Consider the following 57,317-nt stretch of genomic DNA (forward strand, 5'->3'; position numbering starts at 1 on the left):
ACCCTGCGCGAACGCCAGCGGCTGGCGCAGCTGGAAATGATGGATCACTGGATAGGCGGCGTGTTAACGGAACAGCGACGCACTCGCCGCTGGAAGCTGTTTTTCCGCCTGATGATGCTTACTATTGTGTTGGTGGCGCTATTTACCACCCTTTATAGTCTGTTTTGGGATTCGTCTAGTGCTACCGCGCCCACACAGCGACACTTAGGGATTGTGGAGGTCAGTGGGGTAATTGCCAGCGATTCGCCTGCCAATGCCGAGCGTATCATTGAGGGGCTGAATAACGCCTGGGAGGCGGAAGGCGCTGCTGCTGTGGTGCTGCACATTAATAGCCCGGGTGGTAGCCCGGTGCAGTCTCAGCGTATCTATGCAGAAATTATGCGTCTACGCGAGCAGGGCGATAAGCCGATTATCGCAGTGATCGAAGATGTCGGTGCCAGCGGCGCTTATTATATTGCGGCGGCGGCGAATGAGATCATTGCGTCGCCGGTGAGCCTGGTGGGTTCTATTGGCGTTATTTACGCGGGCTTTGGTTTTGAAGAGGCAATAGCGCGCATTGGTGTGGAGCGCCGCGTACTGACGGCTGGTGAAAATAAAGCCTTTCTTGACCCGTTTCAGCCACTGGATGAAGAAGCGGAGCAGTTTTGGCAGGAAGTGCTCAGCCAAACTCACCGTCAGTTTATTGATGATGTGCGTGCGGGAAGAGGTGGAAGGCTTAGCGACAGCCCCGATATATTTTCAGGCCTGGTCTGGAGTGGTGAGCAGAGCCTTGATCTAGGCTTGGTTGACCAGTTAGGCAGCCTTGAGCAAGTGGCGCGTGACCGAGTGGGTGACACCAATTGGGTCGATTATACGCCGAGTCTTGATCCATTTGAGCGCCTGACGCGCCGCTTTACCCAGGTCGTCGCCGAGGTGTTGGGCGTCAGTGCGCCCGCTACCCCGCTGCGCTTCTAAGCGCTTAGTTGTCAGGCCCTTGGTTGTCGGCTCTACTGATGATCAGGAGGCGCCAAGCGGGTCTAAACCCGCTTGGCGCAGCATGTCACAAAGCGCAATCAGTGGTAACCCAATCAATGCGTTGGGGTCGCGGCCTTCAAGCTTCTCAAACAGCGCTATACCTAAGCCTTCCATGCGAAAGCTGCCAGCGCTGTCGAGTGGCTGTTCTTTGGCGACATAGTTTTCAATTTCCTGGGTGCTCAAGTGGCGGAAAACCACCTCGAATGGCTCGACGTGCACCTGATGACGCTGGTGGCGTGTATCCAACAGCGCTAAACCGGTCAAAAAAGTGACACGCTGGCCGGAAAAGCGGCTCAGGTTGGCGCGTGCCTTGGCTTCCGTATGCGGTTTGCCAAGAATGTCGCCTTCAAATACTGCTACTTGGTCAGAGCCGATAATGCAGTGGTGGGGGAAATGGTGCGCAACGGCGTTAGCTTTGCTGAGCGCTAGTCGATGGACCAGAGCGTGGGGTGTTTCGCCACTATGGGGCATTTCATCAATATTCGGCGAATAGCATTGGTAGGGGAGCTGCAGTCGATCCAGCAGCTCGCGCCGCCAACGCGAGCTGGAGGCCAGTACCAGCTCGGTCGTTGATGCCTGACTGCTTGATGGCTCGGTCATTGCGGATGAAGTCACAAATAGCTCCTGGCTGGGTAGTGGCGCAACGTGGCGCAAATGCAATTTCAAAGCAGTAGAGTGTAGCGAAAGCAGCTAAACCTGCCTATGTTGGCTGTTTATTGAGGCCACGGTTGGTTATTTATTGAGGAAGGCATGAAGAAATATACCGACAGCTTTGACACCAGCAGGGGGAGTGCCTATCATTGCGCGCCTATGTTGACCTCACAACTCCCCAGTCGGGTGGAGCCTTATAAGCTCGCAGCCCGCCACGAACGAATCGAAGGCTTGGTAGCGCTGGATAAACTGCCACGTCTTGCCGAAGAAGCGGGTGTCCAAACCGGCGACTGTCATGTCGTGCTTGAGTTTGGCGTCGATGCTCAAGGTCGTCGTGAAATTCGTGGCCACTTGCAAGCGACGTTGGCGCTTGCCTGCCGACGCTGCCTGGTGCCGCTGCCTCAAGAGGTGAACAGTGACTTTCTGCTTGGAATGGTCACTGACGAAGCCTTAGCGGCCGAGTTGCCTGCTAGTCATGAACCGGTGCTGGTGGAAAAGGAACAGCTGGATCTTCTGACGGTGGTTGAGGATGAGTTAATTCTCAGCCTGCCCCAGGTGGTCTATCACGATGAAGCCGAATGTCATGTCTCGGCGGAGCAGCTGGTCAGCAAAACAGAAGGCGCGGCGGCAGAAACAACGCCAGCGACGAATCCATTTGCGGTGCTCAATGTCTTAAAAGGCAAAAAATAAGCACCCTTTAACTTAAATACCTTGGAGTAAACACCCATGGCAGTTCAGCAGAACCGTAAAACTCGTTCCAAGCGCGGCATGCGTCGTAGCCACGATGCACTGACCGCTCCGACGCTGTCTCAAGACAAAGAAACGGGTACGACTCACCTGCGTCACCACATTTCTCCAGACGGTTTCTACCGTGGTCGTAAAGTGATTGAAGTATAAACCTCAATTGCGTTATTAAGCGGCTAAACGGACTCAGTGCGGTATGCGCCTAGCGATTGATGTGATGGGGGGTGACCAAGGCCCTCATGCGATTATCACAGGTGCTGCAAAGGCAGTGGTGGAACACCCAGACCTTGAGCTGATTCTGTTTGGCCCGCGTCAGCAGATTCTTGCTGAGCTTTCACGCTTGCCGCAGCCTCTGGTTGCGGCAGCGTCACGTTTGGTGGCGCGTGAAGCACCTGACTGCATTATGCCATCGACAACCGCTGCCTGGGCGCTGCGCAAGGGGCAGGCGACCAGTATGATGCACATGCTGCGAAGTGTCGCTCAGGGCGAGGCGGTTGCCGGTGTAAGTGCGGGTAATACGGCAGCACTTGTGGCATTAGCAAGGCGCGAGCTGGGGATGGTCGAGGGTATTTCTCGGCCAGCGATCAGTACCGCGATTCCAGCGCGCCAAGGGCGTCGCTGTTATTTGCTGGACTTAGGCGCCAATGTGGACTCTCCCGCTCATCGGCTGGTGGATTTTGCGCTAATGGGCGCGGCGATGGCGCAGTGCGTTGATGGCACGGCTGTGCCACGTGTCGCGCTGCTCAATGTTGGTGCTGAGGCCACTAAAGGATGTGCCAGCGTTCGCGAAGCTGATCGTTTGCTGCGCGAGCATGCCAATAGAGGTGCTTTTGACTATCAAGGTTATGCCGAGGGTGGTGACCTGTTTAAAGGCCAGCTTGACGTAGTGGTATGCGATGGCTTTGTGGGTAACGCTGTGCTCAAGGCAAGCGAAGGTTTGACAAGTATGTTGGTTGAACGCGTGCAGATGGCGTTTGAATCGCGCTTAAGTGGTCGTTTAGCAAGCCTACTGGCCAAACCTGTGTTGAGGCGTTTAAAGCAGGAGTTAGATCCTGTGCGCTATAACGGGGCCAGTTTATTGGGGTTGCGCGGTATCGTGGTGAAAAGTCACGGCAGTACCCATGCAGATGGTTTCTACTACGCTATTCAGCGTGCTCTTCAGGAAGTAGAACATAATTTGCCTGCGCGGATCGCAGGCCGTTGGCAGGCGCCATTACGTGAAGCAGTGGCACCTGCGAGCCATGATTAGATAATAAATAATTTATTTTTTGCGAGCTTATAGGTGGCATCAGGATGTGCCAATAATCTCGCCTATCGCTCATATGAGCAAATGCCTACAAGTGCAAAGGTGAACGACATGTCTCAACCCCTTGCCCTCATTTTCCCCGGGCAAGGCTCTCAGCAGCTTGGAATGCTGCGAGAGCTGGCCGAGCGCTATAGTGTGGTGGGAACGACATTTGAGGAAGCGTCGGATGCTTTGGGCTACGACTTATGGAAAGTCGTCCAAGAGGGTCCTGAAGCATCGCTTAATGCAACCGCGTGCACCCAGCCCGCATTACTCTCTGCCAGCGTCGCTATTTGGCGCGTTTGGCAGGAGCTAGAAGGGCCTCGGCCTACTGTAATGGCGGGCCATAGCTTGGGCGAATACAGCGCGATGGTGTGCGCTGGCGTCATGAGCTTTGCCGAGGGCGTTAACTTAGTGCGTCTGCGCGGTGAGGCCATGCAGGAGGCCGTTCCCGCGGGTGAAGGTGGTATGGCGGCCATCCTTGGCTTGGCAGACGACGCGGTTGAAGCCGCCTGTGAAAAAGCCGCCCAGGGCGACGTGGTGTCTGCTGTCAACTACAACTCCCCTGGGCAGGTCGTAGTGGCAGGCTCCAAAGCAGCCGTTGAGCGGGCTATCGTTGCCTGCCAAGAAGCGGGGGCCAAGCGCGCTATGTCATTACCCGTTTCCGTTCCTTCGCATTGTGCGTTAATGCGCCCGGCCGCCGAGCGCCTAGCGGAGGCTATGCAGGCAATTGAATTGCGAACGCCACGCTATACCGTGATTCAAAATGTCGACGCCAAGGCGCATGCTGATACCGCGACACTTCGCACACGTCTCATCGAACAGCTTTATCAGCCAGTGCGCTGGAGCGCCTGCGTTGAGGCAATGGCTAGTCAAGATGTTGAAGTATTTATTGAGTGCGGGCCTGGAAAGGTGTTGACCGGCCTCAATAAGCGTATCGTGAAGGGTAGCAAGGGGTTGGCAGTGAATGACCCTGACAGCCTGAATGCTGCGCTTGAGCTGGCGCGTGAAACGTTGGCTGATAAAGCGTGACCAAGGGTTGTGTTATTCCGCTATCCTTGCTTGATTACACGGTTAGAGGCAGAACGTTATGACCCAAGAAAGTAGAGTTGCCCTGGTAACAGGGGCCAGTCGCGGTATTGGCCAGGCCATTGCTCGTGAGTTAGGTCGTCAAGGCCGTATCGTCATTGGCACAGCGACTAGCGAGTCCGGTGCTGAAAAAATTGATGCTGATTTAAAAGAGAATGGCATTGAAGGCGCAGGTCTGTGTCTTAACGTGACGAACCAGGCCAGCATTGACAGCGTATTGAAAACCATCACTGAGCGCTTTGGTGCGCCGACCATTTTGGTTAACAATGCCGGTATCACGCGAGACAATTTGCTGATGCGTATGAAGGAGGATGAGTGGGACTCCGTGATGGATACCAACTTAAAATCTGTCTATCGTGTTAGTAAGGCGTGTTTGCGGGGTATGACCAAGGCGCGTTTTGGGCGTATTGTGTCGATCAGCTCTGTAGTGGCAACCATGGGCAACCTGGGCCAAACTAACTATGCTGCAGCCAAAGCGGGTATGGAAGGTTTTAGTCGTGCTTTAGCGCGTGAGGTGTCTTCTCGCGCCATTACGGTTAACGCGGTAGCGCCGGGCTTTATTGCCACCGATATGACCGAGGCGTTGCCCGAAGCCCAGCATGAAATGTTACTTAAGCAAATTCCGTTGGCTCGCTTAGGGGCACCGGAAGAGATCGCCGCAGCGGTTGGCTTTCTGACCAGTGATGCAGCCGGTTACATCACCGGTGAGACGCTTCACGTGAATGGCGGCATGAATATGCGTTGATGGCCTTGGGGATGGCGGTTGCGTCGACCCGAGGGCGTCTATAAACTACCCCGCAGCTTTTGGCTTGCGGTTTCCAAATAGCTGGTTATCAAAAACGGCTAATGTGAACGACTGGAGTACGTTAATGAGTACTATTGAAGAGCGCGTTAAGAAAGTGGTAGCAGAGCGCCTGAACGTTAAAGAAGAAGACATCCAAAACAGCTCTTCTTTTACAGAAGACTTGGGTGCTGATTCGCTCGACACCGTTGAGCTGGTCATGGCTTTGGAAGAGGAATTCGATACTGAAATTCCTGATGAAGAAGCTGAGAAAATCACCACGGTTCAAGAAGCCATCGATTACGTGAACGCCCACCAGTAAGGGCTGCGTCGATGCATCGAACCAGGGTGGGGTGCTAGTCACCCGCCTTAAGAGCCGTCCTTTCGCAGGGCGGCTTTTTTGCTTTGCTGCCACAATGCTTATAACGTTCAATCTCCGTTATACTGTTGACCAAATTTAAGCAGCGAATGACCCAAGTGGGTCGCGTCACCATGGATGCCTGGAGGAAAGCTGATGGCACGGAAAAGGGTAGTGGTAACTGGGTTAGGCCTGGTGACCCCAGTGGGTAATAACGTTGATGAGTCGTGGGCCAACATTGTGGCCGGTAAAAGCGGTATTACGCCTATTGAGCATTTTGACACCAGTGGCTTTAACACGCGTTTTAGTGGGTCGATCAAGAACTTTGATATTAGTCCGTACCTGAATCCTAAAGATGCTCGCAAGATGGATCTCTTCATTCAGTACGGTATGGCGGCGGGCGCCCAAGCGGTTGAAGATTCCGGTATCGAGTGCACGGAAGAGAATGCGGATCGTATCGGTGTGGCTATCGGTTCAGGCATTGGTGGCCTACCAATGATTGAACATAACCACAACGCGCTCAACAAGGGTGGGGCCCGGAAGGTGTCGCCGTTCTTTGTGCCGGGCTCCATCATTAATATGATTTCGGGCAATATGGCGATTCAGCACGGCTTTAGAGGGCCGAATATCGCGATTACCACTGCCTGTACCACCGGTACCCATAATATTGGTTACAGCGCGCGCACGATCGCCTATGGCGATGCGGATGTCATGGTCTGTGGTGGTGCCGAGATGGCGACGACCCCGCTAGGTCTTGGCGGCTTTTCAGCGGCTCGCGCGCTTTCAACGCGTAATGATGACCCTCAGGCGGCCAGCCGCCCGTGGGATACTGATCGCGATGGCTTTGTCTTATCCGACGGTGCGGGTGTGTTGGTGCTTGAAGAGTATGAGCATGCCAAAACGCGAGGAGCTCACATCTATGCCGAGCTGGTCGGCTTTGGCATGAGCGATGATGCTTACCACATGACATCGCCACCGGAAGATGGTCGCGGCGCGGCGCTCTCTATGCGCAATGCCATCAAAGATGCCCAGGTTGACGTTTCTGAAGTGCACTATATCAATGCCCATGGCACTTCAACCGCGGCAGGTGACCTAGCAGAAAGTCGAGCCATTGAGAACGTACTGGGTGATGCAGCCAATAATGTGGCCGTGAGCTCTACCAAGTCGATGATCGGCCACCTGTTGGGTGCCGCTGGTGCGGTAGAGGCAGTGTTCAGCATTCTGGCTATTCGTGACCAGATCGCACCGCCGACCATCAACCTGGATAACCCACAGCCGGGTTGCAATCTGGATTATGTACCGCATACCGCACGGAACATGCGGATTGATATGGCGCTTTCCAACTCCTTTGGCTTTGGTGGTACTAACGGTTCGCTGTTATTCAAGAAGGTGTAATTGACGATGTTGCCGCCCGCGTTATCTGACGAACAAACTGTGCCGTTTGATGATCGCGGGCTTGCGTATGGTGATGGCCTCTTTGAAACGGTGCTGTTGCGGGCGGGAAAACCGGTGCTATGGCGTTATCACACAGACCGCCTAGCGAAAGGATGCCAGTGCCTAAATATACCGTTACCTTTTCAAGCAACACTGGATGCCACGTGGCAGGGTGACTGCACCGCTGAGCTGGAAGTACTCAAGCTTATCTTGACGCGTGGCAGTGGTGGGCGGGGTTATGCGCAGCCGGATGAAGTAACACCGCGTTTACTTAGTCGCCGTACGCCATTTCAACCCTCAATTCAGCGCTGGCAGCAGGGTGTCACAGTCAGGCTTTGTAATTTGCGTCTTAGCCGCCAGCCACGGTTGGCCGGTATTAAGCACCTTAATCGTCTGGAGAACGTACTGGCCCGCCAGGAATGGAGCGATACCGCGATCGCCGAAGGTCTGCTCGCTGATAGCGAAGGCCGGGTCATAGAAGCCACCAGTATGAATATTTTTTGGCTGCAGGCAGGGCAAGTGTTCACGCCTTTTGTTGACCAATGCGGAGTAGCAGGCACGTTGCGCGCTGGATTAATTGATCAAGGTGTCGTTGCTCTGGGGGCGCTGTCGCTGGATTGCCTTGCAGAGGTCGAGCGGCTATGGGTAGCAAACTCTGTTCAGGGAGTGTGGCCTGTGACGACACTGCTAGCAGCGGATGGTTCGTTGCTGCAGCGCTGGGCTGTGAGTGAGTCTGATCCCTTTCAGCGCTTGGCCCATCAGTTGTTAGGCTTTGTCTAAACGTCAGCCTTCTTATCAATATCGCCCTGCAATTATTTTGAGGTGTCATGGTGAAACGGTTATTAACCGCTTTGTTAGTCGTAGTCATAATCGGGGCTGCCGGTGCAGCAGGCGGTTATTTTTATTGGCAGAGCCGCTTAGAGGCACCGCTAGCGCTTGATGAGCCAACGCTTTACCAAGTGCCTTCTGGTGCGGGGTTTAATCAGGTGGTGGCGGAGTTGGAATCCCAGGGCATACTGGAAGATGCTTGGGCGTTTCGCTTATTAGCGCGGGTGGAGCCGGAGCGCGTGCCGCGGCTGCGTACTGGCGAATATCAGCTTTTGCCGGATATGAGCGGGCTGGAAATGATGGCGCTGCTAGGCAGTAATAACGTTGTCACCTATCCGCTGACGATTCCTGAGGGGTGGACCTTTCGTCAAATGCGCGACTTGCTCAATGCCGCACCAAAACTTGACCATCGCACGGCTGATTTGAGCGACGAAGAGGTGATGACGCTACTTGATCGTGAAGGCACCTTTCCTGAGGGATGGTTCTTTCCCGATACCTATCGTTACCACCTGGGGATGAGCGACGTCGATCTACTACAGCAGTCGCTTGAGCGTATGGAGCGAATTCTGGACAGTGTCTGGGAAGAGCGTGCCGACGACCTGACCATTGAGTCGCCCTACGAGGCGCTTATTATGGCCTCTTTGATTGAGCGCGAAACGGGGGCGCCGGAGGAGCGGCGCGAGATTGCCGGGGTGTTTAAGCGCCGCATGGAGCAGGGTATGCGCTTACAAACCGACCCGACGATTATTTATGGCATGGGCGAGCGCTATGAAGGACGCATCACCCGCGCTGATCTGCGTGAAGCGACGCCCTATAACACTTATGTGATTGATGGCATGCCGCCCACGCCGATCGCTTTGCCGGGGCGTGCGTCATTGGAAGCGGCGGTAAACCCGCTACCCGGCGAAACGCTCTATTTTGTTTCCCGGGGCGATGGCACACATCACTTCTCGCGTACATTGCGGGAGCATAATAATGCCGTTAATCGCTATATTCGCAATCGGTAATAGCTATGACCTATCATCAAAGTCATCATCACATTGATCACCACAGTAAGGGAGCATGATGAGCAAGCGGGGACGCTTCATTACGCTGGAAGGCGGCGAAGGCGTGGGAAAGTCTACCAATGTGGGCTTTGTCGCCGAGTGGCTGGAAGCCCAGGGGCTGGAAGTGGTGTGCACACGTGAGCCGGGGGGAACTGAGCGAGGCGAAGCTATTCGAGCACTGCTGCTGGACCCGGCCCCCCAAGAGCCGCTGCATGTGGACGCAGAACTGCTGCTTATGTTTGCCGCTAGGGCGCAGCATTTAGCGGAGAAAATTCTGCCTGCCCTGGCAAGAGGCGCATGGGTAGTGTGTGATCGCTTTACTGACGCTACCTTTGCCTATCAGGGCGGCGGCCGAGGTATTGCCAAGGAGCGTATCGCCGTGCTGGAAAATTTTGTTCAGCAGGGGCTCTCGCCCGATTTAACGCTTTTGCTCGATATGCCTAAAGAGGCGGCAAAGCAGCGTTTAGAAGTACGCCTGCGCGATCGTCACGAGCAGCTTGACCGTTTTGAGCAAGAGCAGGCCGATTTTTTCCAAGCTGTACGCGACGCCTATTTGGCACGAGCAGAAGAAGCCCCCGAACGTTTTGCAGTGATTGAAGCTCAACACTCCCTAGAAGAAGTACAGACGCAGCTTCGTAAGACCCTTTCGGCGCGAGTAACAGCATGGCGTTAACCGGTGTTATGCCGTGGCACCTTGCCACCTGGCATCAGTTAACCCGTCTGGCCGATGGAGGGCGGATGCCCCATGCGCTGCTCATTCATGGCGCCCATGGGGTAGGTAAGCAACAGTTGGCGGAGGCGTTAATCGCCCGGACACTTTGCGCCACTCCTGCCGACCAGGCCTGTGGTCATTGCCATAGCTGCGCTATGTTGGCATCGGGATATCATCCTGATTTGCTGCGGGTCTCGCCGGAAGAGGGCAAACGCCAGATTCGTATTGACCCTATTCGCGAGGTTAACCGCTTTGTTTCTCAAACGGCTCAGCAGGGGGGATACCGGGTCATCGTCATTTCACCGGCTGAGGCAATGAACGTTGCCGCTGCTAATGCGCTGCTTAAAAGCCTGGAAGAGCCCGGCAATAAGACGCTGTTTATCCTGCTCTCTGACGTGCCTTCACGGATGCTGCCAACGATCCGCTCGCGCTGTCAGCAGTGGTCCCTGCCCAGTGTTGCCTTTGAAGCGTGTCGTGGTTGGCTGATCGAGAAACTCAACAGTGCCGACGAAGCCTACTTCTGGTGGCAGGTAGCGGGAGGCCTGCCGCTACTGGCGGTGGAGTTGGCCGCGCCCGAAGAGCGCGCTTTGCGCCACCAAATTCACGACAGTTTTGAGCAGTTGGTGCGCGGCGCAGAGCCAGTATCAGAGGCCGCACGGCTGGATCGCCAGGCGATTGATGCCATTTTGTGGTACGGTATTGCCTGGCTGGAAGACCTGATTCGTCTCGGTTTATCCGGTGAAGCAGCCGTGCTGCACAATCCCGATCTTGAGCCGCTTTATCGTCAGGCGGTCAAAAATGGCCGGGTGCAGGATTGGTTTCGCCTGCTGGATTATGCCCGTGAACATCGGCGGCTGTTGGCGGTGGGGGCTAACCCAAATCCCCAGTTGGTGCTTGAGGCGTGGTTGGTTCGCTGGGCGGCTCTGCTACGCTCCTAGCGGAGAGTGTTCTCCCTATTTCACAGCAATCTAGCGAGGTTGTTATGGCAGCCCAAAAAGCGCTCTCTCTTAACATTCCTGATGTGCCGACACTGCTCTCCGCTTATATGCCATTTCTGGATCGAGGGGGGATTTTTGTGCCCACTCAGACTCCCTATGCACTGGGTCAGCAGGTGTTTTTACTGCTGACGCTGCCGGGTGAAAGCGAACGTCTTTCAATCACCGGCCACGTGGTATGGGTCTCGCCCGAGGGTGTCAGCGGCCGGCGCATTCCTGGTATTGGTCTACATTTCAGCCAGCAAGATTACCCTGTGCGTGATCGCATTGAGACGCTGCTTGCCGGACAGTTGGATAAGGCAGCCCCGTCGTTCACGCTCTGATTAAATCGCCGTTGATACCTTGAAAGTAAGCACCATGGTGTTAACGCCCTATCCGTTGTCGAGACCTGCATGTTTGTTGATTCGCACTGTCACCTAGATCGTTTATCTGACCAGACGCACGGGGGCGACCTCGCTGCCACACTGGCAACTGCGCGCGCGGCCCACGTTAGCCAATTTCTTGCGGTCGCCGTTACCTTGGAGGAGTTGCCGCAACTTGCAGCCATTGCTCGTGAGCATCACGATGTGGCGATCTCTGCTGGCTTGCATCCTTTGCATCACAGTGAGAACGAGCCCAACGTTGAGGATATAAAAGAAGCTGCCGAGCAGTATGGCGCGGTAGCCATCGGCGAAACCGGGCTGGATTATCACTACCGCGACAGCGTGCCGCTAGATGTGCAACACGAGCGGTTCAAGCGTCATTTGATTGCCGCGCGTGAGTTAGAACTGCCAGTGATTGTGCATACCCGTGAAGCCAAAGAAGAAACGTTGGCTCTGCTGCGTGAATATAGCGACCCTCGCGTGGGCGGTGTATTACACTGTTTTACTGAAGACTTAGCGATGGCCCGTGAAGCTGTAAGGTTGGGCTTTTACATTTCGTTATCAGGGATTATCACCTTTCGTAACGCTGCACTGCTGCGAGAGCTAGCCCGCCAGCTGCCGCTGGATCGCCTGCTAATCGAAACCGATAGCCCCTATCTTGCCCCTGTTCCTTATCGCGGCAAGCCCAACGAGCCGGCCTGGGTAGTGGAAGTGGCGGAGTGTATCGCTAGTGAGCGGGGGGTCAGTGTTGACGAGGTCGCCATGCAGACCACAGCCAACTTTTATCAGCTCTTTCGTGCCGCTGCGCCTGATGCTCCGCACCATGTCAAAGAGGCGTTAGAACAGTCTGGGCTTCTATAGCCCTGTGTGTTGAATGCGCTTAAGCAAGGAGGGCGAGATGAATATCGATAGATTGCTGCTGCAGCGTGACGAAGTGGGAGGCACTATTCCTCCCCTTGACCACTGGCAGCCTCCGCTCTCTGGAGACATGAACCTGCGTATTCACGCCGATGGCAGCTGGTGGCACGAAGGACAGACCTTTGCCCGTCCCAAGGTGGCGCGTTTATTGGCCACGCTGCTACGTCTTGACGAAGATGGTTACTGCTTAGTCACGCCGGTAGAGCGTTGGCGGATAGAGGTAGAAGACCTACCGCTGGTCGCGGTAGAGGCCGACTTTCACGACGATGCTTGGTGGTTCACCACCCAGTTTGACGATGTCGTTCGCTTGGATGCCGAGCACCCGCTTTCCGTCACTTTAACGCCTCAAGGCGAGGCAGTCCCGCAACTGCCGGTACGTTTTGGGCTGGCCGCCAGGCTGCACCGTAATGTGTATTACCAGCTTGTTGACGCAACAGAAGCCCGTGAAAACGACGATGGCACTACTGAGATTGGGTTAATGAGTGCCGGTCAGTGGTTTGCGCTCGGTCAGCTTGACGATGAACCATCAGGCGAGGCGCCGTGAAGTTAACCGCTGAACAGCAGGCCGTTGTGAATCATACCGCCGGTCATGCGCGGGTGGCGGCCGTCGCAGGCGCAGGTAAAACCACTACCATGGCCGCTCGGGTGCTACACCTGTTGGCCCGTGGTGTGCCGCAAAAGCGCATTCTGGTGTTGATGTTTAACCGTTCCGCCAAGGATGATTTTCAGCGCCGTTTAGCGTCAATGGCGCCTGCCGGGCAGGCGCTGCCGGATGTGCGCACGTTTCACTCACTAGGCCACCGCCTAACCCAAAGCCTATGTCGCTGGGGCGCGCTTGCGCCTCGTCAGCTATTATCCGCCGATTGGCAATTAGAGAGGCTGCTTCGTCAAGCGAGCCTTAATGTGCTGCGCGACGCAGTTGAGCGCCGTGATGCTGCGCTAGAAGGAGATCGGCTTGAAACCTTGGCCCACTTCTGCGGCTTGGTTAAAGCAGAGATGATTACCCCTGAATCGCTCTATGAACGACTCAATGTTGACCCGGATACCGACTATTTTCCGGCTGCTTTTACCGAGGCGGAGCGGCTACTAGCGTCGGAAGGGGTGATGACCTACGCTGATTTACTTTATCGCCCTTTGCAGGCGTTAGAGGAAGATAGCGCCCTGCGTGGTCGCGTCGAGGGGTTTTTGGATCATGTCATTATTGACGAGTATCAAGATATTAATGCCGCTCAGCAGCGCCTTTTATCCGTGCTGGTGGGCAGCCGTGCCGAGGTAATGGCGGTCGGCGATGCTAACCAATGCATCTATGAGTGGCGTGGCGCCAAACCCGATACGATGTTGGAAAATTTTACCGCCACCTTTGGCGAGGCCACCGACTACCCGCTATCTACCACGTTCCGTCATGGCCATGCCTTGGCGCTTACCGCTAATCATGCCATTGCCGCCAATCAGCGCCGCCCCAATCAGCTGTGTCTGGCCGCGCCCAATAACCCTGAGACGCGCGTCTCGGTAGGGCAGGGCAGTCGGCTGTTACTGGATGCCTTGATGGATTGGAAGGCCCAAGGGCGTGCGTTTAACGAGGCCAGTTTGCTGGTGCGTAGTTGGGCGCTGTCAGTACCTTTCCAGCTGGCGCTTTTGCAGGCGGGAATTCCGTTTCGGCTTCAGCGCGAGGATCGTTTTGTCTTTCGTCTGCCGTTGGTACAGGCACTCGCTGGGTACTTGAAGCTGTCGCGTCGTCCCGATCTGCTGCGCGATCCGCAGCAACTATTACTGCTGCTTTCCCAGCCGACTCCCTTTGTTGCTCGTGAGCGACTGCAGCGATTAGCCCATCAGCTGGCGACTACCCAGCAGTGGCCTGAGCGGCATGACCCTATGTTGACGGCATTAAAGCCGATCCAGCGGCGTACGCTTAAAAAACGCTGGTTGCTGCTATGTGAATTGCCTCAGCTGAGTGCATGGCCGCCCGCCAAGCTGTTAAGGCATGTAGTGGAAACCATTGAGGCGGAAAAAACACTTAAACGGGCAGCGGCGCGGCGCGATAAAGGTGAAGAGGATGTACGCTTACTCGATGTCTTAATTGAGCAGGCGCAAAGCGTTCAAGACCCAGATGCCTTTATCGAGCTACTGGAACGCCCGGTTGAAAATCAGGCGGGCGGCGTGCTGATTAGCACAGTGCACGGTGCCAAAGGGCTTGAGTGGCCATTGGTAGCTGTGGTGGGTGTCAATGAAGAGGATTTTCCCCACTACAGCCGCGATAATCCGCTTAGCGATGAGCGCTTGGAGGAGGAGCGGCGGTTGTTCTACGTAGCCATCACGCGCGCCCAAGAACAGCTATTAGTGCTCCATGATGGGGGCGTACACCGTCCCAGCCGCTTTATCGCCGAAAGTGCCTGGCAAGACAGTATGCGTGTGGCCTCTTGTCTAGCTAACCCCAGTGCGCCAGAAGCATCGCTGCAAGTTACATCGGTGGGGCTGGTTGAGCGTTATCTGACGCGTTTAGGGCGAGACGACATTGTGCTCGCAGCGGCACACGTTGAAGAGCACAAGGCAACTTATTCGGCCGATACTCGCTTTTATCCCGGTCAGCGTCTGCACCATGCGGTATTTGGTGAGGGTGAAGTGGCGGCAGTAGAGGGAAATGCGAGCGACCCGGTGATTGATGTGCGCTTTGACCAAGCTGGCCGACGCAGGCTTATTGCCCGCCGAGCGCCCATTCAGCTATTGGAAGGCTCGCAAAGCGCTATTCTCTCTTAGCGTGTAAGTTGAGTGTGAAAGGGAGGGGCTACGGCTAGTAGGGACGCGTGCTCCCTTCTAGCCGTAACCTTCATGCGGCTGTCTTACATATTAGGGTGATTGGCTTACATATTAGGATAGTTGGGGCCGCCGCCACCTTCCGGTGCTACCCACGTGATATTTTGCGCTGGGTCTTTAATATCACAGGTTTTGCAGTGTACGCAGTTCTGGAAGTTAATCTGAAAACGCGGCTGTCCTTCGCTATCTTCAACCACTTCGTACACACCGGCCGGGCAGTAGCGCTGTGCTGGCTCTGCATACTTAGGCAGGTTCTCTCGGATCGGTAGCTCCGGATCCTCCAGGCGTAAATGGCACGGCTGGTTTTCTTCATGATTGGTATTCGACAGAAACACTGACGATGGTTTATCGAAGGAAAGCTTTCCATCCGGCTTGGGGTAGTTAATCTTTTCAAACTCGTCCGCAGGCTTCAGGGCGCCGTGATCGGTAGTGGTGTCATGGACGTTGGGTAACTTGTTGCCCAGCAACTGGTGGGCAAAGTTATACGCGCCGCCACCGATGGTGCCGTATTTATGGATAGCCGGGCCGAAGCTGGCGCTCTCTTTAAGCTCTTGATACGCCCAGCTGGCTTCCCATTTCTGAGTAAAGCTCGTCAGTTCCTGAGCGCCCTCATCACCGCCTTTAATTGCCTCAAACACGCTCTCGGCAGCCACTAAGCCCGACTTCATGGCGGTGTGTAAGCCTTTAATTTTGGAAAAGTTGAGCGTGCCAGCATCGCAGCCGACCAGCAGGCCGCCGGGGAACGTCATTTTTGGCAGGCAGTTGAAGCCCCCTTTGGTAATGGCCCGGGCGCCGTAAGCAACGCGTTTGCCTTCCTTAAGGTATTGGCCAATAGCCGGATGATGTTTCATACGCTGAAATTCATCAAACGGTGAAAGCCATGGGTTTTGGTAGCCAAGATCCATAATCAGACCTACCACCACCTGCTGATTTTCCGCATGGTACAAAAACCACCCGCCGTGGGTGTTGTTATCTAAAGGCCAGCCTGAACCGTGAACTACCAGGCCAGGCTCATGCTGCTCGGCAGGTACATCCCACAGCTCTTTGAGGCCAATACCGTAGTGCTGGGGGTCGCGACCCTCATCCAGCGAGAAGTCTTTAATTAAGCGCTTCCCAATATGGCCGCGTGAACCCTCAGCAAATAGCGTGTATTTGGCGCGCAGTTCCATACCCGGCATGTAGCCATCTTTGGGTGTACCATCGGCGGCGACACCCATATCACCAATCAGAATGCCGCGCACAGCGTTGTCTTCAATGATAACGTCCTGGGCGGCAAAGCCTGGAAAGATTTCAACGCCGAGCGCTTCTGCCTGCTCGGCCAGCCAGCGGCAGAGGTTGCCGGCACTGATAACGTAACGTTGCTGATCGCCGCCGGTGTTATGCATACTTTTCGGCACCAGTGCGTTAGGCACTTTTTGCGCTTTCTCGGCGTCCTTAAGCAAAACAACGTCATCGCGAATGGCGGGCGTATTGAGCGGCGCGCCGCGTTCTTTCCAGTCTGGAAAGAGTTCAGTCAGTGCGCGGGGCTCAAAAACCGCTCCTGACAAAATATGAGCGCCAACTTCTGAGCCTTTCTCAACCACACAGACCGTTAATTCTTGCTCCGCCTCGTTAGCTTGCTGCATGAGTCGGCAGGCGGCGGAAAGCCCGGATGGGCCAGCGCCGACAATGACGACATCAAAGTCCATTACATCGCGTTCAACAGTTTCCACCCGGCTTCTCCTTATTCTCTTTAAGCGCCAATATCTGCAAAAGCTAGTAAATGCCTACGTTTTAGGTACTAGCTTATAAATAGATGGCCTTAATTTAAAACGGTCGTTTGCTTCTGGTTATGCCCCATGATAGGCATAATACCTGTGTCAGGTCACGCCTACGATGGTGCAAACCGCATTTCTTGGCTGTATGTGTTGCTAGCGATAGATCAATGATAAGACCAAGGCAGTAGCAGCAAGTATTGTCACTAACTGGCAGGCTATGGCAAATTGATAGGGTTTTTCAATCATGTATCTATCAAACGCTTGAATGAATTTGACGGCACTGCCATTTTTGGCAGTGCCCAAGCAAGACGTTATTGCTAATAACGTATGCAGTAACTCTATTACTAGTCGCTATTTAATAAGGGGTACTCGCGAAGCGGGTACCGTCCCAGGTTAACGGCTTTTATTACAAGCCAAGCGAGGAACCTATGAAAGTACTCGTCGCGGTGAAACGCGTCATCGACTACAACGTCAAAATCCGCGTGAAAGCGGACCACTCCGATGTGGACTTGACCAACGTCAAAATGGCCATGAACCCTTTCTGCGAAATTGCCGTGGAAGAAGCCGTGCGCCTGAAAGAGAAGGGTGTGGCGACCGAAGTCGTCGCCGTCACGGTAGGCCCCAAGGCCGCCCAAGAGCAGCTGCGCACCGCGCTGGCGCTGGGTGCCGACCGCGCCATCCATATTGAAACCGACGAGCGCGTAGAATCGCTGGCCGTGGCCAAACTGCTGGCGAAGGTAGTGGATGAAGAGCAGCCCGGTCTGGTGATTCTCGGCAAACAAGCCATCGACACCGACAACAACCAGACCGGCCAGATGCTCGCTGCGCTGACGGGTCTGCCGCAAGGCACTTTCGCCTCGGAAGTGGCGGTGGACGGGGACAAGGTTAACGTCACCCGTGAAATCGATGGCGGGCTGCAAACCATCGCCCTCACGCTCCCGGCGATTGTCACCACCGACCTGCGCCTGAACGAGCCGCGCTACGCTAAGCTGCCCGACATCATGAAGGCCAAGAAAAAGCCGTTGGATGTGAAAACTCCTGCTGACTACGGCGTGGAAGTGGCCTCTAAGGTGAGCCTGCTCAAGGTGGAATCCCCTGCCGAGCGCAAAGGCGGTGTCAAAGTGGCCTCGGTCGACGAGCTGATCGACAAACTGAAAAACGAAGCCAAAGTTCTTTAAGGTCGGTTCTTGACTCTCCGTACTTTGAGATAAACGCTTTGAAAGGAGCTGATGCTATGAGCATTTTGGTACTTGCCGACCTACATGAAGGCCAACTGGCTGGCGCCACCGCCCACGTCGTGGCGGCCGCCCAGGCCATTGGTGGCGATATTGATATCCTGGTCGCCGGTGAAGGCGTTCAAGCGGCAGCAGACGCTGCGGCGAAACTCGACGGCATTAATAAAGTACGCGTGGCGGACAACGCTGTTTACGCCCATCAGCTTGCTGAGCCCATGGGCGCGCTGCTGGTTGAACTGGCCGATGGCTACAGCCACGTACTGGCCAGCGCTTCAACCACCGGCAAGAACGTTCTACCGCGCCTGGCCGCGCTGAAAGACGTCAGCCAGCTATCGGATGTGCTGGGTGTCGAGAGTGCCGATACCTTCCTGCGTCCGATTTACGCTGGTAACGCCATTGCCACGGTGAAAAGCGACGACGCGCTGAAAGTGATCACCATTCGTACCACCGGTTTCGATGCCGTCGGTACCAGTGGTAGCGCCACGATTGAAGCGGTGGATTTTGTCGCCGACAACAGCCAATCCAGCTTCGTCAAAGAAGAGCTGGCCCCGAGCGACCGTCCAGAACTCGGCGGCGCCAAGGTCGTCATCTCCGGCGGCCGCGGCATGGGCAACGGCGAGAACTTTAAGCTGCTGAATGGCATTGCTGACAAGCTGGGCGCCGCCATTGGTGCTTCCCGCGCGGCGGTCGACGCTGGCTTTGTGCCCAATGACATGCAGGTCGGTCAGACCGGCAAAATAGTCGCACCGGACCTGTACATTGCCGTGGGCATCTCTGGTGCCATTCAACACCTGGCGGGCATGAAAGACTCCAAAGTCATCGTCGCCATCAACAAGGACGACGAAGCACCAATCTTTCAGGTGGCCGACTACGGCTTGGTGGGGGATCTGTTCGAGATCCTGCCAGAGCTTGAGAGCAAGCTATAAGCATTTGAATGATCTATAAACATTGAGCCGACTTCGCCAGAAGTCGGCTTTTTTGTGATGGGTACATTAGGTAAACTGCCAATAGTTGACTAAAGTACTGGGGCAAAGGGTAAGAAAAACCACCCCGGTGGTTGAAAAAGCTGCGGGCTGACCGCACATAGGTAAATGAACTCAACGAAAGCCACTCAAGGAGATGATGATATGGCACATACACTACCTGAACTGCCGTACGCATATGACGCTCTCGAACCACATATTGATGCAATGACGATGGAAATTCACCATTCTCGTCACCATCAAACCTACATCAACAACCTGAACGCCGCGTTGGAAGGCACAGGTCTTGAAGATGTACCTGTTGAAGAGCTCGTCGCTAATCTGGATCGTGTTCCGGAAGCCAAGCGTCAAGCCGTTATCAACAACGGCGGCGGTCACGCCAACCACTCCATGTTCTGGCAGATGATGTCGCCCAACGGCGGTGGTAATGCTCAAGGTGATGTTGCAAAAGCGATTGATGCCGAGCTCGGCGGCCTTGAAGCTTTTAAAGAAGAATTCAAAAAAGCGGCCGTTGGTCGTTTTGGTAGCGGTTGGGCATGGCTCTCCGTTACACCTGAGAAAAAACTGGCAGTCGAAAATACCCTGAACCAAGACAGCCCGCTGATGCACGGTAATACGCCGCTACTCGGTTTGGATGTTTGGGAGCATGCGTACTACCTGAAGTATCAAAACAAGCGTCCTGACTATATTGCTGCGTTCTTCAACGTGGTTAATTGGGAAGACGTAGAGCGTCGTTATCAGGCAGCGATTAGCTAATACGGCTATGACCCGCTAATGGTGCCCGTTCTGGCGCTGTGAAAAAAAACCGCCCGCTTTTTTTAGTGGGCGGTTTTTTATTGTCTGGTATAGCCTTGGGTATTAGCTGTCAATATCCTGTGGGTAAAAAAATACCACATATGCTTGAATTGATTTTCCAATGGTCTATATATAGTATGCGTTGTGTCTTTTAGTCAGGGCGGGCACTAGATGTGCTCTACCCGAAAAATGCCGCTATGAAAAGGGGATTACCCATGGAAATTCAGATTTATAGCAAGCCAGCTTGTGTTCAATGTACCGCTACTTACCGCGCGCTAGACAAGCAAGGGCTCGATTATACTGTCATCGATATCACCGCAGAGTCCGGTGCTCAAGAAGAAGTTGAGGCGCTGGGTTATCGTCAGCTTCCTGTCGTGGTAGTCGGCGAAGATCACTGGTCGGGTTTCCGTCCGGATCGCATTCAAGCCCTGGCGTAAGCCGACTACATGCTGGCAAGTTGCTCACACACATCTATGGCCGGCAATTTGGTGTACTTCTCTACTAAATCAGGTAACACCCATCGTTTTGTAGAAAAGCTGGGTTTTGTCGCCACGCGGCTACCGCTAAATCGAGATGAACCTGCGCTACGTGTTTCCCAGCCTTATATTTTAGTTACCCCTACATATGGTGGGGGAAGTTCACAGGGTGCCGTACCCAAGCAGGTCATTCATTTTCTCAACGACACGCATAACCGGAATCTCCTGCGGGGAGTCATTGCTGCGGGGAACACCAATTTTGGCGAAGCATATGGTCTAGCTGGCCGCATCATTGCGAAAAAATGCCACGTACCGCTGCTGTATCGATTTGAATTATTTGGCACTGACGATGACGTGGTCAACGTGCGTAAAGGAGTAGAAGAGTTTTGGAAACGACTAACGTAGCTACCCAGAATGTGGCAGGAACAAAACGGCCTGCGGCGGCTCCTGAGGCGCGCACGCTGGATTACCACGCCCTCAATGCCATGCTCAATCTATACGGGGTCAACGGCGAATTACAGCTGGATAAAGATCGCGAAGCGGCTCGCCAGTACTTTTTACAGCACGTTAACCAGAACACGGTATTCTTCCACTCGTTGGAAGAGAAGCTCGATTACCTCGTGGAAGAGCAGTACTACGAAGCGGAAATGCTGAGCCAGTACAGCTTTGCTTTTATTAAAGCGCTGTTCGAGCAGGCTTATGCGTATAAATTTCGCTTCCCAAGCTTCTTGGGCGCTTTCAAGTACTACACCAGCTATACGCTGAAGACGTTTGACGGCAAGCGCTATTTAGAGCGCTATGAAGACCGTGTCTGCATGGTCGCGCTGACCCTGGCGCGGGGCGATGAAACGCTGGCCAAGTCACTGGTCGATGAAATCATCTCCGGCCGTTTTCAGCCCGCGACGCCCACCTTCTTGAACTGCGGCAAACAGCAGCGCGGCGAACTGGTGTCGTGCTTCCTGCTACGCATCGAAGACAATATGGAGTCGATTGGCCGCTCCATTAACTCGGCGCTGCAGCTTTCCAAGCGCGGCGGCGGCGTGGCTTTCCTGCTTAGCAATATTCGCGAATCCGGCGCGCCGATCAAGCGCATCGAAAACCAGTCGTCGGGCATCATCCCGATTATGAAGCTGCTGGAAGATGCGTTCTCCTACGCTAACCAGTTGGGGGCTCGCCAAGGTGCCGGCGCGGTATACTTAAACGCTCACCACCCGGACATCCTGCGCTTTCTCGACACCAAGCGGGAAAATGCCGACGAGAAAATTCGTATCAAAACGCTCTCATTGGGCGTGACGATTCCGGATATTACCTTTGAGCTTGCCAAGCGCAATGACGACATGTACCTGTTTTCGCCCTACGATGTGGAGCGGGTTTATGGTGTTCCGTTTGGTGATATCAGCGTTACCGAGAAGTATCAGGAGATGGTCGCGGATGCGCGCATCCGTAAGCATAAGATCAATGCACGCGCCTTCTTTCAAACGTTGGCAGAGCTGCAGTTTGAATCGGGTTACCCGTATATCATGTTTGAAGATACGGTAAATCGCGCTAACCCGATTGCTGGCCGTATCAATATGAGCAACCTGTGCTCGGAAATCCTCCAGGTCAACACACCGACTGAGTATGACGATGACCTCGGTTATCGCCATATCGGCCAGGATATCTCCTGCAACCTGGGCTCCATGAACATTGCCAAGGTGATGGATGCAGGGGATATCGGTACCAGCGTGGAAATTGCCATCCGCGGTCTTACCGCCGTTTCGGAAATGAGCAACCTGCGCAGTGTGCCTTCTATTGCCGAAGGCAATGCCCAGTCGCGGGCGATTGGCCTTGGCCAGATGAACCTGCACGGCTATCTGGCGCGTGAGCACATCTACTACGGCTCCGACGAGGGGTTGGACTTTACCAATCTCTACTTCTACTGCGTGGCTTTCCATGCCATACGTGCGTCCAACCGGTTAGCGATTGAGCACAAGGATACGTTTGCAGATTTTGCCAACTCCACCTACGCCTCGGGAACATTCTTCGATAAGTACACTGATCAGGCGTGGCTGCCGCGGACCGACAAAGTACGTGAGCTGTTCGAGCGTAGCGGTATTGCGTTGCCGACCCAAGATGATTGGCAGGAGTTGAAAGCGTCGGTCATGGCCCACGGTTTATACAACCGTAACCTGCAGGCGGTACCGCCCACCGGCTCAATCTCTTACATCAATAACTCCACCTCCAGTATTCACCCGGTGGCGGCGAGAATCGAGATTCGTAAAGAGGGCAAGCTAGGCCGTGTTTATTACCCGGCGCCGTTCCTGGATGAAGCCAATTTTGACTATTTCCAGGACGCTTATGAAATCGGCCCGGAAAAAATTATCGATACCTACGCGGAAGCCTCGCAGCACGTCGACCAAGGGCTATCGCTAACGCTATTCTTCCCGGATACCGCTAGCACGCGCGATATCAATAAAGCGCAGATTTACGCCTGGCGCAAAGGCATCAAGACGCTTTACTACATTCGCCTGCGTCAAAGTGCTTTAGAAGGCACCGAGGTAGAAGGCTGCGTTTCTTGCACGCTGTAATCAGCAAGCGCTTTGTATCTGTTATTGAATGCCCGGTGTTGATCGCCGGGCATTGAACGCTACGTTTTGAGAGCAATGCCATGAACACCATGCAACGTTTATCGCGAGTTGATGCGATTAACTGGAACCGACTCCAGGATGATAAAGACCTGGAAGTGTGGAACCGTCTGACCAGTAATTTTTGGCTACCCGAAAAGGTGCCCTTGTCTAATGATATTCAGTCCTGGAACACCCTGACTGAAAAAGAAAAGCAGCTGACGATCCGCGTATTCACCGGCCTCACACTGCTGGACACCATCCAAAGCAGCGTGGGGGCACCGGTATTAATGGAAGATGCGCGCACTCCCCACGAAGAGGCGGTTTACACCAACATCGCCTTTATGGAGTCGGTGCACGCTCGCTCTTATAGCTCGATTTTCTCCACGCTCTGCACCACGCGTGATGTGGATGACGCGTTTCGCTGGAGCGAAGAGAATCCTACGCTGCAAGCAAAATCGCAGCTGATCTTAGAGCGCTACCGCTCGGATGATCCGCTGATGCGCAAAGTGGCCAGCGTTTTCCTTGAGTCGTTTCTGTTCTATTCCGGCTTCTACCTGCCGATGTACTGGTCAAGCCATGCCAAGTTGACTAACACCGCCGACCTGATTCGCTTGATCATTCGTGACGAAGCCGTGCACGGCTACTATATTGGCTACAAGTTCCAACAGGCACTGGCGGAAGCGACGCCAGAACGGCAGCAGGAAGTCAAAGATTACGCCTACGAGCTGCTACTGGAGCTTTACGACAACGAAGTGCGCTACACCGAGTCACTGTATGACGAAGTTGGCCTAAGTGAAGACGTGAAGAAATTCCTTCACTACAACGCCAACAAAGCGCTGATGAACCTTGGCTACGAGCCACTATTTCCCAGCAGCGTTACCGATGTGGATCCGACTATCATGGCGGCGCTTTCACCCAATGCCGGCGAGAATCACGACTTCTTCTCCGGCTCCGGCTCTTCCTACGTGATCGGAAAAGCCGTCGCCACCGAAGACGACGACTGGGCGTTTTGATAGGGTTTAGGTGCTAATGGTTTAGAGTGGTGAGCGAAGGAGAGGGGTATGACAGGGAATGCTGGTAGTGTACTGAAAATTGCCGCTGCCGTGGTGAGTGACCCAGATGGGCGCTTGCTATTGGTGCGTAAGCACAATACCTCTTTCTATATGCAGCCAGGCGGCAAAATCGATGCAGGTGAGAGCGCGCTAGAGGCGTTGTGCCGCGAGCTGCAAGAGGAGCTTGGCTTGCATGTTAGCGAGGATCAGCTGATACCGCTCGGAATGTATTCCGTGCCAGCGGCTAATGAGCCGGGCGTGATGCTTGAAGCGCATCTGTTTGGGCTTGTTATTGACGAGCCTGTCGAGGTGGCCGCTGAAATTGCCGAAGCAAAATGGGTGACCCGTGAAGAGGCTTGGCAGCTTCCGCTAGCGCCGCTGACGAAAGAGTATGTAGCAGTAGAGCACACATAGTGATGTTTGTGATGAAAGGGCGCTGATAGGCGCCTTTTTTATGCGCGCTCGATGAGCGATAACGCCTGATTGTTAATGATAAATATTGTCATTTATTATATTAGTGGTAGGCTAGGCGCGTGAAAGTTAAACGCAAATCGTTCTAATACCTAATTAGTTTTTAGCCGGGCGGTGACAGCCGCTGGCTACTCAGTGACGGAGAGTCGACGTGCTGAACAGGCCTTTTTTTGCCTTACGTGGATGGTGGCTAGCGGGGGTGCTGGCCAGTGGCACGCTGCTGGCAAGTGAACAAGCAGTGGCTCAAGCGGCCGAAAGTGTAGAAGCCCAGCAAACCCAGGCAGCACTTCAGGCGCAAATTGATGCTGCCGATGAACAAACGCGTGAGCAACTACAAGAGCTACGCCGCTTAGAGCGCGAAACACGCCAGTTAGACGCTGAAAATGCCTCACTGACCGGGCGTTTAGCGGAAGAAGCCGAACGCCAGCAGCGTCTGGCGACTGCTTTGGATACGCTTGAAGAGACGCGTGCAGCGCTGCCTGTGATTGAACAAAATATGTCTGTTCAGCTCAGCCAATGGATTGAACGTGACCTGCCGTTTCTACGCGAGGAGCGGCTGGCACGGGTTGAGCGTCAGCCTGATGAACAGGGCGAAAATACCATTGAACGCATTAATGGGCTACTCGAAGCCTGGCGCGTCGAGCTCGATTATGGCCGTGAGATGGATAGCTGGCGGGGTCGTTTAAGCCAGGATGGCCGCGAACGTGAAGTGGATTTTTTACGTGTTGGTCGTATCGGTTTTTATTATCTAACCCCTGATGGGCGCGAAGGCGGGGTGTGGAATGCTGAAAGCGGTGGATGGCAGCCGCTTGATGACGAGTACCTGCGTGAAGTGCGCAATGGGCTGCGAATGGCGAAAGATCAGCGCGCTCCGGATTTATTAACCTTGCCGCTCTCAATCAGTGCGAATGACCAGCAGGGAGAGCAACCATGAGTCGACCAACTCTCCGTCAACTTTTTTATGCCTGCTTGATATTAGGGCTGGTAGCGATCAGTGGCGCATCAATGGCACAAACCGAAAGCGCAACGTCGCTGCGTGAAGCACGAGAAGCGGCTGAAGCGCGTGACCAGCAGCGTTTAGTGGGATTTTTAGACGACCAGCAAGCATTAGAGTCTGCGCTGGAGCAAGCCCGGACTGAGCACGAAGAGGCTCAGCAGCAGCATGAAGCGTTAGAGATCCAGCAGGCAGAGCAAACCGATCAAGCCAGGGAGTTAAGCGAGCGTCAGGCGGAGCAGGGCGAGGCACTGACAGGGCTGCTGTCTAACCTTGCCCGGCATAGCTCAGAAATTCGCAATGCATTGGGTGACGAGAGTTTGCTTTCCCTAGAAGAAGGGACGCTGCCGCCACGTTTGGATGAAGTCGAAGTGCTCGAACGCCATCAATTGGAAGAGGTGGTGGATCGCTTGGCGGCATTAACGGCGCGTACGGGCCTCGCTGAGCGCCTTTCACTGCCTGTCGCCGATGCTAACGGCGAAGTAACCACCCGTGAGTTGGTGCGGCTTGGAGATTTCGCAGCATTTACCGAAAACGAGCTTTTAGAGCGGGGAGAAAATGACGGCAACCTAGTGGTATTGCCGCGGACACCTGATGTCGTTGGCGGGTTACTAGCGGATTACTACCAGGGCGAGAGCCATGTCTTCGCTGTTGATCCTACTCAGGGCAGCGTGCTGGAAGCCCTAGCCCAGCAGCCCAGCCTGTGGGAGCGTTTCCAGCAAGGCGGTTATGTTGGTTATGTGGTCGTTGCATTAGGTATTTTAGGTCTGATCATTGGGTTAGGGCAGTACCTCTATTTAGTGCTTGTTAGCCTGCGTGTTAATCGACAGCGTCAGTCGCTTAACCAGTTAAAACCTAACAACCCACTGGGGCGTGTATTGCTGCGTTTTGAAGGTATGGACAAACACCAGACCCCTGAAGCGCTGGAAGCACGTTTGGATGAGGCGGTGCTGGCTGAGCTGCCAAAACTGGAGCGAAGCCAGCCAATGGTCAAATTGCTGGCCGCGATTGCGCCGTTACTTGGTTTGCTGGGTACGGTCACCGGCATGATCGTAACTTTCCAGGCGATTACCGTGTTTGGCACCGGCGACCCGCAACTGATGGCGGGCGGTATTAGCCAAGCACTGGTAACCACTGTACTCGGTTTGATTACCGCCGTGCCGCTGCTGTTCGTGCAGACAGCCTTGTCGGGTCGTAGCCGCTATTTAACCCATGTGATTGAAGGGCAGGCGAGCGCGACATTGGCAGATCATCTCGAATCTCACACGCCCGCGGTGAACTGATATGTCCACTCTTCCTCTCTGGCTCGAACCCGTTGAGCGCTTAGTGGAGGCGGGCGGCGCGGTATTGGTCGTGCTGGCAGTGGTGGCTGTGTTGGTATTTGCCATGGCCATGGAGCGCTGGTGGTACTACCGAATTACCTGGCGTATCGCGCGGCGTCAGTTACTGCGCCGTTGGACGGCGCGCAGCGACCATACCAGTTGGAGCGCTCGTACGTTACGTCATGTGTGGGCAGAGGCACTGGTCGCTAGACTGCGTAAACCCTTGCCATGGCTGAAACTGCTGGTCGCGCTGTGCCCTTTATTGGGCTTGTTAGGCACGGTGACCGGCATGATTAGCGTGTTCGATAGCCTTTCCCTAAGCGAAACGCATCAAGCGCGTGCCATGGCGGACGGTGTCGCCCGTGCGACGCTGCCGACCCTAACCGGTATGGCCATTGCGGTGGTGGGGCTTTTATTTATTAGTCGTTTAGAGCACGTCATTCGTCGTGAAGACCAGCGGCTGCAAGATCGCTTGGCGCGGGCACTGGAGGAAAGTGATGCGTAGACGCCGTTCTATAGAAACCACTGCAGAGAGTAATGAGGTGAATCTTACCCCCATGCTCGACGTGGTATTTATCATGCTGATTTTCTTTATCGTCACTACTAGCTTTGTTAAAGAGAGCGGTGTGGAGATTGATCGCCCTGAATCCAGCGCTGCGACGCCGCGCCCAGACGCCCAGGTGCTTGTAGCGATTTCACCGGAAGGCGCCGTATGGGTAGATGGCAGTCCGGTGGATGTTCACCGGGTCGGCCAGCAGGTCGCTGATATGCTGAGTGACGATGGCTCGGTGGTTATTCAGGCGGATCGCGAATCCACCACGGGCTTGCTGATCGAGGTAATGGATCGTTTGCGTGAGGCGGGCGTTGACCAAGTGGCGGTGGCGGCGAGTCGGAGTGGGTCATGATGCGGCACCTGCTGTCGTTATTAGGGGGTGTCGTGCTGGCGGTGGGGCTGTTCTGGCTGCTGGCACAGTTGGTAGCTCCACCTGAGCGTGAGCCTGAGGAGCTAACCATGAGCATGGCAATGACCATGGTTGAAGCGCCGGAAGTAGCTCCTGAGCAGGAGGCACCTACGCCTCAACCTGTAGAAGCCGCGCCACAGCAAGCGCCGCCGCCCATGCCCGCACCCGAGCCGCCTCCGGTAGCGGAAAGCACGATTAGTTTGCCGGAAGTAGAGCTACCGGATGAGCCCGTTGAGCCGGTTGAGATGGACAGCGAACTCCCGGAGCTAACGGAAGTGAAACCGGAACCCCGGCCCGAACCTACTCCTGAGCCGAGACCAGAGCCGACCCCGCAACAGCAACCTGTCGAGGCAGCTCCTAGGGCAGCCCCTGCCCCTGCGTCAGTGGATTCTGCACCCGCCGTGCGTGAGGCCGCCCCGGAAGCTCAGCCAGTGCCCTCTAATGAGCCGGTGAATGTGGGCCAGGTGACACCGACGAACCAAGTTGGTCCAAATTACCCGCCCCGTGCCCAGCGCCGAGGTATGGAAGGCTTTGTAGAAGTGGCCTTTACGATTCGGCGTGATGGCAGTGTCGACAGCTCTTCTATACGGGTTACCAGCGCGCAGCCGCGTCGGGTGTTTGATGATGCCGCGCGGGACGCGATTGCTAAGTGGCAATTTGAGCCCAGTGATCGGTTACGCAATGCCACCCAGCGGATCGAGTTTCAGTTGAGGTAGCAACATGAAGCGTCTTTTAATTTTATTGCTAAGCGTCTGGTCGCTTTCAGCGCAGGCGAGTCCCGCATTGCCTGGGGATATTATTGCCGACCTCAACGCGCTGCAGAGCCAATTGCAAGAGGGAGCGCTAAGCAGCGTTGTCGAGCGTGCCACCGCCCAGGCGGAGCGGTTAGCCTCGGGTAATCAATCGGATCAATGGGCTAGTGCGCTCTATCAACAGCTGGCTGCAAGCGCCTTGGCGCGACAGGATCAGCCTGCTGCGGCAGCGGATCGGTTGGCAATTGCGCGTGGGTTAAGTGGTGTTGATGACGATCAGGCTACCCGCTGGCTCCGTGAAGAAGCTTCACTGCGTCGTGCTGCCGGGCAGCGCGATCAAGCTATTGAGCTTCTCACTGAGTGGTTAGCCAATCAGCAAGATAGTAATGCCGTTTGGCAGCTAACCCGCCTGCTGGCGCAGCAGGAGCGCTGGGAGGAGGCCGCCAACTGGCTTGAACAGGCACTTAGTGAGACAGCCGAGTTAACTGAAGCGCAGCAGGCTTTAACATTGGCGATTTATCGCAATGCTGGGCAAAGTGAGCAGGCTTTGGGTTGGCTGTTGGATGGATTGGATTCGCAAAGCGATCTCTCTGATTGGCGCCAAGCGGCAGGTCTTGCACAGCAGGCAGGTCAGCCTGGTGTGGCCGCTGGTCTGTGGGAGATGGCGTGGCAGTTAGGTAAATTAACCGAGCCGGAAGATCGCTGGCTGTTGATCCAGCTCCATTTGGCAGGCGGCACTCCCGCCCGAGCAGCCGAGCACCTTGAGGAGGCGCTAAAAGAGGGTGATGTTGTCCGCGATGAGTCAAATTTGCGTTTATTGGCGAACGCTTGGCAGCAGGCTAAAGACGTTGAGAAAGCCCTGGATGCTTGGCAAACCTTGGCTCAGTACACCCAAACAGCCACCGACTGGCGATCTTATGGGCAGCTTGCTTACGCTTGGGGTGAAAATAAGCAAGCGCAGCAAGCATTTGTCCGCGCCGCAGAGCTAGGCGATGAAGAAGCCGGCCAGTGGCTGGCTAGCTTCAACTAGTTTTTTGTCTTAAAGGCTACGGCTTAAGCGTAAGAGCGAAGTCACTCCAGGTGGGGGCGTGATCAGAGGGGCGTTCCATGCCGCGCAGGTCGTAGTCAATGCCTGCGCCGGTGGCCTGCTCGGCTAGCGCCTTGGTGACGAGAATATAGTCGATGCGCAGGCCACGCTTGGGCTCCTGGTTAAACCCTTTTGAGCGGTAGTCAAACCAGCTAAAGCGGTCATCGCTTTGCGGATAGCTGATGCGATAGCTGTCGGTAAGCCCCCACGCTTTGATGCCTTCGAGCCATTTGCGCTCAATGGGTTGAAAGCTGGTTTTGCCTTCACGCAGCCAGCGCTTGCGGTTGGCCTCGCCGATGCCAATGTCCTGGTCTTCCGGCGATATATTAAAATCGCCCATGATGGCTAGCCGCTCGTCAGGGCGGTACCGCTCGTTGAGCAGCCGCGCTAGCTGGCCATAAAAGCGCTCTTTGTTGGGAAACTTAGTGGGATGGGTAACGTTTTCGCCCTGAGGGAAATAGCCGTTCCATACCGTCACGGCTTCCCCATCTTCCGCGACTAGGCGAACGCCGATCATGCGGCACTGGGCGTCTTCATCATCATCGGGAAAGCCATAAAACACTTCTTGAGGTGCCTGACGGCACAGTAAGGCAACCCCGTAGTGGCCTTTTTGGCCGTGATAAAAGACGTGGTAACCCATGGCTTCCACGTCGGCGATCGGGAACTCGCTATTCTGCACCTTGGTTTCCTGAAGTCCAATTACGTCCGGCTGCTGAGTATCGATCAACGCCTGTAATTGGTGAAGCCGTGCTCGGATGCCATTAATGTTGAACGAAACCAGGCGCATTATGAATCGCTCCCCTTGGGATTGTCGGATTCACTGCCTTTGTCAGGGTGAATAGCGATATCCTGCCCACTCTGCTGGCGAGCAAGTTTTCTCACTGCCTGAAGTTTGCGCTGCTGCTGCTTTTTTGCCACAAAGCGGCGCGATGGAGCCACTTGGTCAGGGTTGTCGTGGCGCCATTTTTTATAATCTTTACGCCGGCCGGTACGAATAGTTACCTTGTCGGCCAGTGAACGAGTTTTTTTCTTACGCGTCATGTCGCGCTCCTTACGTCGATTTGACGGCTATTCTAACAGGCCTTGGGACTCCTTCGACAGCAGGGCGCGCTCTTATCGCCAAGCCCTGGTACAATGCGCACGTCAAGAAGCCAACTTCCACAGCAATGGACAGATAGACAGCCTATGAGCGAGTCGGAACAGACCACAGCCCCGGCCCAGAATCGCAAGCCAAAGCGCCGCCGCCGTAAACCGCGTCGTCGCCAGTCGAACTGGGATCTTCGTCAGTTTCAGGTGCCCGCCGTGGCCGGTAAGTGGCGCTTTCATGACTTTGATCTGCCGCTGACATTAATGCGCGCTATTCACGCCCAAGGGTTTGAATACTGCACACCTATTCAAGCCGAGGCCCTGCGCCAAACGCTATTGGGTGGTGACATTGTCGGTAAGGCGCAAACGGGAACCGGTAAAACCGCGGCCTTTTTGATCTCTGTGATGGCTTACTTTCTTGAAGAGCCAACACCCAATGGTCAAAAGCCAGGTGCGCCGCGCGCCTTGATTATTGCGCCTACTCGCGAGCTGGCGTTGCAGATCGAAAAAGATGCTAAAGCGTTAGCACGATTTACCCAGCTCAATGTGGCCAGTGTGGTCGGCGGTATGGACTACCAGAAGCAGCGTGAAAGCCTGGGCAGCAAGATCGATATCCTGGTGGCAACACCTGGGCGCCTGTTGGATTTCCATCAGAAGCGCGATATCGACCTCAGTGAGGTCGAAGTATTGGTGTTAGATGAAGCCGACCGCATGTTGTCGATGGGCTTTATTCCCGACGTGAAGCGGATTATTCGCTACACGCCGAAGAAAGAGGAGCGCCAGACCTTCCTCTTCTCGGCCACCTTTACCGACGACATCTTGAATCTCGCCAGCCAGTGGACGCTTGATCCTGCACACGTCGAGATCGAAGTGACCGTTGAGAACCAGGCGGATATCGACCAGCGTGTGTATTTGGTGTCTGATGACGACAAGCAGCGCTTGCTGGTCAATCTGCTTCAGCAAGAAAGCTTTGAGCGCGTCATGGTCTTTGGTAACCGCCGCGACTTGGTACGCAAGCTTGACGATCTGCTCAAAAAAGCGGGCGTAAGCGTGGCGATGCTGTCAGGTGATGTACCTCAGAATCAGCGTATCAAAACGCTGGAAAGCTTCCGCGAAGGCGAAATTCAGGTGTTGGTTGCGACCGACGTTGCTGGTCGTGGTATTCACATTGAAGACGTCAGCCACGTTATCAATTACACCCTGCCCGAAGACCCGGAAGACTACGTACACCGTATCGGTCGTACCGGTCGCGCCGGTGCCAAGGGTGTCTCGATTAGCTTCGTTGGCGAAGAGGATGCGTTCTCATTGCCGGAAATCGAACGCTATATCAACGACAAGCTTCCCTGCGTGCATCCGCCGGAAGGTATGCTCTAAGCCGCATGCTGGATAATGCCCTCAAAAGCGAGATTCAAGACGCTTACCGTCGCGTGGTGGATACCCTTGAGCTAACACCACGCTACGGCCAGCGTATGATGATCGCCGAAATCGCCCGGACGCTGGGCAATATAGAAAGCGACAGCGAAGGTAAGCGTACAAGCGATACTCATGTGTGTGTGCTTGAAGCGGGCACCGGCACTGGAAAAACGCTGGCCTATCTAATCGCCGCCTTGCCCATCGCGAAAGCGCGCGGCAAGCGGCTGATTATTTCCACGGCCACGGTCGCTCTCCAAGAGCAGGTGCTTAATCAGGACTTGCCTTCACTCGCTAGCCACAGCGGTATCGCCTTTCGCTACGCATTAGCCAAAGGGCGTGGTCGCTATGTGTGCGTGGCGCGTTTGGATCAGGCGCTCGAAGGCACTGAACCCAACCCAACGCTCTCTCTGTTTGAGCAATCGCTGCAAACGCAAAGTAGTGACTTTACGGTCATTGCCAGCGATATGGCGCAAGCTTATGGACAGGGCGAATGGGAAGGGGATCGTGATAATTGGCCAGAAGCAATTGAGGATGCCCACTGGCGGCGGCTGACGGTGGATCATCGCCAGTGTACGGGCAGGCGCTGTGGGCACTTTGGTGCCTGCGCGTTTTTTCGTTCCCGTCGTGAGCTTGAAAACGCGGATGTGATCGTCGCCAATCACGACCTCGTGCTGGCCGATCTAGCCTTGGGTGGTGGCGCTATTTTGCCAGACCCGGCGGACTGCATTTTTGTTTTCGATGAAGGCCACCACCTGCCCGAGAAGGCGCTTTCCCATTTCGCCCACCGCTTTGCAGTACATGGCTGCTTGCGCTGGCTGAAAACGCTGAAAAGCAGTTTGACCGATCTGCACCAGGCGTTAGCCATTCAACCAACGGTGTCGCGGCTGTTAGTGAGCTTGCCGGAGCTGATTCATAACCTGGAACCCGCGCTGGGCGATGTGTTTAGCATGGGGCATCAACTGGCGGAGCGGCCAAACGGCTTGGCCGACGAAGAAGCCACTCATCAATCGCGTTTTGAGAAGGGTCAAGTACCCGACGCTCTGCGGGAACAGGCGCAGCAATTGTTGGTGATGTTCGCCTCGCTATCGCGATGTTTGGAAAGCATCAGCGATATTCTGCGCGAAAGCCTTGATCCCGATAAGCAGACCGGCCTCGATCGAGAGCAGGCAGAAACCTGGCTGCCGCTCGTCGCGTTGCTTCATGGCCGAGCGCTAGAAGCGCATGCTTTGTGGCAGGCGTTTAGCGAGCAGGATGTGGCTAACGAGGCGCCCAGCGCCCGTTGGATTACCCTAAGCCGGGTAGCGGGGGAGCCGGAAATTGAGTTTTCGGCCAGCCCCGTTTCAGCCGCGCATACCCTGGCCAAGCATTTATGGGGACGCTGTCATGGGGCGGTGGTCACTTCGGCAACGCTGACCGCATTGGGGCGCTTTGAGCGCCTGCAGGAGCGTGCAGGCTTGGCGAATCGCTACCGCTATCAGGCGCTGCCGAGCCCCTTTGATTACGCCAATGCGGTCCTGCGCGTGCCTAAAGAGGCTACTGACCCTGGTGACAGAGAAGCCCATGAGCGGGCGATTGTGACGTTTGTCTCGCAGTTGGCCGACAAAGAGGCGGCGCTAGTGCTGTTCTCTTCCCGTGCCCAACTGCGTGCGGTGGATAAAGCACTGCCCGTGAGTGTGAAAGAGCGAGTGCTAGCTCAGGATGCACTGCCAAAACGCGAGTTAATCGAGCGCCATCGGGCGGCGGTGGATAGGGGGGAGGGGAGTATCATCTTTGGCTTGGCGAGCTTTGCCGAGGGGATCGATCTTCCCGGCGACTATTTGACGCACGTGGTGATTACGCGGCTACCCTTTGCGGTACCCGACGATCCGGTGGGCGCTACATTAGCGGAGTGGATAGAGAGTCAGGGTGGCAATGCATTTATGCGCATTAGCGTGCCTGATGCGTCTATTAAGCTGGTGCAGGCCTGCGGGCGTTTGATTCGCAAAGAGAGTGATCGTGGGACAATCACTTTGCTGGATAAGCGGGTGATTACCCGCCGTTACGGGCAAGCACTGCTGGATGCACTGCCGCCATTTCGGCGCGAAATTAGTCGCTAGCCGCTTATTCAATATTCTGGGAAACAATCAAAAATCCCCGCCGCGGCGGGGGATTTGATAGCAGCTTAATACAGCTACAACGGTGTTGGTGTTACTTAGCAATGCGCTTGGCCAGGGTGGCGGCCAGTTTGTCGTTCATGCAGTTGAAGGTTTCCACCGTGGTGTCCCAGTCGATGCAGGCATCGGTGATGGAAACGCCATACTGTAGTTGGCTAAGGTCTTGGGTCAGTTTTTGATTGCCCCAGCCAATGTTGGATTCAACCATCAGGCCGATAATGGAGGTGTTGCCTTCCAGGATTTGGTTGGTAACGTTTTCCAATACTAACGGCTGTAGCGCTGCGTCCTTGTTGGAGTTGGCGTGGGAGCAGTCAATCATGATGTTGGGTGATAGTTTGGCTTTCTCGAGCTCTTTTTCCGCCAGGGTAACGCTTACGCTATCGTAATTGGGCTTGCCGTTGCCGCCACGTAGAACAACGTGGCCGTAGGCATTGCCTCGGGTGCGAATAATGGCCACCTGGCCTGCTTGGTTAATACCCAGGAAATTGTGCGGGCTGGCCACGGACTGAAGCGCGTTAATCGCCACATCCAGGCTGCCGTCGGTACCGTTTTTAAAGCCGACCGGACAGGAGAGGCCGGAAGCCATTTCCCGGTGGGTCTGAGACTCGGTGGTGCGAGCGCCAATCGCTGACCAGCTAATGCAGTCTTGCATATACTGGGGAGAGATAGGGTCGAGAGCTTCGGTAGCGAGCGGTAAGCCCATTTCAGCGAGATCGACCAGCAGTTTTCGAGCGATATGTAGCCCCTCATCGATCTCAAAAGAGTCGTTGAGGTGCGGGTCGTTTATCAGGCCTTTCCAGCCCACCGTAGTGCGCGGTTTTTCAAAATAGACGCGCATCACGATATACAGGCTGTCGCTGACTTGATCGGCAAGTTTGCGAAGGCGGCGGGCATAATCAAGCGCCGCCTCCACGTCGTGAATTGAGCAAGGGCCGACCACTACCAATAATCTTGGGTCGGTGCCATCCAGGATGTTCTGGATGGTTTTACGTCCTTCTATTACGGTGCGCTCAGCCGCATCGGTTAATGGTACGGCTTTTTTGAGCGCTTCTGGCGTGGTGAGAACGTCTTGAGCGAGGACGTTAAGGTTATTAACCTGCTGTTCTGACATCTTGCTACCTGTGCTTGCGTAATGGCTGAAAAAGTGAAGGGACGATAAAAGTGGCGTCTACTATCGCTTGCCGGGGAGGTAAAAATCAATTGTTGTGGAACTATAGCAGCATTAAAAGTGTCAGCCACAGGGTTTTGTGAAAGGAGCTAAGTGCTTGATGCCCTGCACGGAACGCGCAACACTGAGGCTCTGTTTTAACTGGGCCCTGTCTTTAAAATTCGGTACCGTTATAAAATGCAACAACATATACGGGCGATGTATTCGCTCTTTTATTCACTCTATTATTAATCAATGCCCAAGGGACGCTATGCTGCTTGCTGTGAACGCCCACTTGTCAGGGCTAATAGGAATGGGGCTCGGCGCACGCCGTACGAGCTGGAGGAGCGTGTGAATGGGCACTCGGGAAACAGACCAACAGCTTGTGGAACGTGCCCAAAAAGGCGATACGCGCGCTTTCGATTTGCTGGTAAAAAAGTACCAGCACAAAATTATCGGCCTGATCGGTCGTTACGTTCATGATCACTCTGAAGTTCAGGATGTCGCTCAGGAGGCATTTATCAAGGCGTATCGCGCCTTGGGCAAGTTTCGCGCCGAAAGCGCGTTTTATACCTGGATGTACCGTATTGCTATCAATACTGCCAAAAATTATTTGGTCTCGCGGGGCAGGCGTCCTCCGGGCAGCGATCTAGATATTGTTGATGCTGAAATGATCGATCAAAGTGGACGATTGGCCGATTCGGAATCGCCGGAAGCGGCCATTGCTAGAGACCAGCTTGAAGCAGCGGTTTACCAAGCTATTGCCAACTTACCTGATGATCTGCGCACAGCGATTACCTTGCGAGAGCTTGATGGTCTTGCTTACGAAGATATCGCTCAGGTAATGCAGTGTCCGGTGGGTACCGTTCGTTCACGAATTTTCCGCGCTCGGGAAGCGGTGGATGAGCATATTCGTCCGTTAGTATCGACGGCCAGGAACAGTCGCGATGAATAACGGTCACTAGTAGAAGGGCTAAGTGATCGCTTTGAGTCGCCATCACAAAAAATGAAGGTTTTACTTTTTTTGTGAACTGTCTGGCACGTTTAGCGTCATAAAGCATGACTATCTTGATGAGCACAATGGCTGTATCAATGTGCAAAGCGTCATGAGCTTAGCGTTGTAACCTAGTTAGGTGGATATCCTAAGTAGCGTGCAACGGAGCCTTGGCCTTGGAAGTCGTCGGCGTGATGGCGCCTGTTCAGAGTGACCGCCATGCCAGTACTTCTTTTAAACAGTGTGAGGGTGTGAAGTATGAGTCAAAACACACGGGAATCACTTTCGGTGTTGATGGATGGCGAAAGTGATGAGCTAGAGCTTCGCCGAGTGTTGAAGGCGCTGCCTAACGATGATGACGCCGCCGATACTTGGCGCCGCTACCATCTTGCGCGCAGCATGATGCAGCGTGAGCAGGGTGTCGATGTAAGCGTTGATCTTTCTGCTGGCATCATGGCCCGATTGCGCGACGAGCCTGCTCCTATAACGCAAGGCTCAGACCAAGTGGCCCATCGCGCTGGCGGGATTTCGTTTGCCCGTGGTGCTGGCGTTGCTGCTGCTGTCTCCTTGATGGTCATTACAGGTGTGCAGTTCTTTGGCAATGATTCGCCGGTTGGTCAAGGTGGCGACATTGCAACGACTGCTTCTAATACCAATGGGGGTACTCAAGTGCAACCCGTTAGTTTGGCGTCTCAGTCGGCAGTTGCTGGGCGTGCAGATATGCCGATGTTTGAACCTACGCCGTTTAGGCTTAGCGGGCAGTCAGGTCAAAGCGGCTTGATGAATATTAGTGAAGCTGGCTTCTCAGCGCAGACTCCTCAGGGAGTAACCGCTTCACAAGGCACAAACATTGATGTTGATCAGATTGGCTTACTGCAATCTTACTTAAAACAGCACACCCAAAGTGCTGCTTACGGTAGTGGTGACAGCTGGATGCCGCTGATGCGTTCTTCTGCAGTAACTGAGCCACTAGGGCAGCGTTAAGCCTCAATGACGGGCTTTTTCATAGCGCCTATTAGGTGAGCGGGGAGTGCGCGAGATGGAAGTGCGCAATATGATGGTTGCCCTGCGGACTAAGCGAGCATGGGGGCTAGCAGCTGTAGCTTGTATGCTCTCTTTTGATGTCTATGCAGATAGCATAAATAAACAATCAGAAAGCCACGCTGGTTATGAATGTGCAGTGGCTTCGCTGCAGGCGCCTAGCAGCGCAACACAGTGGCTTGAGCGTGGTTTGTGGGCCAGCCACTGTTATGCCTTCCAAGCAAGGGCCGTCGCTATTGATCCAATCGGGGTGCGCACTCTTGCGCTTTCACACCGAATTCAAGACGGTATCCGACAGCAGGTAGTTCAGTATTTAGATGGTCCTTCTGTCAGTATCGAGCGACGCTCGCCAGTCGGGCGATTAGCCTGGACAGAAGAGGACAGCACTGGTGAGCTGCCTTCGCCAGCGCGGTGGGCCGCCCACCTCGAGCAGTTCTATTCCGTTGAGCTTGAAGATAACGCGCGTGTTGCTGGTCGTGAAGCGGTTAAACTAATGTTTGAGCCTCGCGATCAATGGCGTTTTTCCCATGAGTGGTGGCTAGATCAAGACACCGGCCTATTGCTAAAGCATGTGCTCATTGATCAGCAGGGTCGAATCATTGAAACTTTTCAAATCACTCAGCTTCAATCCCCTCAAAAGTATACTGGGATCGTTAGGGTAGATGATTCTAAGGTCGTGTTGGGTACTCCCTGGCAAGTTACCTGGTTGCCCGAAGGGTTTGTTACACAGCCGATTAATTTTACCGGCAATGATCGGCGTCAACGAGTCTATAGCGACGGTTTAGCGACGGTAAGTATCTTTGTGGAGCCTCTTTCCTCTGATGCTACTACCGCTTTAAAAGAAGGCGTCCAGCAACTGGGTGTTTCTGCTGTCGCCATTGAGCATACAATGAGCGCTGAAGGCCGTTGGCAAATGGTGGCTATTGGTGAGCTGCCTGTAGTAACACTCCAACGGATCGTCCGTTCCATCAACTTTGACTCGCTTCAATCTCAGGCCAGTAGTGATAGCCAAGATGAGGGCAAACCTTAGTGTTTTCGTTTTACGCCTGTCGAGAAATGAAATGATGGCCCCTACTGCATGCTCCTCTCTATTGCGCACTGGCACCGTTGTAGGGTTTAAGCCCCAGCATCTTATTGTAGAAATGTCTGCCCGAGGGAACTGTGAGCAGTGTGCACAGGGAAGAGGTTGCGGTTTGGGGTTGTTAGCACGTCGGCACAACCAGCACATTGCTATAGCAATTCCTGAGTCAGCCCGAGATATTGAGCAGCGCTATCCGTTAGGGGATTTGGTCACCATAAGCTTGCCAAGTGCGTCCGTCACGTTGCTCGCTTTTTTTGTTTATGGGCTGCCTTTACTGTTAGCGCTGTTGTTATCCGGCTTAGTCTCGCGTGTTAGTGCCTCAATTTGGCTGCCGCCACTGATCTTTTTTATCGCCTTGGTAGGCGGTGCGTTAAGTATTAACTACCTAATGCGTGGACGAGGGGAACGCTTTCGTCCTCGCTTGGTCAATTAGAAGGTTAATTTAGTTCTCCGGCACTTTTTTATAAACTGTTTCTATTAACTGTTTCTATGAACGTTGCTGTGAGTTATTGATCTGCCTTCGATTACTATCACCTTAAGTAGGAGCTCTTGCATGAAGCGCTTGATTCTCCCCTCCACCCTCTGGGTATGCGTGGTGGCGTTGCTAACCTTTGGCCAAGCGGCCAGCGCTCAGGGTTTGCCCGATTTTACCGAGCTGGTAGAGGATGCCGCCCCTGGGGTGGTCAATATTTCTACCAGTAGAACGGTTCAGCGTAGCAGCGTCCCGGGTTTTGAAGGGTTCGGCGGTCAGGAAATCCCGGAAATTTTCCGCCATTTCTTTGGTGATAACTTTGGCGATAGCTTCCCCGCGCCGCCTAGCAATGGACAAGGACGTAGTGAGGAGCGTCAATCCTTAGGTTCTGGATTCGTTATTAGTGAAGATGGCTACGTGATGACTAACGCACACGTTGTTCAAGACGCTGATGAGATTCTCGTGCGGCTCAATGATCGACGTGAGTTGAGTGCCCAAGTGATTGGCAGTGACCCACAAACCGATGTGGCACTCCTTAAAATAGAGGCCAATGACCTACCAACACTGACGCTGGGCGATTCTGACGAACTCAAAGTTGGCGAATGGGTAGCTGCGATTGGCTCGCCTTTCGGTTTTGATCACTCCGTCACGGCGGGTATCGTCAGTGCAATCAATCGTACCTTGCCGCGTGATGCGTATGTTCCCTTTATTCAAACGGATGTGGCGATCAACCCCGGTAACTCCGGTGGTCCGCTGTTTAATCTTGAGGGCGAAGTGGTCGGCATCAACTCACAAATCTTTACTCGTAGCGGCGGTTTCATGGGTGTCTCATTCGCGATCCCCATCAACGTAGCCATGGATGTGGCCGAGCAACTTCGTGAAGATGGCCGAGTTAATCGCGGCTGGTTAGGTGTCATGATCCAGCCGGTCTCCGAAGATTTGGCTGAGTCGTTTGGCATGGAGAGTGCGATTGGTGCGCTGATTGCTGACCTTGATCCCGAAGGCCCCGCCGCGCAGGGTGGCCTCCAGGCTGGTGATGTCATTCTTGAAGTCAATGGTGAAGAGGTTGAGCGCTCAAGCTCACTGCCGCGTCTAATTGGCAAAGGTGCGCCCGGTACCGAGGTAGAGCTTACCTTGATGCGTGATGGTGAACAGCTGACCGAATCAGTAGAGCTGGGCAGTTGGCCGGACGCCGAGCAGCAAACTGCTCAAGCCACTAGCAACAACCAAACACGTCTTGGCGTAATGGTGGCTGAAATTGATGATGCTATGCGTGAGCAGCTGAATATCTCAGGTGGCGTGGTAGTTCGCCAAGTTGAGTCAGATAGCGTGGCAGCTAAAGCGGGGATTCGGCCTGGGGATGTACTGGTAAGTATCGATCATCGCAGCGTCTCTTCTTCAGAGGAGTTAGTGAGCATTGTCGAAGAGTTGCCCACTGATCGTGCCATTCCGTTGCGCCTGTTCCGCGAGGGTCGTTCGCTGTTTGTAGCGCTTCGCCTAGAATAATCCGTCTGTTGTTACCCATAGTCCGGCGGTTCTCGCCGGACTATGGCTGCTAACCTGCCTCACTCGATAATTAAGCTCGCTAGACTGTATTTCCGTTGACCTCTATTTCTCCCCGACCACTTTATTGCCCCTTGCCTCTTTTGATCACTCCTCGTTCCTTTTTCTACGTTCTTTATTATTACCTTTTTTATCAACAAGGTTCTCTATCATGTCGTGCTCGAAACGGCCTAACAACACCATGATGATTAATCCCAAAATGGTGACCATAACGGCTAATGGGAAATTATTGATGCCCGCGCCGACGCCGACAGCACCAGCCAGCCAAATCGAGGCGCCAGTGGTAATCCCTTCAATGTGGGCGCCACTGCGGATGATACTGCCAGCACCCAAAAAACCTATGCCACCAATCACTCCCTCAACAACACGATTAGGATCAATACTTGCCGCGTGATCCCCTTCACCCGTGGCAAACAGCACGCTCATGCCAACAATGATGAACGCAGACGAGCCAAGTGACACCAGCATATGAGAACGAAGCCCCGCGGGTTTGCCACGAAGCTCCCGTTCCAAGCCAAGACACAGGGCCAGGCCAGAGGCAACAAGCAGGCGGGCTAGCATATCCAGGATGGAGATTTCGGTTTCCATGGCATTCCTTTTTAAAGCTCATCCAATAAAAAACCTAGTATAGGAACAAGCCAACACTATGAAATAGGTAAAGCTGGCTTGCCTTTATGCCTGCACAAGGGTTGATAAGGAGTACGTGTAGAACATTAGCAAGGTGTTTAGGTAGCGGTTATTTTTGGCATTTTTTGATGAACATAGCACCGGAACCCCGCTAACGGTACAATGACACCAAATTTCGACTGCGCATTTCAAGGTACTTTTTTTAATCGTACTCGATTGCCTACATACCCGGATTAAATTGGCAAATGACCCAAGAAAACGATAGTAAAATCAAGCATATACGAAATTTCTCTATCATCGCACATATTGATCATGGTAAGTCGACGCTCTCTGATCGTTTGATTCAGACCTGTGAAGGATTAACGGAACGTGAGCTTAAAGAGCAAGTGCTCGATTCCATGGACATTGAGCGCGAGCGTGGTATTACCATCAAGGCGCAGTCGGTGACGCTGGATTATACGGCTGCCGATGGCCAGGTTTACCAGCTCAACTTTATCGATACGCCGGGGCACGTTGATTTCTCTTACGAAGTGTCGCGTTCGCTCTACGCCTGCGAAGGTGCACTGCTGGTGGTAGATGCAGCGCAAGGCGTGGAAGCCCAGTCGGTGGCCAACTGCTATACCGCGATTGAACAAGGCCTGGAAGTCCTGCCGGTGCTTAACAAAATCGATTTGCCGCAGGCTGATTGTGACAAGGTTTCTCAGGAAATCGAGGAGATCATCGGGCTTGATGCGACCGATGCCTGCCGGGTGTCGGCTAAAAGCGGTATTGGCATCGATGCCCTGCTTGAACGCTTGGTGCGTGATATTCCGCCACCCAAAGGCGATCCCGATGCACCCCTACAAGCGCTCATTATCGACTCCTGGTTTGATAACTATCTCGGCGTAGTCTCACTGGTGCGTCTATTTGATGGAACGCTGCGCAAAGGCGATAAGATCCGTATTAAATCGACGGGCCGCGATTGGGGCACGACGGAAGTAGGTATTTTTACCCCGCAGCGTAAACAGACTAATATCCTGCGTGCCGGTGAAGTTGGTTTTATTGTCGCGGGCATCAAGGAGATTCACGGGGCACCGGTGGGCGATACGATTACCCATACTAAAACCCCTGACGTCGCGCGCTTACCTGGTTTCCAAAAAGTGAAGCCACAGGTTTATGCCGGTATGTTCCCGGTCAGCGCGGATGATTACGAAGATTTCCGCGATGCGCTAGAAAAACTGGCCCTTAATGATGCCTCGCTTGAATATGTGCCAGAGAACTCCGATGCTCTTGGCTTCGGTTTCCGGGTGGGCTTTCTTGGCACGCTACACATGGAGATTGTTCAAGAGCGCCTGGAGCGTGAGTATAATATTGATCTGCTCACCACGGCGCCAACGGTTGTTTATGAACTAGCGATGAAAAATGGCGACGTTAACTACGTCTCCAACCCCTCCAAGCTGCCCGATATGGCCGACGTAGATGAAATGCGCGAGCCAGTTGTCCGCGCCAGCATCCTGGTTCCCCAGGAGTATGTGGGCAACGTGATTACCGAGTGTGAACAGCGCCGGGGTACACAGCGGGATATGCAGTTCTTAGGCAACCAGATTCAATTGGCCTACGAACTGCCGATGTCAGAAGTGGTCATGGACTTCTTTGATCGCCTGAAATCTATTTCAAAAGGGTATGCATCGCTTGAGTATAACTTCGAACGCTTTGAAGAAGCCAAGTTGGTACGTTTAGACGTACTCATTAACGGTGATAAAGTCGATGCATTAGCCGTCATTATTCACCGTGACCATGCCCATCATCGCGGTCGTTTGCTAGTGGAAAAAATGAAAGAGCTTATACCGCGGCAAATGTTTGATGTGGCCATCCAGGCCGCTATCGGTGGCCAGGTAGTCGCTCGCTCGACGGTCAAGGCACTACGCAAAAACGTGACCGCCAAGTGTTACGGTGGCGATGTCAGCCGTAAGAAGAAACTGCTCGAGAAACAGAAAGCGGGTAAGAAACGCATGAAACAAGTGGGGCGTGTGGAAATTCCCCAGGATGCCTTCCTTGCTGTGCTCAAGGTAAACGACTAGGAAAGAACACCACCCATGGATTTTTCATTACTTTTGGTACTTGCCGTTGCGCTTTCGGGCGTTGTTTACCTGTTGGACGTGCTGGTATTAAAACCCAAGCGCCGTCAACGTTTCGCCACAGCAGAGGCCAATACCAAGGAAGGGCTTGATCCTGCTACCAGTGAAAAACTGCTTAAAGAACCCTGGCCAGTCGACTACGCACGTTCATTTTTTCCGGTGCTATTGGTTGTGCTGGTGGTGCGTAGTTTTGTCATTGAGCCCTTCCAAATTCCCTCGGGCTCGATGCGACCAACACTCGAAGTGGGCGACTTTATTCTGGTCAACAAATTTGCTTACGGACTACGATTACCCGTGGTGAATACGCGCTTTATCGAAGTAGATGATCCCGAGCGTGGCGACGTGATGGTGTTTCGTTTCCCAGGTGAACCGTCGGTGAATTTCATCAAGCGGGTGGTCGGTATGCCAGGGGATCGTATCCGTTATGAAGGCAAGCAGCTCTTTATCAACGGGGAGGCGGTGGCTAAAGAGTTGATTGAAGAGGGCCCCGAAGGTTCTCCCCAGCAGCTATTATTAGCTGAACGACTTGGCGACGCTGAGCACTTTATTTATAACAACCCACGAGACCCAGGCCCGCAGATGCGTGAAGTAGAAGTGCCGGAAGGGCACTATTTCATGATGGGTGATAACCGAGACCACTCCAACGACAGCCGCTATTGGGGCTTTGTGCCGGAAGAGAATATTGTTGGCCGTGCGTTTGGAGTCTGGATGCATTGGGATGGCGGGTTGCCGAGTTTTACCAGCGTGCGGCGTATTGAATGAAGCACCTGCTTAGATTGTGGTTAGTCAGTTATGTCCCTTTAGTTAACGTCAATGACGTAGGAGAGCTGTGAGTAATTCCCTGAACGCTTTTTGCCGACGAATCGGCCATACCTTTGGCGACGATACGCTATTGGAATTGGCCTTGACCCACCGAAGCTTCGGTGGTCGTAACAATGAGCGCCTGGAATTCCTGGGTGACTCCATTGTCAATTTCGTGATCGCCGAGGCGCTGTTTCAACGCTTCCCCCAGGCTCGTGAAGGTCAGCTCTCACGCCTGCGTGCGCGGTTGGTGAAAGGCCAAACGCTGGCGGAGCTTGCCCGGGAAATGGAGTTCGGTGAGTGCTTGCGGCTAGGCTCTGGTGAGATGAAAAGCGGTGGACATCGCCGTGAATCGATCCTGGCGGATGCGGTTGAAGCCATCATTGGTGCTATCTATCTGGATGCCGGTATGGATGTGGTGCGTGACCGTGTATTGGATTGGTATGCAGAGCGATTGGAAAATATCTCGTTGCAAGATACCCAAAAGGACCCCAAAACGCGGTTGCAGGAGTTTTTGCAGTCGCGTCAAGCCGCCTTACCGCGCTATGAAGTTGTCTGCGTGAAGGGCGAGGCGCATGCCCAGACCTTTACCGTGGAGTGCTACATTGACCTGCTGGTTGAGCATACCACTGGTAAAGGTCCTAGCCGCCGTCATGCTGAACAGCAAGCAGCAGAAGAAGCACTGTCGTACCTTGAAAAAAGCCCTGGAGAAAAATCATGAGCCAAACCTGCGGATTCGTTGCCATCGTCGGCCGACCCAACGTGGGCAAATCGACCCTCATGAACCGTATTTTGGGGCAGAAAATATCGATTACCTCACGGCGCCCACAAACCACGCGCCACAAGGTAATGGGTATTAAAACGGAGAATGAGACCCAGTTCATCTACGTCGATACGCCGGGCATGCACATCATGTCCAAGGACCGTAATAAGGCGATCAACCGCTTTATGAACCAGGCGGCTACCCAGGCACTGCGTGACGTAGATTGTGTGGTGTTTATTATCGACCGCACTCGCTGGACCGAAGAAGACCAAGCGGTATTGAAGCGTCTGGAACACGTCAAAGCGCCGGTTATTTTGGCGGTCAATAAAGTCGACCGTCTCGGCGAGAAAGGTGATCTTTTACCGTGGTTGGCTGAGGTGGGTGCTCGACGCGACTTCGCCGCCATCGTGCCAATTTCAGCTAAACATGGCACCCAGGTGGATACCTTGGAAGAGGAGGTGGCCAAGCATCTCCCTGAAAGCGTTCACTTCTTCCCTGAAGACCAGATCACCGATAAAAGTCTGCGCTTTATGGCCGCTGAACTGGTACGTGAAAAAGTAATGCGCCAGTTGGGTGATGAGTTGCCTTACCAGATGACCGTTGAGATTGAAGAGTTCCGCGAGACCGAGCGTGTGACACATATCAGCGCACTCATCCTGGTTGAGCGGCAGGGTCAAAAAGTTATTTTGATTGGCGAAAACGGCGATCGGCTCAAGAGTATTGGTCGTGAAGCACGCCTTGATATGGAGCGCGCGCTGGGCACCAAAGTCATGCTGAATCTCTGGGTGAAAGTGAAGCGTGGCTGGTCGGATGACGAGCGCGCCTTGAAAAGCCTGGGTTACGACCTCGATTGAGTGTAGCGATGGCGCCTGAGCCGGCTTTCTTACTTCATCGCCGGCCTTACCGTGAAACCAGTGCGCTGGTAGATCTACTAACCCTTGACCACGGCAGAGTGCGTGCTGTAGCCCATGGTGGGCAACGGCCCGGATCAAAATCGCGACAACGTTTGCAGCCTTTTACACCGCTATTCGTGACGTGGCAGGGCAGCCGTGATTTAAAGCGGCTGACGCTGATGGAATCACGCGGCCAAACGGCATTATTAGCGGGTGAAGGCTTGCTATGTGGGCTTTACGCCAATGAGATCGCCACCCGACTATTGCCGCTAGAGTTGCCAGCCCCTGATGTGTTCGCCTTTTATACGGCGCTGCTGGAAGCATTGCCAGCGCCCGCTGAGAGGGCGTTGGCGTTGCGCCGTTATGAGTGGGCGCTATTGGAAGCGCTGGAAGCAACGCCGCAGTTTACAACACCGGAGGGTAGCGTTTTGGATCCCCAGCTGCGCTATCGTTTTGATGCAGCGACGCGCGCTTTTTCCCCGGCCGAACGCGGTTTAGATGGCCGCACGCTGCGCTATATTGAACAGGGTGACTGGCAGCATGATGGGCTCGCTAACGCTTTGAAGGCGGTGATGCGTGCCGCACTGGCACCGCACCTGGGTTCCACCGTCTTACGCTCGCGGGAATTAATGCTCGATTTAGCGCGCCGCCGCCATCGTCCCTAATGGTTGAATTTCTTACTCACAATCTCTTTCTTATCGCTGCGCTGGAGGCATTATGCACCCCCCTCGGATACTGTTAGGCGTCAATATTGACCACATTGCGACACTTCGCCAGGCTCGAGGTACCCGCTACCCTGACCCTGTTCAAGCCGCGCTAGTGGCTGAAGAGGCGGGGGCTGATGGTATTACGGTGCATTTGCGTGAGGACCGTCGTCATATTCAGCCTCGGGATATACGCATTCTGGCTGAAGTGCTTAATACCCGCATGAATCTGGAAATGGCGGTTACCGAAGAGATGCTGGCGCTGGCTGAAGAAGTGCGCCCAGCCCACGTTTGTTTGGTACCTGAAAAGCGTGAAGAACTGACTACTGAAGGTGGCCTGGATGTGGTCGGCGGCTTTGAATCCATTGCCAGTGCCTGCCAGCGGCTGAGCGCAGCGGGCTGCGACGTCTCTTTGTTTATCGACCCTGACGTAGCGCAAATTGACGCTGCCCAGCGCGCTGGAGCTCCTACCATCGAGCTGCACACGGGCGCTTATGCTGAAGCTCGGCCAGGCAGCGAAGCGGCAAATGCGGAGTATCACCGCTTAACAGCTGCCGCCACGCATGCTGTTTCACTAGGATTGGTGGTCAATGCTGGTCACGGCTTGCACTACCATAACGTTGAAGCTATTGCGGCATTGCCAGGCGTCAACGAGCTTAATATTGGTCATGCCATTATTGCCCGTGCGCTGTTTGTTGGCCTGAAAGAGGCCGTACAAGAAATGAAACGCTTGACTATCGCAGGCCAAGAGGCGGGATTAATGGCAGCTCTCGATGCCCACGATCATGAGCACGAACATGAACATGAACATACAGAAGATCATGTGCATCACGGTTGTTGCGGGCATTGATCAGAGATTGACTCTCCAGAGATTGGCTATTCAGGAGTCCCTACTAAGAGGTTTTTTAGGCGATGATTGTGGGTATTGGCTCCGATATAGCGCGTATAGAGCGCTTTACGCGGGCCGTGCAGCGGCACGGCCCGCGCTTTGCGCAGCGAATTTTAGGGCCTGAAGAGCATACGCTTTGGCTGCAGAAATCCCAGCCTGCCGCTTTCCTCGCCAAACGTTTTGCTGCCAAGGAGGCGTTTGTTAAAGCGCTAGGGCTTGGCCTGCGCCACGGAATGCAGTGGTGTGATATCCAGGTGCTTAATGATGCCTTGGGTAAGCCTTACTTCGTGCTTGACGGTAAAGCAGAGCGGCTACTCCAGGCGGCAGGCGTCACGGCGAGTCATATCACCTTGAGTGACGAAGCCGAGTACGCGGTTGCTTTTGTGGTGTTGGAACGCTCATAGCCAGCCAAGACCGGGCGAAGCTTTTGTCTTTGGTTTTTGGTCTTTAGGCATTATTTATTGGCTTAGGGCCTGAGTAAAAACGGGCGGTGTGCTCTTAGTCGTGCCATTGCCTGATATAGGTCCTCCAGTAGCTCTTCTACATGGTCTAAGCCGCTGGTCCGCAGCCGTGTTTCCAGCGTCTCTACCAGCAATGCCAGCTCCGGTGCGCCGCAGTAACGGCTGGCGCCATTCAAGCCGTGGACCCAATCGAGCAGCATCGGCAAATTTTGTTGCGCAAAAGCGCTACGCATGTGTTGTTCACTTTCGTCCAAGCTGTCGATCAAACGTTTTAGCTGCTCCCGTGCGAGGTACTCTTTACCGCCTGCTAGGCGTGCGCCTATCTCAAGATCCACAACGAGTAGTTTGGCGGGCGTCGTGTGGCTAAATGACTTAATAGCGGTTTTGCTACTGCTCGTTGAAGGAGGCGTTGCATTACTGTCGGCTAGCCGATGAGTAACCCCCAAAAAGCGATGAAGCAGTTGATGTAATTGTGCCTCATCAATGGGTTTTATCAGGACGTCATCAAGGCCTTCGGCGAGCCACTTTTGGCGTTCACTGCTGAGGACATGAGCGGTGACCGCTATAATGGGGCAGCGAGCCCAAGTGCTGCTAAGCCTGCGCAACGCTTGGGTGGTTTGTACACCATCCATGCCAGGCATGCGGATATCCATCAGCACCATGTCCACATTGCTGGTTCGCGCAAACTCTAGTGCTTGGTGGCCACTTTCTAATGCCGTGATATGCAGGGCGGGATCTTCAAGCATATTTTTGAGCAACTCACGGTTCGGCGCATTGTCATCCACAATCAGCAACTTGACCGGTTGAGTCGACGCTGGCAGAGCAGCTAACGGCTCAGGCTTGTCATAGGAAACAAGCACCGGTAGCAGTAATTGCTTAAGCGATGCCACCAATTGAGCGCGTGAAAAGGGTTTGTAAAGCGTTTCACCGCCCTGGGGTAATCGCAAAGGGGGCAGGTCAAGACTGTTGCCGTTGGCTAAAATCAATACAGGGCAAGGCGTTTGATCAATGACTTTTTGCCAGTAGCGGTGGCGTTCGGGCGTATAATCACTGTGTTCCAACCCCAATATAAGCAGTTGTGCCGGTTCAGAGGCATCAAACGCAATCGGTTGCGCTTCCCAGCGTTGCAGCAAATGCTCCAACACATGTCGGGTAGGCGCATGGGTTTCATAGAGGCAAATAGTGGGGTTGGCTAGGCTAATCTCCGCCGGCCGTTCGATTGCTTTGTGAGCCAGTAGGGGCAGTGTAAAGGAGAAAGTGGTGCCTTGGCCCAGTACACTCTCCAGCTCAATCTCGCCGCCCATGCGCTCAATAAGCTGGCGGCAGATAGTAAGCCCCAGGCCACTGCCGCCAAACTGGCGTGAATGGCTGGGTTCAGCTTGGGAAAAGGCGCTAAATAAGGCCTTCTGATGGGCATCGCTAAGACCAATCCCGGTGTCACTAACGCTGAGGTTAAGCACGACATGCTGGCCTTCCTGGTTATCCAGCATGACACGCACAATCACGTCACCTTCATGAGTGAACTTGAGCGCATTACCAATCAAGTTATTTAACACTTGATGAATACGCAACGGATCACCGCTCAGCGGTGTAGGGACATCGTCATACACCATCGCCACTAAGTGTAACTGCTTGCGCTGGGCTTCAGGCGCGTGAAGCCCAATCACTTCATCAACCAGCGCGACGATATCGATATCCGTTTCTTCAAGAGTAAGGCGATTGGCCTCAAGCTTGGAAAAGTCGAGCACGTCGTTAACCAACATAAGCAGGTTGTCGCAAGCGCGATGGACGTGCTGCAACCATTCCTGCTGGCGCGTATCCAGCGATGAACGGCCCAGCAGCCGACAAAACCCAATAATGCCGTTGAGTGGGGTGCGAATCTCATGGCTCATGTTGGCTAAGAATTCGGATTTCACCGCATTCGCCCGCAAAGCGCTGCGGTGTGCCAAATCGAGCTTTATATTCTGCTCCTCAATGGTTTCCATGGATTCTTGCAGTTCGCTGGTGGCCTGCTCAATTTGCGTTTGCATATCCCGCTGGGCCTGCTGAAAGTGTTCAGCGAGGGTATTAATGTGGCTAGTCAGGTGGTTAAGTTCCGCCGCATTAGAAGGCATCAGATGTAGCCGATAGTCACCGCGGGATAGGCGATAAAGCGCTTGGTTAGCTTCTTCGATAGGGCGGGTGGCATAGCGACTGATGGCGAAGGCGATTAAAAACATCAGCAGGCCCAGCAACATACCGCCTAAGCTAAGACTAGCGATCAATTTATAACGCCCCAGGGTGAGCGCTCGGGTGTCCATCTCGATAACCAGCCAGCCTGCGCTATCACTGACCGCACTGGCTGGACTTGTATTAGGCTGGGTAACCTCTAACGGTAAGCGCAGTCGCCAAGCCTCTTCTTCCATGAGCAGTTGGCTGTTAGCGGGCGCTTCCAGAGTGGGTCGTGCAGCGTTGCCCAGTAATAAAAGACGATCGCCTTGCGCATCAAAGAGCGCTACCGCCCGTAATCCTCTCATGGTGAGAAGTTGGCGGGCCAGGGCCTCAAGACGTTGAGAATCACCCTGTGCGACTGCGTCAGCAACACTGGGTGACAACAGCTCGCCAGCATTTTCCAAGCGTTCTTGCTGTGCCGCCCGAGCTTCCGTACCACTCTGTATGACCAGCAGTACGGCCATTATGGCGTACACCAGGAGCGGGAAACCGAGTAGGGCAAACAGAAGACGGGTGTTCAATGACATGAAAAGAAGCTCGCTGATTCAATGAGGTTGCCTGTCCAGGTCAAGACAGCACCGATATAATGCAGCATAACGGTTACGATAAGGAATTTTCATGAACGATCTTAAGGGCTATCCCACGTTAGAGGATGTGGTTGGCAACACGCCATTAGTGCGCCTGACGCGCATTAGCGCCGGTCGCAACAATACGCTGCTGGCTAAGCTTGAAGGCAATAACCCGGCGGGTTCGGTCAAGGATCGTCCCGCACTCTCCATGATCAGCGAGGCGGAAGCCCGTGGTGATATTACCCCCGGTGATACGCTGATTGAGGCAACGTCAGGTAATACCGGCATTGCACTGGCCATGGCGGCGGCGATCAAAGGCTACAAAATGGTACTCGTGATGCCGGAAAACGCCTCGGAAGAGCGTAAGCAGGCGATGGCAGCCTATGGGGCCAAACTCATTTCTGCCAGTAAAGCCGGCGGCATGGAGGAAGCTCGGGATATAGCGGATGACATGATCGCCAGTGGCGAGGGAAAACCGCTCAATCAGTTCGCCAACCCAGACAACCCGTTGGCGCACTATCGCACCACCGGCCCTGAAGTATGGCAACAAACCGGTGGCGAAGTGACTCACTTTGTAAGCTCAATGGGCACCACGGGCACTATCATGGGCGTGTCACGCTATTTAAAAGAGCAAAACCCGGCTATCCAAATTGTCGGTTTGCAGCCCGCCGATGGCGCCAGCATTCCTGGTATTCGCCGCTGGCCAAAAGAGTACCTCCCCGCCATCTTTGAAGCGCCCCGGGTGGATGTCACACTTGATATCGGCCAACAAGAAGCCGAAGAGCATATGCGTCGTCTAGCCCGTGAAGAGGGCATTCTGGCTGGAGTTTCATCAGGTGGTAGTTTGGCAGGCGCGCTGCGCATTGCCGAGCAAACAGAAAATGCGGTGATTGTGTTTATTGTCTGTGACCGCGGTGACCGCTATCTCTCTACTGGCCTATTTGCCCCAGGAGTATAACCATGGCCATGTTGGGAAAAAGGCGGCCGTCTAGGCCCGCGTCAGGTCATTCTGGGCTTGCTGGCACGCCAGGCGGCAAAACGCGTCATACGGCTACCGATGGTGATACGTCGCCCTTGGTGATTGAGCGCTTAGCGCACGATGGCCGTGGCGTCGCCCACTCAGCCAACGGTAAAACCGTGTTTGTTGATCAGGCGTTGCCCGGTGAACAGGTAGAGGTGGCGATTCATCTGACGCGCAAACGTTTTGATGAAGCGCATGTTAAATCACTGCTAACGTCCTCTGATCAGCGTGTTACGCCCCCATGCCCGCATTTTGGCCACTGTGGCGGCTGCGATTTACAACATTTAAATATTGATGCCCAGCGCGTTCACAAGCGTGAGGTGGTGCGCGACCTGTTTGCGCGTCAAGGCATCACGCTAGGCGAGATTGGCTCGATTCAGGGCGATGACCAGGGCTATCGGCGTCGTGCACGGCTAGGGGTCAAGGTAGATAGCCAGGGCAACACGCGCCTTGGCTTTCGTGCTGCCCATAGCCATCGCTTAGTCGACATCGAGCGCTGTCCGGTATTGGTTGATTCTTTGCAGCAGTTGTTAACACCACTACGCGAGTTGCTCAAACGCTTAGATGCGCCGCGCCATGTGGGTCACATAGAATTGCTGGCAACGGCGACCACCCAAGTAGTACTGGTTCGTCAACTCAAAGAGCACCTTCAGGATGCCGAGCGCTGGCAAGCCTTTGCCCAGCACCGTCAGGTGGCTTTAGGCACCTGGTTGGGTCGTGAAACACCCACGCTGCACTGGCATGGCGCGCCCCCGGTGCTGGAGGAGTCGCTAATACTCAACGACCAGCCATCGCTAAAACTGAGTTTTGCCCCAGGCGATTTTTTACAGGTCAACGCCCAGGTTAATCAGCAAATGGTTGCCCAAGTGATGCAATGGTTGGTGCCCAAGCCAGGGCAAAAACTGCTCGATCTGTTTGCAGGTATCGGGAATTTCAGCCTGCCCATCGCCGCGGCGGGTGCTGAAGTGCACGCGGTGGAAGGCAACCCTGCCATGGTGGCGCGGATTGCGATAAATGCTAAACACAACGCGCTGATGGTCAGCGGCCAACAGGCCGATTTGAACGACCCCGCCAGCGTTAAAGAGCTGCTATCTGCTCATCGCGATAGTGATGCACTCGTACTTGATCCGCCGCGTAGCGGTGGGGAAGCAATTTGTCAGGCGCTGGCGCGCCACCCGGTGCCCAGAGTGGTCTATATTTCTTGTGACCCCGCAACGCTTGCCCGGGATGCGGCACATCTTGTGCATGCGGGTTACCGGGTTAAGCAAGTAGCAGTGGCAGATATGTTCCTTCACACTGCGCATATGGAAACACTAATGTTGTTTGAAATTAATGTTGTTTGAAACTGATGCTGTGTGAAGCTGATGCAGCTAAATGCGTCAAGCCACGGTGACAGCCGTGTGGAGATCGTCCCCCAGAATGGATGAGTGATAGTCATGGTAAAAGTGCGTGAAGACCAGCCGCTAACCGCTAGCGGAAAGGTGGATATACAACAATGGTTAACGCGCCTGCAAGAAGATGTGCGCCTACGTGATCCCGAGCGTTTAGTCGAGGCCTGTGAGCTTGCTGAAACGTTAGAGCTAGAAGCTCCTCGCACGCATCGTGTATGGCTTTCGCCGGGATCCAGCTTCCGCATGGGCCTGGAAATGGCCGATATCCTTGGCGATTTGAAGCTGGATCAGGCTACGCTGGAAGCCGCCGTTCTCTACCGTGCGGTGCGGGAAGGTCTACTGAGCCTTGAAGCGGTGACAAAACGCTTTGGCGAAGAAGTGGCTAGCCTGATCGATGGCGTGCTGCAAATGGCCGCTATCAGCTACCCACTGGCGCCTGACCACGGCATGGGCCAACACAATCAGCAGGAAAACCTGCGCAAGATGCTGGTTAATATGGTCGGCGATGTGCGCGTGGCGCTGATAAAAATTGCTGAGCGCACCTGCGCACTACGCCAGGTAAAAGACGCTCCCCGGGAAAAAAGTTTACAGGTGGCTCGGGAAGTCGCCGATATTTACGCGCCGCTGGCCCACCGCCTGGGCATCGGTCAGCTTAAGTGGGAGCTGGAAGACCTCTCGTTTCGTTACTTGCATGAAGATGAGTACAAAGCGATTGCCAAGCTGTTGGCGGAGAAGCGCCTTGACCGCGACCGCTATATTCATGATGTGGTCGAAACCATCAAAGGCTTGATGGAAGCCCAACATATTCACCGCTACGACGTGGATGGGCGGGCCAAGCATATCTACTCGATCTGGCGCAAAATGAAGCGCAAACGGATTGATTTTTCGCAAGTTCATGACGTGCGTGCGGTGCGCATTCTGGTGCCGGAAGTGTCGGACTGCTACACCGTACTGGGGATTATTCACTCGCGTTGGCACCACGTGCCCAACGAGTTTGACGACTATATCGCCAACCCCAAAAAGAACGGCTATCAGTCGCTGCATACCGCCGTCATGGGGCCGGAGAACAAGGTACTCGAAATCCAGATTCGCACCTTCGCCATGCACGACGAAGCGGAGCTGGGCGTGTGTGCCCACTGGCGTTACAAAGGCCACGATACCAACGCCAAAAGCCGTAGCTACGAAGAGAAAATTGCCTGGCTGCGTCAGGTACTGGAGTGGCAGGACGAAGTGGGCGGCTTTGGCGATCTGCGCGAAGGACTCTCCAGCGACGTGGCCCCTGACCGCATATACGTCTTCACTCCTGACGGTCACGTGATTGATCTGCCGCGGATTGCCACGCCTATCGATTTTGCCTATCGAGTGCATACCGAAATTGGCCACCGCTGCCGAGGTGCTAAGATTAATGGGCGCATTGTGCCGCTCACTTATAAACTCAAAACCGGTCAGCAGATCGAGATACTGACGGCCACCAAAGGCGGGCCTAGCCGCGACTGGTTAAATCCCAGTTTGGGCTATGTGCGTACCTCCCGGGCTCGGGCCAAAATCCAGGCGTGGTTCAAGCACCAGGCGCGGGGTCAAAACCTGGATGAAGGGCGCGCGCTGTTTGACCGCGAAATGCGCCGCCTGGATGTCGAAGGGCTCGACCTGCCCAAACTGGCCAAGGCGGTTAACTACCTCAATGCTGACGATATGTACGCCGCCATTGGTGCCGGTGATCTGCGTATTGGCCAAGTGTTGCATCAGGCCCAACAGCTGTTCGGCGAGACCGACGACCAGGAGCAGCTTAATCGCCTGCTTGCCAAGCCTCAGCGGCAATCCAGCAAAGCCACCAAAAGTGATATCACCGTGCTCGGCGTCGGCAACCTGAAAACCAGCATGGCGAACTGCTGTCGGCCAGTGCCTGGCGAACCGATCATCGGCTTTATCACCCAGGGGCGTGGCGTCACTGTGCATCGCCAGGATTGTAGCAATATTCTGCAATTGCGCCTGGACGAACCCCAGCGCATTATCGAGGTAGAGTGGGGCGAACGCGCCCAGACCCGCTATCCGGTGACCATTGAGATTCAAGCCTGGGATCGCTCTGGGCTACTGCGCGATGTGACAGGGCTGCTCGGCAATGAAAAAGTCAACGTACTCGCCGTGAACACATTAACCGATACCGACGAGGGCATTGCCCGTCTGCGCATTACCTTGGAAGTCGACGGCCTGGAATCCCTGGGGCGTCTGTTCTCCCGTATCCAGCAGTTGCCAAACGTTACCGAAGTGCGCCGTTTGCGCAATGCAGACCCGGAAAAGCAAACGCGTAAGGGAGGGGAATGATGCGCCATGGTATGGACGACCTGCTGACCCTGATGCAAGTGCTGCGTGACGCCGGGCAGGGCTGCCCATGGGACTTACAGCAGGACTGGGACAGCATTGTGCCCCATACGCTGGAAGAGGCCTACGAGGTCGCCGACGCCATTGAGCGACGCGCTTTTGACGAGCTACCCGGTGAGCTAGGCGATCTGCTTTTTCAGGTGGTTTACTACGCCCAGTTCGGGGCGGAGGAGCAGCGCTTCGACTTTGCTGATATCGTCGATACCCTGACCGCCAAGATGTTGCGTCGACATCCCCACGTATTTCCGGAGGGCACCCTGGCTTCCCGGCGCCCGCCAGGAGTGAGCGCCGCAGAGGTGCAAACTCAGCAGGTCAACAGCCGCTGGGAATCACTCAAAGCTGCAGAACGTGACACAAGGGCACGCGCCGAAAGGGCTGATGCCACCCCCTCAGTGCTGGACGATGTACCGCGCACGCTGCCCGCCCTTAGCCGCGCTGCCAAGCTGTCCAAGCGCGCCGCGCGGGTAGGCTTTGACTGGCCCGATGCCCGCGGTGTGGTGGCGAAAATTCGTGAAGAATTGGCGGAAGTGGAAGAGGCGCTCGCCGCGGGTGATCAACAGCATGCTCAGGAAGAAGTGGGCGATTTGCTGTTTGCAGTGACCAACCTTGCCCGCACGCTGAATGCCGACCCTGAACAGTGCCTGCGCGCTACCAATGCCAAGTTCGAACGCCGTTTTCGTTTTGTTGAGCGTGAGCTTAGCGCTGCCCAGCGGCCATTAACAGAGGCTTCCCTAGACGAGATGGAAGCCCACTGGCAGGCAGCCAAAGCAGAAGAAAAACAATCTACCCATTCCTGATCTAATAATGATGCGACCCCTGCAAGGAGGCCATGCCAATGAGTCACGACCTACACGAATCTCTGCGCGATAACGTACGTATTCTGGGCGACAGCCTGGGGCGAACCATTGCCGACGATTTGGGCCAGGCATTTGTCGATAAAATTGAAACCATTCGCGCCCATGCCAAACGCGGGCGGCAAGGCGACTCGCTGCAGCAGCGTGAATTGATCGAGTACCTGCGTGAGCTGCCCGAGCGGGATCTGCTGCCGGTCACCCGTGCGTTTAACCAGTTCTTAAACCTCGCGAACATTGCCGAACAGCACTATCGGGCGCGCTTTCGCCGGGTCGAGGACTACAAGCCCGGCTCCCAGCCGGTACTGGGGGAGCTGCTTGCGCGTGCCGAACAGGCCGGCAACTCACCGCGCAAATTGGTCGAGACCCTTGCCAACATGCGCGTTGAACTGGTGTTGACCGCTCACCCCACCGAAGTTATCCGGCGTACGCTGATTCAAAAATATGACGCCATTGATGAGTGCTTAACCGCTATTGAGAGCTCCGAGGATTATCCGGAGCGTGGCACTCGTGCCCAGGGGCGCCTGGAAGAGCTGATTAGCCAGGCGTGGCATACCGACGAGATCCGCCACGAGCGGCCCACCCCGGTGGATGAAGCCAAGTGGGGCTTTGCGGTCATTGAAAACTCGCTATGGCAGGCGGTGCCAGATTTCCATCGGGATTTGGATAATCTGCTGTTGGATACCGCCGGTGAGCGGTTGCCCCTGGATGCCGCGCCCATCCGCTATGCTTCCTGGATGGGCGGTGACCGCGATGGCAATCCCAATGTGACCGCCCGGGTCACCCGCGAGGTATTGCTACTGGGCCGCTGGATGGCCGCCGACCTTTACCTGCGCGATCTTGAGCAGTTGAAGACCGAGCTCTCCATGTGGAAGGCCAACAGTGCGCTTAAAGCCGAGGCGGGCGATGTGGCCGAACCGTATCGCGAAGTGCTAAAGCGCCTGCTGACAAGAATGGAGTCAACCCGGGATTGGGCCAAGGCCGAGCTTGAGGGGCGTAACTATGACGGCGGGCCGATTATTGAAACCCGTGATCAGCTCTATTCACCGCTGCTCGGCTGCTACCGCTCACTGTGCGATGTTGGTCTCGATACCATCGCTAACGGGGCGCTGCTGGATACCTTGCGCCGGGTCGCCGTATTCGGCGTTACGCTGACCAAACTCGATTTGC

The 57,317-nt window shown here is 54.6% G+C and carries 56 protein-coding genes (2 of these 56 cut by a window edge); 49 read left to right on the top strand and 7 right to left on the bottom strand.

What is annotated here, in order from left to right; translation table 11 throughout:
• Positions 1-954, top strand: the 3' portion of a protein-coding gene (gene sppA, locus HZS80_RS00790) for a signal peptide peptidase SppA (RefSeq protein ID WP_179914847.1). The gene continues 165 nt to the left of window position 1, outside the view; 954 of the gene's 1,119 nt are visible here — the last part of the coding sequence; the start codon falls outside the window, past its left edge; the stop codon is at positions 952-954.
• A 42-nt stretch (positions 955-996) separates the two neighbouring features.
• Here the strand turns inward: sppA and HZS80_RS00795 are convergent, their stop codons facing one another.
• On the bottom strand, positions 997-1,614 hold the full coding sequence (locus HZS80_RS00795; protein ID WP_179914901.1) for a Maf family protein: 618 nt from the start codon (positions 1,612-1,614) through the stop codon (positions 997-999).
• Positions 1,615-1,824: 210 nt separating this feature from the next.
• Here HZS80_RS00795 and HZS80_RS00800 point away from each other — a divergent pair, with 210 nt between their 5' ends.
• The 15 genes from HZS80_RS00800 (at position 1,825) to HZS80_RS00870 (ending at position 14,971) form a co-directional block, all read left to right on the top strand.
• Positions 1,825-2,355: a YceD family protein gene (locus HZS80_RS00800; RefSeq protein ID WP_179914902.1), complete on the top strand. Its 531-nt coding sequence runs from the start codon at positions 1,825-1,827 to the stop codon at positions 2,353-2,355.
• 36 nt (positions 2,356-2,391) lie between these two features.
• Positions 2,392-2,562, top strand: a complete 171-nt coding sequence (gene rpmF / locus HZS80_RS00805) for a 50S ribosomal protein L32 (protein ID WP_008956805.1) — start codon at positions 2,392-2,394, stop codon at positions 2,560-2,562.
• Between the two features lie 43 nt (positions 2,563-2,605).
• Entirely contained in the window at positions 2,606-3,658 is a 1,053-nt protein-coding gene (plsX, locus tag HZS80_RS00810; protein ID WP_179914848.1) for a phosphate acyltransferase PlsX, read from the top strand.
• A 108-nt stretch (positions 3,659-3,766) separates the two neighbouring features.
• Entirely contained in the window at positions 3,767-4,726 is a 960-nt protein-coding gene (gene fabD, locus HZS80_RS00815; RefSeq protein ID WP_035566194.1) for an ACP S-malonyltransferase, read from the top strand.
• 58 nt (positions 4,727-4,784) lie between these two features.
• Entirely contained in the window at positions 4,785-5,528 is a 744-nt protein-coding gene (fabG, locus tag HZS80_RS00820; RefSeq protein ID WP_035566191.1) for a 3-oxoacyl-ACP reductase FabG, read from the top strand.
• Positions 5,529-5,652: 124 nt separating this feature from the next.
• Positions 5,653-5,886 (top strand): acyl carrier protein, encoded by a 234-nt coding sequence (gene acpP / locus HZS80_RS00825; RefSeq protein ID WP_008956801.1) that lies wholly within the window; start codon positions 5,653-5,655, stop codon positions 5,884-5,886.
• Positions 5,887-6,078: 192 nt separating this feature from the next.
• Positions 6,079-7,317 (top strand): beta-ketoacyl-ACP synthase II, encoded by a 1,239-nt coding sequence (gene fabF / locus HZS80_RS00830; protein ID WP_035566189.1) that lies wholly within the window; start codon positions 6,079-6,081, stop codon positions 7,315-7,317.
• Positions 7,318-7,323: 6 nt separating this feature from the next.
• Positions 7,324-8,136: an aminodeoxychorismate lyase gene (gene pabC, locus HZS80_RS00835; RefSeq protein ID WP_179914849.1), complete on the top strand. Its 813-nt coding sequence runs from the start codon at positions 7,324-7,326 to the stop codon at positions 8,134-8,136.
• A 47-nt stretch (positions 8,137-8,183) separates the two neighbouring features.
• Positions 8,184-9,191 carry an endolytic transglycosylase MltG gene (gene mltG, locus HZS80_RS00840; protein WP_035566183.1) on the top strand — a complete coding sequence of 336 codons (1,008 nt, stop codon included), beginning with the start codon at positions 8,184-8,186 and terminating at the stop codon, positions 9,189-9,191.
• 58 nt (positions 9,192-9,249) lie between these two features.
• Complete coding sequence (gene tmk, locus HZS80_RS00845) at positions 9,250-9,903, top strand: dTMP kinase (RefSeq protein WP_179914850.1); 654 nt, start codon at positions 9,250-9,252, stop codon at positions 9,901-9,903.
• The gene (locus HZS80_RS00850; RefSeq protein WP_179914851.1) at positions 9,894-10,880 is read left to right on the top strand and encodes a DNA polymerase III subunit delta'; all 987 of its coding nucleotides are present in this window, start codon (positions 9,894-9,896) and stop codon (positions 10,878-10,880) included. Before tmk ends, HZS80_RS00850 begins: the two co-directional genes overlap by 10 nt.
• A 44-nt stretch (positions 10,881-10,924) precedes the next feature.
• A complete protein-coding gene (locus HZS80_RS00855) occupies positions 10,925-11,260 on the top strand; it encodes a PilZ domain-containing protein (RefSeq protein WP_008956795.1) in 336 nt (111 codons plus the stop codon).
• 69 nt (positions 11,261-11,329) lie between these two features.
• Positions 11,330-12,160: a TatD family hydrolase gene (locus HZS80_RS00860; RefSeq protein ID WP_035566176.1), complete on the top strand. Its 831-nt coding sequence runs from the start codon at positions 11,330-11,332 to the stop codon at positions 12,158-12,160.
• Positions 12,161-12,197: 37 nt separating this feature from the next.
• Entirely contained in the window at positions 12,198-12,761 is a 564-nt protein-coding gene (locus HZS80_RS00865) for a DUF1285 domain-containing protein (RefSeq protein WP_035566175.1), read from the top strand.
• Positions 12,758-14,971, top strand: a complete 2,214-nt coding sequence (locus HZS80_RS00870; protein WP_179914852.1) for an ATP-dependent helicase — start codon at positions 12,758-12,760, stop codon at positions 14,969-14,971. The genes HZS80_RS00865 and HZS80_RS00870 overlap by 4 nt, the downstream gene beginning before the upstream one ends.
• A gap of 104 nt (positions 14,972-15,075) precedes the next feature.
• On the opposite strand, the gene HZS80_RS00875 is transcribed toward HZS80_RS00870, so the two are convergent.
• Positions 15,076-16,740, bottom strand: a complete 1,665-nt coding sequence (locus HZS80_RS00875) for an electron transfer flavoprotein-ubiquinone oxidoreductase (RefSeq protein WP_035566171.1) — start codon at positions 16,738-16,740, stop codon at positions 15,076-15,078.
• 473 nt (positions 16,741-17,213) lie between these two features.
• Here HZS80_RS00875 and HZS80_RS00880 point away from each other — a divergent pair, with 473 nt between their 5' ends.
• From HZS80_RS00880 to HZS80_RS00945, 14 genes are all read left to right on the top strand, one after another.
• A complete protein-coding gene (locus HZS80_RS00880) occupies positions 17,214-17,963 on the top strand; it encodes an electron transfer flavoprotein subunit beta/FixA family protein (RefSeq protein WP_035566169.1) in 750 nt (249 codons plus the stop codon).
• 56 nt (positions 17,964-18,019) lie between these two features.
• Complete coding sequence (locus HZS80_RS00885; RefSeq protein ID WP_179914853.1) at positions 18,020-18,946, top strand: electron transfer flavoprotein subunit alpha/FixB family protein; 927 nt, start codon at positions 18,020-18,022, stop codon at positions 18,944-18,946.
• Between the two features lie 201 nt (positions 18,947-19,147).
• A complete protein-coding gene (locus HZS80_RS00890) occupies positions 19,148-19,759 on the top strand; it encodes a superoxide dismutase (protein ID WP_179914854.1) in 612 nt (203 codons plus the stop codon).
• Between the two features lie 254 nt (positions 19,760-20,013).
• On the top strand, positions 20,014-20,235 hold the full coding sequence (gene nrdH, locus HZS80_RS00895; protein WP_008956787.1) for a glutaredoxin-like protein NrdH: 222 nt from the start codon (positions 20,014-20,016) through the stop codon (positions 20,233-20,235).
• A gap of 9 nt (positions 20,236-20,244) precedes the next feature.
• On the top strand, positions 20,245-20,679 hold the full coding sequence (gene nrdI / locus HZS80_RS00900; RefSeq protein ID WP_082072590.1) for a class Ib ribonucleoside-diphosphate reductase assembly flavoprotein NrdI: 435 nt from the start codon (positions 20,245-20,247) through the stop codon (positions 20,677-20,679).
• Entirely contained in the window at positions 20,661-22,841 is a 2,181-nt protein-coding gene (gene nrdE / locus HZS80_RS00905) for a class 1b ribonucleoside-diphosphate reductase subunit alpha (RefSeq protein WP_246361631.1), read from the top strand. Before nrdI ends, nrdE begins: the two co-directional genes overlap by 19 nt.
• Before the next feature lie 80 nt (positions 22,842-22,921).
• A complete protein-coding gene (gene nrdF, locus HZS80_RS00910; protein WP_179914855.1) occupies positions 22,922-23,893 on the top strand; it encodes a class 1b ribonucleoside-diphosphate reductase subunit beta in 972 nt (323 codons plus the stop codon).
• A 48-nt stretch (positions 23,894-23,941) separates the two neighbouring features.
• On the top strand, positions 23,942-24,346 hold the full coding sequence (locus tag HZS80_RS00915; protein WP_179914856.1) for an NUDIX hydrolase: 405 nt from the start codon (positions 23,942-23,944) through the stop codon (positions 24,344-24,346).
• A 208-nt stretch (positions 24,347-24,554) separates the two neighbouring features.
• Complete coding sequence (locus HZS80_RS00920) at positions 24,555-25,337, top strand: DUF3450 domain-containing protein (protein ID WP_035566160.1); 783 nt, start codon at positions 24,555-24,557, stop codon at positions 25,335-25,337.
• Complete coding sequence (locus HZS80_RS00925) at positions 25,334-26,680, top strand: MotA/TolQ/ExbB proton channel family protein (protein ID WP_035566158.1); 1,347 nt, start codon at positions 25,334-25,336, stop codon at positions 26,678-26,680. The genes HZS80_RS00920 and HZS80_RS00925 overlap by 4 nt, the downstream gene beginning before the upstream one ends.
• Before the next feature lies 1 nt (position 26,681).
• The gene (locus HZS80_RS00930; RefSeq protein WP_035566155.1) at positions 26,682-27,224 is read left to right on the top strand and encodes a MotA/TolQ/ExbB proton channel family protein; all 543 of its coding nucleotides are present in this window, start codon (positions 26,682-26,684) and stop codon (positions 27,222-27,224) included.
• On the top strand, positions 27,217-27,624 hold the full coding sequence (locus HZS80_RS00935; protein ID WP_035566153.1) for an ExbD/TolR family protein: 408 nt from the start codon (positions 27,217-27,219) through the stop codon (positions 27,622-27,624). Before HZS80_RS00930 ends, HZS80_RS00935 begins: the two co-directional genes overlap by 8 nt.
• On the top strand, positions 27,621-28,397 hold the full coding sequence (locus HZS80_RS00940; RefSeq protein WP_179914857.1) for an energy transducer TonB: 777 nt from the start codon (positions 27,621-27,623) through the stop codon (positions 28,395-28,397). The genes HZS80_RS00935 and HZS80_RS00940 overlap by 4 nt, the downstream gene beginning before the upstream one ends.
• Positions 28,398-28,401: 4 nt before the next feature.
• Entirely contained in the window at positions 28,402-29,463 is a 1,062-nt protein-coding gene (locus tag HZS80_RS00945) for a tetratricopeptide repeat protein (RefSeq protein ID WP_179914858.1), read from the top strand.
• A gap of 16 nt (positions 29,464-29,479) precedes the next feature.
• On the opposite strand, the gene xthA is transcribed toward HZS80_RS00945, so the two are convergent.
• Together xthA and HZS80_RS00955 are read right to left on the bottom strand one after the other, a co-directional pair.
• On the bottom strand, positions 29,480-30,307 hold the full coding sequence (xthA, locus tag HZS80_RS00950) for an exodeoxyribonuclease III (RefSeq protein ID WP_035566147.1): 828 nt from the start codon (positions 30,305-30,307) through the stop codon (positions 29,480-29,482).
• Positions 30,307-30,561, bottom strand: coding sequence for a hypothetical protein (locus HZS80_RS00955; protein WP_035566145.1), 255 nt, complete (start codon positions 30,559-30,561; stop codon positions 30,307-30,309). Before HZS80_RS00955 ends, xthA begins: the two co-directional genes overlap by 1 nt.
• 144 nt (positions 30,562-30,705) lie before the next feature.
• On the opposite strand from HZS80_RS00955, the gene rhlB reads away from it, so the two are divergent.
• Positions 30,706-31,980: an ATP-dependent RNA helicase RhlB gene (rhlB, locus tag HZS80_RS00960; protein WP_035566143.1), complete on the top strand. Its 1,275-nt coding sequence runs from the start codon at positions 30,706-30,708 to the stop codon at positions 31,978-31,980.
• Between the two features lie 5 nt (positions 31,981-31,985).
• Entirely contained in the window at positions 31,986-34,115 is a 2,130-nt protein-coding gene (gene dinG / locus HZS80_RS00965; protein WP_179914859.1) for an ATP-dependent DNA helicase DinG, read from the top strand.
• 91 nt (positions 34,116-34,206) lie between these two features.
• Here dinG and HZS80_RS00970 read toward each other — a convergent pair whose 3' ends face one another.
• Positions 34,207-35,283 carry a 3-deoxy-7-phosphoheptulonate synthase gene (locus HZS80_RS00970; RefSeq protein ID WP_179914860.1) on the bottom strand — a complete coding sequence of 359 codons (1,077 nt, stop codon included), beginning with the start codon at positions 35,281-35,283 and terminating at the stop codon, positions 34,207-34,209.
• Between the two features lie 391 nt (positions 35,284-35,674).
• On the opposite strand from HZS80_RS00970, the gene rpoE reads away from it, so the two are divergent.
• From rpoE to HZS80_RS00995, 5 genes are all read left to right on the top strand, one after another.
• Positions 35,675-36,274 (top strand): RNA polymerase sigma factor RpoE, encoded by a 600-nt coding sequence (rpoE, locus tag HZS80_RS00975; protein ID WP_035566137.1) that lies wholly within the window; start codon positions 35,675-35,677, stop codon positions 36,272-36,274.
• Between the two features lie 297 nt (positions 36,275-36,571).
• The gene (locus HZS80_RS00980) at positions 36,572-37,297 is read left to right on the top strand and encodes a sigma-E factor negative regulatory protein (protein WP_179914861.1); all 726 of its coding nucleotides are present in this window, start codon (positions 36,572-36,574) and stop codon (positions 37,295-37,297) included.
• A 55-nt stretch (positions 37,298-37,352) separates the two neighbouring features.
• On the top strand, positions 37,353-38,384 hold the full coding sequence (locus HZS80_RS00985; RefSeq protein ID WP_082072588.1) for a MucB/RseB C-terminal domain-containing protein: 1,032 nt from the start codon (positions 37,353-37,355) through the stop codon (positions 38,382-38,384).
• A gap of 34 nt (positions 38,385-38,418) precedes the next feature.
• Positions 38,419-38,868 carry a SoxR reducing system RseC family protein gene (locus HZS80_RS00990; RefSeq protein WP_281372496.1) on the top strand — a complete coding sequence of 150 codons (450 nt, stop codon included), beginning with the start codon at positions 38,419-38,421 and terminating at the stop codon, positions 38,866-38,868.
• Between the two features lie 120 nt (positions 38,869-38,988).
• Positions 38,989-40,413: a DegQ family serine endoprotease gene (locus HZS80_RS00995; RefSeq protein WP_035566131.1), complete on the top strand. Its 1,425-nt coding sequence runs from the start codon at positions 38,989-38,991 to the stop codon at positions 40,411-40,413.
• Between the two features lie 144 nt (positions 40,414-40,557).
• Here the strand turns inward: HZS80_RS00995 and HZS80_RS01000 are convergent, their stop codons facing one another.
• Positions 40,558-41,058: an MgtC/SapB family protein gene (locus HZS80_RS01000; protein WP_179914863.1), complete on the bottom strand. Its 501-nt coding sequence runs from the start codon at positions 41,056-41,058 to the stop codon at positions 40,558-40,560.
• Between the two features lie 284 nt (positions 41,059-41,342).
• Here HZS80_RS01000 and lepA point away from each other — a divergent pair, with 284 nt between their 5' ends.
• The 7 genes from lepA to acpS all read left to right on the top strand — a co-directional run bounded on the left by lepA (position 41,343) and on the right by acpS (position 47,668).
• Complete coding sequence (gene lepA, locus HZS80_RS01005) at positions 41,343-43,157, top strand: translation elongation factor 4 (RefSeq protein ID WP_035566127.1); 1,815 nt, start codon at positions 41,343-41,345, stop codon at positions 43,155-43,157.
• A gap of 15 nt (positions 43,158-43,172) precedes the next feature.
• Positions 43,173-43,976, top strand: a complete 804-nt coding sequence (lepB, locus tag HZS80_RS01010) for a signal peptidase I (protein WP_008956764.1) — start codon at positions 43,173-43,175, stop codon at positions 43,974-43,976.
• A gap of 67 nt (positions 43,977-44,043) precedes the next feature.
• Positions 44,044-44,736, top strand: a complete 693-nt coding sequence (rnc, locus tag HZS80_RS01015; RefSeq protein WP_035566125.1) for a ribonuclease III — start codon at positions 44,044-44,046, stop codon at positions 44,734-44,736.
• Positions 44,733-45,632, top strand: a complete 900-nt coding sequence (gene era, locus HZS80_RS01020; RefSeq protein ID WP_008956762.1) for a GTPase Era — start codon at positions 44,733-44,735, stop codon at positions 45,630-45,632. Before rnc ends, era begins: the two co-directional genes overlap by 4 nt.
• Positions 45,633-45,640: 8 nt before the next feature.
• Positions 45,641-46,336 carry a DNA repair protein RecO gene (gene recO / locus HZS80_RS01025; protein WP_035566121.1) on the top strand — a complete coding sequence of 232 codons (696 nt, stop codon included), beginning with the start codon at positions 45,641-45,643 and terminating at the stop codon, positions 46,334-46,336.
• Between the two features lie 52 nt (positions 46,337-46,388).
• A complete protein-coding gene (pdxJ, locus tag HZS80_RS01030; protein ID WP_179914864.1) occupies positions 46,389-47,225 on the top strand; it encodes a pyridoxine 5'-phosphate synthase in 837 nt (278 codons plus the stop codon).
• Between the two features lie 62 nt (positions 47,226-47,287).
• The gene (acpS, locus tag HZS80_RS01035; RefSeq protein ID WP_008956759.1) at positions 47,288-47,668 is read left to right on the top strand and encodes a holo-ACP synthase; all 381 of its coding nucleotides are present in this window, start codon (positions 47,288-47,290) and stop codon (positions 47,666-47,668) included.
• Between the two features lie 62 nt (positions 47,669-47,730).
• Here acpS and HZS80_RS01040 read toward each other — a convergent pair whose 3' ends face one another.
• Positions 47,731-50,463 carry an ATP-binding protein gene (locus HZS80_RS01040; RefSeq protein ID WP_035566116.1) on the bottom strand — a complete coding sequence of 911 codons (2,733 nt, stop codon included), beginning with the start codon at positions 50,461-50,463 and terminating at the stop codon, positions 47,731-47,733.
• Positions 50,464-50,554: 91 nt separating this feature from the next.
• Between HZS80_RS01040 and cysM the strand changes: the two genes are divergently transcribed.
• The 5 genes from cysM to ppc all read left to right on the top strand — a co-directional run.
• A complete protein-coding gene (gene cysM, locus HZS80_RS01045; RefSeq protein WP_179914865.1) occupies positions 50,555-51,463 on the top strand; it encodes a cysteine synthase CysM in 909 nt (302 codons plus the stop codon).
• A gap of 2 nt (positions 51,464-51,465) precedes the next feature.
• The gene (gene rlmD, locus HZS80_RS01050; protein ID WP_179914866.1) at positions 51,466-52,869 is read left to right on the top strand and encodes a 23S rRNA (uracil(1939)-C(5))-methyltransferase RlmD; all 1,404 of its coding nucleotides are present in this window, start codon (positions 51,466-51,468) and stop codon (positions 52,867-52,869) included.
• Between the two features lie 93 nt (positions 52,870-52,962).
• A complete protein-coding gene (gene relA, locus HZS80_RS01055; protein ID WP_035566106.1) occupies positions 52,963-55,239 on the top strand; it encodes a GTP diphosphokinase in 2,277 nt (758 codons plus the stop codon).
• Entirely contained in the window at positions 55,239-56,093 is an 855-nt protein-coding gene (gene mazG, locus HZS80_RS01060) for a nucleoside triphosphate pyrophosphohydrolase (RefSeq protein ID WP_179914904.1), read from the top strand. Before relA ends, mazG begins: the two co-directional genes overlap by 1 nt.
• Positions 56,094-56,131: 38 nt before the next feature.
• Positions 56,132-57,317, top strand: partial view of a phosphoenolpyruvate carboxylase gene (gene ppc, locus HZS80_RS01065; RefSeq protein ID WP_179914867.1) — the 5' end (the start) only. Its footprint extends 1,463 nt past the window's final position; only the first 1,186 of its 2,649 coding nucleotides appear in the window; it begins with the start codon at positions 56,132-56,134; its stop codon lies beyond the right edge, outside the window.

This window comes from Vreelandella glaciei, from assembly GCF_013415125.1.
GTDB classification, from domain to species: domain Bacteria; phylum Pseudomonadota; class Gammaproteobacteria; order Pseudomonadales; family Halomonadaceae; genus Vreelandella; species Vreelandella glaciei.

Bases quoted from the DNA above. Each gene is read 5' to 3' on its own strand.
- fabF (WP_035566189.1), top strand. From the start codon at position 6,079: ATGGCACGGAAAAGGGTAGTGGTAACTGGGTTAGGCCTGGTGACCCCA.
- HZS80_RS00955 (WP_035566145.1), bottom strand. From the start codon at position 30,561: ATGACGCGTAAGAAAAAAACTCGTTCACTGGCCGACAAGGTAACTATT.
- lepB (WP_008956764.1), top strand. From the start codon at position 43,173: ATGGATTTTTCATTACTTTTGGTACTTGCCGTTGCGCTTTCGGGCGTT.
- HZS80_RS00800 (WP_179914902.1), top strand. From the start codon at position 1,825: ATGTTGACCTCACAACTCCCCAGTCGGGTGGAGCCTTATAAGCTCGCA.
- HZS80_RS00880 (WP_035566169.1), top strand. From the start codon at position 17,214: ATGAAAGTACTCGTCGCGGTGAAACGCGTCATCGACTACAACGTCAAA.
- HZS80_RS00970 (WP_179914860.1), bottom strand. From the start codon at position 35,283: ATGTCAGAACAGCAGGTTAATAACCTTAACGTCCTCGCTCAAGACGTT.
- pdxJ (WP_179914864.1), top strand. From the start codon at position 46,389: ATGCACCCCCCTCGGATACTGTTAGGCGTCAATATTGACCACATTGCG.
- HZS80_RS00795 (WP_179914901.1), bottom strand. From the start codon at position 1,614: ATGACCGAGCCATCAAGCAGTCAGGCATCAACGACCGAGCTGGTACTG.
- nrdI (WP_082072590.1), top strand. From the start codon at position 20,245: ATGCTGGCAAGTTGCTCACACACATCTATGGCCGGCAATTTGGTGTAC.
- plsX (WP_179914848.1), top strand. From the start codon at position 2,606: ATGCGCCTAGCGATTGATGTGATGGGGGGTGACCAAGGCCCTCATGCG.
- fabG (WP_035566191.1), top strand. From the start codon at position 4,785: ATGACCCAAGAAAGTAGAGTTGCCCTGGTAACAGGGGCCAGTCGCGGT.
- HZS80_RS00985 (WP_082072588.1), top strand. From the start codon at position 37,353: ATGGAAGTGCGCAATATGATGGTTGCCCTGCGGACTAAGCGAGCATGG.
- HZS80_RS00855 (WP_008956795.1), top strand. From the start codon at position 10,925: ATGGCAGCCCAAAAAGCGCTCTCTCTTAACATTCCTGATGTGCCGACA.
- acpP (WP_008956801.1), top strand. From the start codon at position 5,653: ATGAGTACTATTGAAGAGCGCGTTAAGAAAGTGGTAGCAGAGCGCCTG.
- HZS80_RS00925 (WP_035566158.1), top strand. From the start codon at position 25,334: ATGAGTCGACCAACTCTCCGTCAACTTTTTTATGCCTGCTTGATATTA.
- HZS80_RS00990 (WP_281372496.1), top strand. From the start codon at position 38,419: ATGGCCCCTACTGCATGCTCCTCTCTATTGCGCACTGGCACCGTTGTA.
- relA (WP_035566106.1), top strand. From the start codon at position 52,963: ATGGTAAAAGTGCGTGAAGACCAGCCGCTAACCGCTAGCGGAAAGGTG.
- dinG (WP_179914859.1), top strand. From the start codon at position 31,986: ATGCTGGATAATGCCCTCAAAAGCGAGATTCAAGACGCTTACCGTCGC.
- HZS80_RS00935 (WP_035566153.1), top strand. From the start codon at position 27,217: ATGCGTAGACGCCGTTCTATAGAAACCACTGCAGAGAGTAATGAGGTG.
- HZS80_RS00885 (WP_179914853.1), top strand. From the start codon at position 18,020: ATGAGCATTTTGGTACTTGCCGACCTACATGAAGGCCAACTGGCTGGC.
- HZS80_RS01040 (WP_035566116.1), bottom strand. From the start codon at position 50,463: ATGTCATTGAACACCCGTCTTCTGTTTGCCCTACTCGGTTTCCCGCTC.
- HZS80_RS00860 (WP_035566176.1), top strand. From the start codon at position 11,330: ATGTTTGTTGATTCGCACTGTCACCTAGATCGTTTATCTGACCAGACG.
- rpmF (WP_008956805.1), top strand. From the start codon at position 2,392: ATGGCAGTTCAGCAGAACCGTAAAACTCGTTCCAAGCGCGGCATGCGT.
- lepA (WP_035566127.1), top strand. From the start codon at position 41,343: ATGACCCAAGAAAACGATAGTAAAATCAAGCATATACGAAATTTCTCT.
- nrdH (WP_008956787.1), top strand. From the start codon at position 20,014: ATGGAAATTCAGATTTATAGCAAGCCAGCTTGTGTTCAATGTACCGCT.
- rhlB (WP_035566143.1), top strand. From the start codon at position 30,706: ATGAGCGAGTCGGAACAGACCACAGCCCCGGCCCAGAATCGCAAGCCA.
- mazG (WP_179914904.1), top strand. From the start codon at position 55,239: ATGCGCCATGGTATGGACGACCTGCTGACCCTGATGCAAGTGCTGCGT.
- xthA (WP_035566147.1), bottom strand. From the start codon at position 30,307: ATGCGCCTGGTTTCGTTCAACATTAATGGCATCCGAGCACGGCTTCAC.
- HZS80_RS00865 (WP_035566175.1), top strand. From the start codon at position 12,198: ATGAATATCGATAGATTGCTGCTGCAGCGTGACGAAGTGGGAGGCACT.
- HZS80_RS01000 (WP_179914863.1), bottom strand. From the start codon at position 41,058: ATGGAAACCGAAATCTCCATCCTGGATATGCTAGCCCGCCTGCTTGTT.
- HZS80_RS00980 (WP_179914861.1), top strand. From the start codon at position 36,572: ATGAGTCAAAACACACGGGAATCACTTTCGGTGTTGATGGATGGCGAA.
- recO (WP_035566121.1), top strand. From the start codon at position 45,641: ATGGCGCCTGAGCCGGCTTTCTTACTTCATCGCCGGCCTTACCGTGAA.
- fabD (WP_035566194.1), top strand. From the start codon at position 3,767: ATGTCTCAACCCCTTGCCCTCATTTTCCCCGGGCAAGGCTCTCAGCAG.
- HZS80_RS00930 (WP_035566155.1), top strand. From the start codon at position 26,682: ATGTCCACTCTTCCTCTCTGGCTCGAACCCGTTGAGCGCTTAGTGGAG.
- pabC (WP_179914849.1), top strand. From the start codon at position 7,324: ATGTTGCCGCCCGCGTTATCTGACGAACAAACTGTGCCGTTTGATGAT.
- nrdF (WP_179914855.1), top strand. From the start codon at position 22,922: ATGAACACCATGCAACGTTTATCGCGAGTTGATGCGATTAACTGGAAC.
- HZS80_RS00945 (WP_179914858.1), top strand. From the start codon at position 28,402: ATGAAGCGTCTTTTAATTTTATTGCTAAGCGTCTGGTCGCTTTCAGCG.
- acpS (WP_008956759.1), top strand. From the start codon at position 47,288: ATGATTGTGGGTATTGGCTCCGATATAGCGCGTATAGAGCGCTTTACG.
- HZS80_RS00995 (WP_035566131.1), top strand. From the start codon at position 38,989: ATGAAGCGCTTGATTCTCCCCTCCACCCTCTGGGTATGCGTGGTGGCG.
- cysM (WP_179914865.1), top strand. From the start codon at position 50,555: ATGAACGATCTTAAGGGCTATCCCACGTTAGAGGATGTGGTTGGCAAC.
- era (WP_008956762.1), top strand. From the start codon at position 44,733: ATGAGCCAAACCTGCGGATTCGTTGCCATCGTCGGCCGACCCAACGTG.
- HZS80_RS00915 (WP_179914856.1), top strand. From the start codon at position 23,942: ATGACAGGGAATGCTGGTAGTGTACTGAAAATTGCCGCTGCCGTGGTG.
- tmk (WP_179914850.1), top strand. From the start codon at position 9,250: ATGAGCAAGCGGGGACGCTTCATTACGCTGGAAGGCGGCGAAGGCGTG.
- rlmD (WP_179914866.1), top strand. From the start codon at position 51,466: ATGGCCATGTTGGGAAAAAGGCGGCCGTCTAGGCCCGCGTCAGGTCAT.
- mltG (WP_035566183.1), top strand. From the start codon at position 8,184: ATGGTGAAACGGTTATTAACCGCTTTGTTAGTCGTAGTCATAATCGGG.
- HZS80_RS00940 (WP_179914857.1), top strand. From the start codon at position 27,621: ATGATGCGGCACCTGCTGTCGTTATTAGGGGGTGTCGTGCTGGCGGTG.
- HZS80_RS00890 (WP_179914854.1), top strand. From the start codon at position 19,148: ATGGCACATACACTACCTGAACTGCCGTACGCATATGACGCTCTCGAA.
- HZS80_RS00850 (WP_179914851.1), top strand. From the start codon at position 9,894: ATGGCGTTAACCGGTGTTATGCCGTGGCACCTTGCCACCTGGCATCAG.
- rpoE (WP_035566137.1), top strand. From the start codon at position 35,675: ATGGGCACTCGGGAAACAGACCAACAGCTTGTGGAACGTGCCCAAAAA.